This window comes from Microcoleus sp. LAD1_D5, assembly GCF_036702115.1.
GTDB lineage: Bacteria > Cyanobacteriota > Cyanobacteriia > Cyanobacteriales > Microcoleaceae > Microcoleus.
Map to the genome: position 1 here is coordinate 115,344 of NZ_JAUBSA010000007.1, position 46,944 is coordinate 162,287.

The 46,944-nt window shown below is 45.1% G+C and carries 39 protein-coding genes and 2 pseudogenes (1 of these 41 cut by a window edge); 23 read left to right on the forward strand and 18 right to left on the reverse strand.

Going from position 1 to position 46,944, the window contains the following annotated elements:
- Nucleotides 1-189 carry the beginning of a maltose alpha-D-glucosyltransferase gene (treS, locus tag QUA70_RS05620; RefSeq protein WP_333410335.1) on the reverse strand. It extends 3,192 nt beyond the left edge of the window, so only the first 189 of its 3,381 coding nucleotides appear in the window; the start codon lies at nucleotides 187-189; its stop codon lies beyond the left edge, outside the window.
- A 583-nt stretch (nucleotides 190-772) separates the two neighbouring features.
- Here treS and QUA70_RS05625 point away from each other — a divergent pair.
- The gene (locus QUA70_RS05625) at nucleotides 773-1,003 is read left to right on the forward strand and encodes a photosystem II protein, Psb35-related (RefSeq protein ID WP_333046753.1); all 231 of its coding nucleotides are present in this window, start codon (nucleotides 773-775) and stop codon (nucleotides 1,001-1,003) included.
- A gap of 217 nt (nucleotides 1,004-1,220) precedes the next feature.
- On the opposite strand, the gene QUA70_RS05630 is transcribed toward QUA70_RS05625, so the two are convergent.
- Complete coding sequence (locus tag QUA70_RS05630) at nucleotides 1,221-4,163, reverse strand: AAA family ATPase (RefSeq protein WP_333345397.1); 2,943 nt, start codon at nucleotides 4,161-4,163, stop codon at nucleotides 1,221-1,223.
- A 275-nt stretch (nucleotides 4,164-4,438) separates the two neighbouring features.
- Here QUA70_RS05630 and QUA70_RS05635 point away from each other — a divergent pair, with 275 nt between their 5' ends.
- The 3 genes from QUA70_RS05635 to QUA70_RS05645 all read left to right on the forward strand — a co-directional run bounded on the left by QUA70_RS05635 (nucleotide 4,439) and on the right by QUA70_RS05645 (nucleotide 8,883).
- Entirely contained in the window at nucleotides 4,439-5,854 is a 1,416-nt protein-coding gene (locus tag QUA70_RS05635) for an MBOAT family O-acyltransferase (protein WP_333345396.1), read from the forward strand.
- A gap of 5 nt (nucleotides 5,855-5,859) precedes the next feature.
- Nucleotides 5,860-6,831: a DUF459 domain-containing protein gene (locus QUA70_RS05640; RefSeq protein ID WP_333345394.1), complete on the forward strand. Its 972-nt coding sequence runs from the start codon at nucleotides 5,860-5,862 to the stop codon at nucleotides 6,829-6,831.
- A gap of 276 nt (nucleotides 6,832-7,107) precedes the next feature.
- Nucleotides 7,108-8,883, forward strand: coding sequence for a hypothetical protein (locus QUA70_RS05645; RefSeq protein WP_333345392.1), 1,776 nt, complete (start codon nucleotides 7,108-7,110; stop codon nucleotides 8,881-8,883).
- A gap of 93 nt (nucleotides 8,884-8,976) precedes the next feature.
- On the opposite strand, the gene gloA is transcribed toward QUA70_RS05645, so the two are convergent.
- The 4 genes from gloA to QUA70_RS05665 form a co-directional block, all read right to left on the reverse strand.
- On the reverse strand, nucleotides 8,977-9,405 hold the full coding sequence (gloA, locus tag QUA70_RS05650; protein WP_333345390.1) for a lactoylglutathione lyase: 429 nt from the start codon (nucleotides 9,403-9,405) through the stop codon (nucleotides 8,977-8,979).
- A 75-nt stretch (nucleotides 9,406-9,480) separates the two neighbouring features.
- Nucleotides 9,481-9,717: a hypothetical protein gene (locus QUA70_RS05655; protein ID WP_333325936.1), complete on the reverse strand. Its 237-nt coding sequence runs from the start codon at nucleotides 9,715-9,717 to the stop codon at nucleotides 9,481-9,483.
- A gap of 19 nt (nucleotides 9,718-9,736) precedes the next feature.
- Nucleotides 9,737-11,992: a heavy metal translocating P-type ATPase gene (locus QUA70_RS05660; RefSeq protein ID WP_333345387.1), complete on the reverse strand. Its 2,256-nt coding sequence runs from the start codon at nucleotides 11,990-11,992 to the stop codon at nucleotides 9,737-9,739.
- 36 nt (nucleotides 11,993-12,028) lie between these two features.
- Entirely contained in the window at nucleotides 12,029-12,223 is a 195-nt protein-coding gene (locus QUA70_RS05665) for a heavy-metal-associated domain-containing protein (RefSeq protein ID WP_333345385.1), read from the reverse strand.
- A gap of 322 nt (nucleotides 12,224-12,545) precedes the next feature.
- On the opposite strand from QUA70_RS05665, the gene QUA70_RS05670 reads away from it, so the two are divergent.
- From QUA70_RS05670 to QUA70_RS05685, 4 genes are all read left to right on the forward strand, one after another.
- Nucleotides 12,546-13,265, forward strand: a complete 720-nt coding sequence (locus QUA70_RS05670) for a DUF305 domain-containing protein (RefSeq protein ID WP_333345383.1) — start codon at nucleotides 12,546-12,548, stop codon at nucleotides 13,263-13,265.
- Nucleotides 13,266-13,613: 348 nt separating this feature from the next.
- Nucleotides 13,614-13,811: a hypothetical protein gene (locus tag QUA70_RS05675; protein ID WP_333345381.1), complete on the forward strand. Its 198-nt coding sequence runs from the start codon at nucleotides 13,614-13,616 to the stop codon at nucleotides 13,809-13,811.
- 193 nt (nucleotides 13,812-14,004) lie between these two features.
- Nucleotides 14,005-15,960 (forward strand): efflux RND transporter periplasmic adaptor subunit, encoded by a 1,956-nt coding sequence (locus tag QUA70_RS05680; protein ID WP_333345379.1) that lies wholly within the window; start codon nucleotides 14,005-14,007, stop codon nucleotides 15,958-15,960.
- A 59-nt stretch (nucleotides 15,961-16,019) separates the two neighbouring features.
- Nucleotides 16,020-19,145 (forward strand): efflux RND transporter permease subunit, encoded by a 3,126-nt coding sequence (locus QUA70_RS05685; RefSeq protein ID WP_333345377.1) that lies wholly within the window; start codon nucleotides 16,020-16,022, stop codon nucleotides 19,143-19,145.
- 332 nt (nucleotides 19,146-19,477) lie between these two features.
- On the opposite strand, the gene QUA70_RS05690 is transcribed toward QUA70_RS05685, so the two are convergent.
- A complete protein-coding gene (locus QUA70_RS05690) occupies nucleotides 19,478-19,618 on the reverse strand; it encodes a porin (protein ID WP_333345375.1) in 141 nt (46 codons plus the stop codon).
- A gap of 223 nt (nucleotides 19,619-19,841) precedes the next feature.
- On the opposite strand from QUA70_RS05690, the gene QUA70_RS05695 reads away from it, so the two are divergent.
- Nucleotides 19,842-20,321, forward strand: a complete 480-nt coding sequence (locus QUA70_RS05695) for a hypothetical protein (protein WP_333345373.1) — start codon at nucleotides 19,842-19,844, stop codon at nucleotides 20,319-20,321.
- Between the two features lie 103 nt (nucleotides 20,322-20,424).
- Here the strand turns inward: QUA70_RS05695 and QUA70_RS05700 are convergent, their stop codons facing one another.
- From QUA70_RS05700 to QUA70_RS05710, 3 genes are all read right to left on the reverse strand, one after another.
- Nucleotides 20,425-21,369, reverse strand: a complete 945-nt coding sequence (locus QUA70_RS05700; protein WP_333345371.1) for an FTR1 family protein — start codon at nucleotides 21,367-21,369, stop codon at nucleotides 20,425-20,427.
- A 77-nt stretch (nucleotides 21,370-21,446) separates the two neighbouring features.
- On the reverse strand, nucleotides 21,447-22,475 hold the full coding sequence (locus QUA70_RS05705; RefSeq protein ID WP_333345369.1) for a helix-hairpin-helix domain-containing protein: 1,029 nt from the start codon (nucleotides 22,473-22,475) through the stop codon (nucleotides 21,447-21,449).
- A 157-nt stretch (nucleotides 22,476-22,632) separates the two neighbouring features.
- A complete protein-coding gene (locus tag QUA70_RS05710; protein WP_333345367.1) occupies nucleotides 22,633-23,637 on the reverse strand; it encodes a multicopper oxidase domain-containing protein in 1,005 nt (334 codons plus the stop codon).
- Nucleotides 23,638-23,938: 301 nt separating this feature from the next.
- On the opposite strand from QUA70_RS05710, the gene rppA reads away from it, so the two are divergent.
- The 6 genes from rppA to rpmB all read left to right on the forward strand — a co-directional run bounded on the left by rppA (nucleotide 23,939) and on the right by rpmB (nucleotide 29,260).
- Nucleotides 23,939-24,628, forward strand: coding sequence for a two-component system response regulator RppA (gene rppA, locus QUA70_RS05715; protein ID WP_333345365.1), 690 nt, complete (start codon nucleotides 23,939-23,941; stop codon nucleotides 24,626-24,628).
- 85 nt (nucleotides 24,629-24,713) lie between these two features.
- Nucleotides 24,714-24,944 (forward strand): hypothetical protein, encoded by a 231-nt coding sequence (locus QUA70_RS05720; protein WP_333325977.1) that lies wholly within the window; start codon nucleotides 24,714-24,716, stop codon nucleotides 24,942-24,944.
- A complete protein-coding gene (locus QUA70_RS05725) occupies nucleotides 24,941-25,288 on the forward strand; it encodes a type II toxin-antitoxin system PemK/MazF family toxin (RefSeq protein WP_333345364.1) in 348 nt (115 codons plus the stop codon). Before QUA70_RS05720 ends, QUA70_RS05725 begins: the two co-directional genes overlap by 4 nt.
- Before the next feature lie 20 nt (nucleotides 25,289-25,308).
- Complete coding sequence (gene rppB / locus QUA70_RS05730) at nucleotides 25,309-26,640, forward strand: two-component system sensor histidine kinase RppB (protein ID WP_333325980.1); 1,332 nt, start codon at nucleotides 25,309-25,311, stop codon at nucleotides 26,638-26,640.
- A 246-nt stretch (nucleotides 26,641-26,886) separates the two neighbouring features.
- Nucleotides 26,887-28,875: a molecular chaperone HtpG gene (htpG, locus tag QUA70_RS05735; RefSeq protein WP_333325982.1), complete on the forward strand. Its 1,989-nt coding sequence runs from the start codon at nucleotides 26,887-26,889 to the stop codon at nucleotides 28,873-28,875.
- Nucleotides 28,876-29,023: 148 nt separating this feature from the next.
- On the forward strand, nucleotides 29,024-29,260 hold the full coding sequence (rpmB, locus tag QUA70_RS05740) for a 50S ribosomal protein L28 (protein WP_242724808.1): 237 nt from the start codon (nucleotides 29,024-29,026) through the stop codon (nucleotides 29,258-29,260).
- Nucleotides 29,261-29,338: 78 nt separating this feature from the next.
- Here rpmB and QUA70_RS05745 read toward each other — a convergent pair whose 3' ends face one another.
- The 3 genes and pseudogenes from QUA70_RS05745 to proS all read right to left on the reverse strand — a co-directional run bounded on the left by QUA70_RS05745 (nucleotide 29,339) and on the right by proS (nucleotide 33,915).
- On the reverse strand, nucleotides 29,339-31,405 hold the full coding sequence (locus QUA70_RS05745) for an adenylate/guanylate cyclase domain-containing protein (protein ID WP_333325985.1): 2,067 nt from the start codon (nucleotides 31,403-31,405) through the stop codon (nucleotides 29,339-29,341).
- Between the two features lie 153 nt (nucleotides 31,406-31,558).
- Nucleotides 31,559-31,900 (reverse strand): annotated as a pseudogene (locus QUA70_RS05750) (adenylate/guanylate cyclase domain-containing protein); the annotation flags it as partial.
- Between the two features lie 209 nt (nucleotides 31,901-32,109).
- Nucleotides 32,110-33,915, reverse strand: a complete 1,806-nt coding sequence (gene proS, locus QUA70_RS05755) for a proline--tRNA ligase (RefSeq protein WP_333325987.1) — start codon at nucleotides 33,913-33,915, stop codon at nucleotides 32,110-32,112.
- Nucleotides 33,916-34,000: 85 nt separating this feature from the next.
- On the opposite strand from proS, the gene QUA70_RS05760 reads away from it, so the two are divergent.
- The 4 genes and pseudogenes from QUA70_RS05760 to QUA70_RS05775 all read left to right on the forward strand — a co-directional run bounded on the left by QUA70_RS05760 (nucleotide 34,001) and on the right by QUA70_RS05775 (nucleotide 39,237).
- Nucleotides 34,001-34,306 carry a hypothetical protein gene (locus QUA70_RS05760; RefSeq protein WP_333325989.1) on the forward strand — a complete coding sequence of 102 codons (306 nt, stop codon included), beginning with the start codon at nucleotides 34,001-34,003 and terminating at the stop codon, nucleotides 34,304-34,306.
- Between the two features lie 151 nt (nucleotides 34,307-34,457).
- A complete protein-coding gene (locus tag QUA70_RS05765; RefSeq protein ID WP_333325991.1) occupies nucleotides 34,458-35,390 on the forward strand; it encodes a hypothetical protein in 933 nt (310 codons plus the stop codon).
- A 63-nt stretch (nucleotides 35,391-35,453) separates the two neighbouring features.
- Nucleotides 35,454-35,732: pseudogene (locus tag QUA70_RS05770) on the forward strand (hypothetical protein); the annotation flags it as partial.
- Nucleotides 35,733-36,105: 373 nt separating this feature from the next.
- Complete coding sequence (locus QUA70_RS05775) at nucleotides 36,106-39,237, forward strand: MFS transporter (RefSeq protein WP_333345363.1); 3,132 nt, start codon at nucleotides 36,106-36,108, stop codon at nucleotides 39,235-39,237.
- A gap of 86 nt (nucleotides 39,238-39,323) precedes the next feature.
- Here the strand turns inward: QUA70_RS05775 and QUA70_RS05780 are convergent, their stop codons facing one another.
- Nucleotides 39,324-39,911, reverse strand: coding sequence for a Uma2 family endonuclease (locus QUA70_RS05780; RefSeq protein ID WP_333325995.1), 588 nt, complete (start codon nucleotides 39,909-39,911; stop codon nucleotides 39,324-39,326).
- 288 nt (nucleotides 39,912-40,199) lie between these two features.
- Between QUA70_RS05780 and QUA70_RS05785 the strand changes: the two genes are divergently transcribed.
- On the forward strand, nucleotides 40,200-40,679 hold the full coding sequence (locus tag QUA70_RS05785) for an orange carotenoid protein N-terminal domain-containing protein (protein ID WP_333325997.1): 480 nt from the start codon (nucleotides 40,200-40,202) through the stop codon (nucleotides 40,677-40,679).
- A 224-nt stretch (nucleotides 40,680-40,903) separates the two neighbouring features.
- Here QUA70_RS05785 and QUA70_RS05790 read toward each other — a convergent pair whose 3' ends face one another.
- The 4 genes from QUA70_RS05790 to QUA70_RS05805 form a co-directional block, all read right to left on the reverse strand.
- Nucleotides 40,904-41,578, reverse strand: a complete 675-nt coding sequence (locus tag QUA70_RS05790) for an acetoacetate decarboxylase family protein (protein WP_333325999.1) — start codon at nucleotides 41,576-41,578, stop codon at nucleotides 40,904-40,906.
- Nucleotides 41,579-41,748: 170 nt separating this feature from the next.
- A complete protein-coding gene (locus QUA70_RS05795) occupies nucleotides 41,749-43,230 on the reverse strand; it encodes an S-layer homology domain-containing protein (RefSeq protein WP_333345361.1) in 1,482 nt (493 codons plus the stop codon).
- Nucleotides 43,231-43,396: 166 nt separating this feature from the next.
- Complete coding sequence (locus tag QUA70_RS05800) at nucleotides 43,397-44,383, reverse strand: DUF6263 family protein (RefSeq protein ID WP_333345359.1); 987 nt, start codon at nucleotides 44,381-44,383, stop codon at nucleotides 43,397-43,399.
- Nucleotides 44,384-44,387: 4 nt separating this feature from the next.
- Complete coding sequence (locus tag QUA70_RS05805; RefSeq protein WP_333326005.1) at nucleotides 44,388-45,077, reverse strand: polysaccharide deacetylase family protein; 690 nt, start codon at nucleotides 45,075-45,077, stop codon at nucleotides 44,388-44,390.
- A gap of 79 nt (nucleotides 45,078-45,156) precedes the next feature.
- Between QUA70_RS05805 and QUA70_RS05810 the strand changes: the two genes are divergently transcribed.
- The 3 genes from QUA70_RS05810 (at nucleotide 45,157) to QUA70_RS05820 (ending at nucleotide 46,755) form a co-directional block, all read left to right on the forward strand.
- Nucleotides 45,157-45,450, forward strand: coding sequence for a DUF433 domain-containing protein (locus QUA70_RS05810; RefSeq protein WP_333239823.1), 294 nt, complete (start codon nucleotides 45,157-45,159; stop codon nucleotides 45,448-45,450).
- Nucleotides 45,447-45,818, forward strand: a complete 372-nt coding sequence (locus QUA70_RS05815; RefSeq protein WP_333326008.1) for a DUF5615 family PIN-like protein — start codon at nucleotides 45,447-45,449, stop codon at nucleotides 45,816-45,818. The genes QUA70_RS05810 and QUA70_RS05815 overlap by 4 nt, the downstream gene beginning before the upstream one ends.
- A gap of 175 nt (nucleotides 45,819-45,993) precedes the next feature.
- The gene (locus tag QUA70_RS05820; RefSeq protein WP_333326010.1) at nucleotides 45,994-46,755 is read left to right on the forward strand and encodes a ChaB family protein; all 762 of its coding nucleotides are present in this window, start codon (nucleotides 45,994-45,996) and stop codon (nucleotides 46,753-46,755) included.
- Nucleotides 46,756-46,944: the final 189 nt, after the last annotated feature.

The window sequence follows — 46,944 nt, forward strand, 5'->3', positions numbered from 1 at the left end:
CGAGGGAAAAAATGGCAGTACCCAAATTGCTGTTACTCCCAAGTTTTGCAGGTAATCCAGTTTTTCAGTCAGTCCTCTAAAGTCGCCGATGCCGTCTGCATTGCTGTCGGCAAAAGCCCGAACAGGTACTTCGTAAATAATCGCGTCTTTGAACCATAAGGGGTCGTCATTTAACATTGAGTTTGGCATGATTTGTAGCGATGATTGGTAATTGGTAATTTGTACTTAAAATTTGGTGATTGGGATTTGTTAGTTCAAATCCAAACTGATAAATCATAACTTATAATTTGGCCGCGATGCTCATGCCAGTGGCAGACTTTTAATCGTAATTTATTCACGCAAAACTTATAATTTCTTAACTATAAAATTTCAACAATCTGTTTTGCTATTTCGGATACAGTTTACAATCCGGGTACTGTGCTAGCTACCGATGCGCGGTAGTGCCCACCCGAAAGACCGGTGCACACCCTACCAAGGCGTGTCAACTTAAGCCTGAAACCCCTCTGTATCTCTCGCTGGTAGCCCAGTCTAGAGCTCCCTAAATCCCCCTTGATAAGGGGAGTAGGGGTTGACTTTGAGAACACTCTTGTCCCCCTTATTAAGGGGGGATCGAGTCCTTGTTGACACTAAGCGCACCCTACAGACTCAGGATTAGGTGCGGTATTTACTACCTGCCGGACGGTTGCCACGACATTACAGTACCTTGACGTTGATTACTAATTTTCGTTACATTAGTTTACATAAAGCAACAAAAGTTAAGGAAAAAGCAAATATGGCTATTGTAATCGCTCTTTTAATCGTCGGTTGGGTCGCAGCCTCAGTAATTGGCACTCAAGCATATTTCCTCGGAGAACAGTCAAAGCCAATCCACGAGCGGAATTGGAACGATGAATCTTTTGAAAAATTGGCTGTAGCAATCACAGCAACAGAGATGGATTACAGCGTTCGCGTTCCCGCCTACAGCATGGATGCTTACGGCAGCCGCACCATCTCGAATTCTTGATATCAAGTAACAGGTTTCACCATTTTCAATAACAGGCAGGATGCCTGTTCCTAATTTTCAATAACAGGCAGGATGTCGGTTCCACAAGAGAATTGATGGTTTGTGGAACAGGCATCTTGCCTGTTGCTAATTTTCAATAACAGGCATCTTGCCTATTCCACAAGAAAATTGATTGTTAGTGGAACAGGCATCTTGCCTGTTCCTAGCGGTTCGGTAACTACAAACTGTTACCTGTCAGCGCTGGGCGAGAATCTTTTTTGCGAAATTGCAAAGTGTTATTTTCGCAGTCGATCGCAATTGTATCACCCTCCACAAACGCATTTTCCAGAATCTTGTTTGCCAGCGGGTTTTCCAGCTCCCGCTGGATGGCGCGTTTCAAGGGACGAGCGCCGTAAACCGGGTCGTAACCGACATCTGTGATATGGTTTTTCGCCGCATCCGACAGTTCCAAAGTGATTTTTTGCTCGGCCAACAAACGCTCGATCCGCTTCACTTGAATGCTGACTATTTGCCGCAATTCGATCTTGCTCAAAGTGTGGAACAAAATTATCTCGTCCACCCGATTGAGAAATTCCGGCCTGAAGTGCGATCGCAGCGCTGTCATCACCCGTTTTAACATCTGTTCGTACTCTTGGTCTGTCTCCCGTTCTTGAGTCAATAAATTTTCTTCATTCTCACTCTTGTTTTCCTTCTTGGTTACAGTATCAACATCAACTCGCAGGGCTGACACCTCGACAGTACCGTCGGCAGCAACTTTATAATCTGTCTTTTGACTTGACAAATCTTTCGTTTCCTGCTTCCGACTAGCAGGTTTTTTGGCGGTTTTTTCCTTCTTAGTAAACACGTCTAAAATGTGGTCGCTGCCGATATTGCTAGTCATCACAATTACGGTATTTTTAAAGTCAACCACTCGACCTTGAGAATCGGTAATTCTGCCGTCATCCAACACTTGCAGCAAAATGTTAAATATATCCGGGTGCGCCTTTTCCACTTCGTCAAATAGCACCACCGAATAAGGGCGTCTCCGCACTGCTTCGGAAAGTTGTCCGCCTTCGTCGTAACCGACGTATCCCGGGGGAGCTCCTACTAACCGAGAGACGTTTTGCTTCTCCATGTATTCCGACATATCGATGCGGATAATCGCATCATCGCTATCAAACAAAAACTCCGCCAACGCCCGCGCTAACTCAGTTTTTCCCACGCCTGTCGGGCCCATAAACAAGAAAGAGCCGATCGGTCTTCCGGGGTCTTTCATGCCCGCCCTAGCGCGCCGAATTGCCGCCGCCACGGCTGTTACAGCTTCCTCTTGACCGATGACTTTGTGGTGCAAGTGTTTTTCCAATTGCAACAATTTTTGGCGTTCGGATTCTAACAACCGATTAACCGGAATGCCCGTCCATTTAGCGACAATTTCCGCAATATCGCCCTCAGTAACTTTTTCGCGCAGCAGGGAAGAACCTTGAGCTTGCTGTTTCAAAAGTTCCGCTTCTTTGGCTTCGCGATCGCGCACCGCAGTTTCCAACTTGCCATACTTTAACTGTGCGGCTTTATTCAAATCGTAAGCCCTTTCTGCTTGTTCGATTTGGACTCGCAGTTGGTCTTCTTCTGCTTTCAATTTATTGATTGCATCCAACAACTGCTTTTCGCCCAACCACTGAGAGGACAATTTTTCCTGCTTGACTTTTAAAATGTCAATCTCAGATGTGATGCGTTCGACGCGGAAGCCGAGCCCAGGGGCGAGAGCACCTTTTCCTTCGCCTTCGATCGACAATTTTTCCATTTCCAACTGCATCACCCGCCGGTCGATTCCTTCCAATTCCACAGGTTTAGAGGTAATCTCCATTTTCAAGTGGGCGGCCGCTTCATCTACCAGGTCGATCGCCTTGTCCGGCAAAAAGCGATCGGAAATATAGCGGAAAGACAGAGTTGCAGCAGCTACTAGGGCCGAATCAGTAATTTTTACCCCGTGGTGGCGTTCGTAACGGTCTTTCAATCCGCGCAAAATCGAAACAGTATCTTCTACGCTGGGTTCGCCGACAAATACTTGTTGAAAGCGGCGTTCCAGGGCTGGATCTTTTTCAATATTCTTGCGGAATTCGTCGAGAGTTGTTGCGCCGATGCAGCGCAATTCGCCTCTGGCCAACATTGGTTTTAACAAATTTCCCGCATCCATTCCCGAACCGGAACTGCCACCGCCACCAGTCCCCACAACCGTGTGCAATTCGTCAATAAATAGGACAATTTGCCCGTCGGAATCGATGACTTCCCGCAGAACAGATCGCAATCGTTCTTCAAATTCGCCCCGGAATTTTGCCCCAGCAATTAAACTGCCCATGTCGAGGCTAAATAGCTGGCGATTTTTCAAAGATTCCGGTACGTCACCGTTGACAATTCGTTGGGCTAAACCTTCGGCGATCGCAGTTTTTCCGACTCCGGGATCGCCAATTAACACCGGATTGTTTTTTTGACGACGGGAAAGAACTTGTACCACGCGGCGGATTTCCTCGTCGCGGCCGATTACTGGGTCGAGTTTGCCGGCTTTGGCGGCTTCTGTCAAATCGCGGCCGTACTTGCTGAGGGCGTCGGAGTTAGCTTCGCCATCTTGATCTTGGGCTTTAGCGTTGCTGCGGCTGCCTTTCCCGGTTTCGGAATTTTTTTCTTGGGCTTTAGTAGTGGCGCGGACAGATTTGATGGCTTCTTCGAGTTTTGGTCGATCGAGTGTACCGGCTGGGGGTTTGCGATCGTAACCGGGGCGACCCGGCGGGCCGTCGCCTTTTGTCAGCAACCTGCGGCCGACTCGTTCGTCTTCTACTAAGCCAATTAATAAATGTTCAACGGCGATAAAATTATCTTGCCAAGTCGCCCTGGTGGCCTCGGCAACATCTAACATCACTTCTAAGCCGCGACCGAGGTATAGTTGGTCAGCGTTGGCAACTCTGGGCTGTCGTTTGGCAAAAGCATCTAACTGCTGCGCCAAGCGGGGGGCATCGACTCCAGCTTTGCTGAGAATGCTGTTGGCCTGACCTTGCTGTTCGAGAAGGGCGATGGCTAAATGTTCAACCTCTAGCTGCTGATTGGCAAAGCGGCGGGCTACATCCTGGGATTTGACAATGGCTTCCCAGGCTTGATCTGTAAATTTGCTAGGGTCTGTTGGCTGCACGTTGGTTCCTCGCAATCAAGGGGATTCCTGTTGTTATCCGTTAATACATCGTCTCACAACCATCATAATCTTTAAACAGGATTATGAATTTATGAGTGCGGTTAACTAGGGCGGAAGTTGTGACCTAATTGACCTCTTACAAAAGCTTACAGTCCGCAATCCACCCCGAAGTTTGGTGCGGTCAGACCGACTCTAGCGATATCCTTCGGGATAGGTTCGCTGGCCGTACTTATAAAAATATTGCCAGAAACAAGATTTTTTATCGGCTGAGATTTATGCTATTTCCCACTTACCAATTTTTAGTATTTTTCCTAATTATTTTTAGCCTGATCGTCTCTGTGAAACCCCAAGTCGATTTGTATAAAAGTGTCTTGTTAGTTTCCAGTTTATTATTTTATTCCTTTTGGAGTTTCGACTTTCTCTTGCTCCTCGTTTTCTCTACAGCCTATAACTATATCACTCTCCGGGTTCTCTGCAACAGTAAGTATAAAAAAATTGCTTTAATCTCCGGCTTAGTTTTCAACATTGGCTATCTCGGCATCTTTAAATATTGCAACTTCTTTGTAACTTCCTTATTTGAGGTACTGAACCAGCTACAAATTCCAGCCAACTTTCCAGTGTTGCAAATAATCGCCCCCGTCGGCGTGTCTTTCTACACTTTTAGAATGATTTCTCATTTAATCGACTGCTACCAGCAAAAAATACCCTGTCCAAAATTTATAGACTATGCCGCCTACATTACCTACTTTCCGCAAATTGCCTCCGGGCCAATCTCGCGAGCTCGCGAGTTTTACTGGCAGCTAAATTCACCGGAAAAATACGACTATAAAATTGAAGAAGTTATAGTTTTGATTTTGTCGGGACTGTTTAAAAAATATACTTTAGCGAGTTTTTTGTTTAACTTCACTGACTTGCCATTCAAAGTCCCCCAGCAGTACAGCAGCATCGATTTAATCCTCGCCGCAATTTCCTATTCCTGTTTAATTTACGTAGATTTCAGCGGCTATTCGGATTTAGCCAACGGCATCTCCTGTTTGCTGGGTTTCAAACCCATTGCCAACTTTAATATGCCATACCGATCGCTCAGCTTGCAAGAATTTTGGAAAAGGTGGCACATCAGTCTTTCCGAGTGGCTGAGGGATTACGTTTACTTTCCCTTTGGCGGCAACAAATACGGCAAGTTGAGAAAGTACCTCAATCTATTTTTAACTATGGCGATCGGTGGATTTTGGCACGGTGCAGGTTTAAATTTTATTTTCTGGGGAGCAATTCACGGTTTAGGATTAATTGTCAACCATTTATGTAAAGATATCCCCCAAGCTATCCACTTTAAATTAGACTATGCCTTTCCCCGATTTGCTAAGTTTTGCAGTTGGCTGCTAACATTTACTTTTGTTACTTGTAGCTGGGTATTTTTCGGCACTCCCACTTGGGAAACTGCGGTGAGTTTTTTTGAAGGAATTGTCCATCCTACCGTCGCAACTTTTCAATTTAACTTCTGGCAATTGTATTTAGTAATTGCCGTCATTGGCGCGATCAACTTGTGGGGCGATCGCATCTCCCAACTATTGCAAACCGTATTGTCATTAAAAAACATTTTCTTTCGGGTTGTCTTAGTTTCGCTGCTCGTGTATACTATCTTGATGTTGGGGCCGAGTACCGTTCCGCCTTTTATTTACTTTAATTTTTAAGAAATATGAAAGACCGGGAAATTTTGCTAATTGTTACTTCTGTCATTCTCACTTTAATATTTTCCAACTTATCATTATTTCTAAAAAGCTTTGCTTCAACTCCTTTCGCCAGTCCAGAAATTAAACAAGCCGCGCGCCTGATCGAAATAGACGGTTTCCGAAAATCCGAACAAGATTTTTGGAGCCAAATTAAAGATATTAACTTCGATAGCCTCCCCAAAGAACCCGAACTTCCTCCAGTCAAAACCGAAACAAAAGCGGCAGTTGAACCCCCAAAGCCTGCTAATGCTAAAAAACCAACACCAGCTAAACCCAAACTGACCAGACCTTATCGCAAATTTTTATTTATTGGAGATTCCGTAATGTTCGACTTAGGAATTCAACTCCAGTACACTCTTAAAAAAAAATACAATATCGCCGATACGAAAATTGACTACAAGGTCTCGACCGGACTAAATCGAATAGATTATTATGACTGGTATGCCAGAACTCGCCAAATAATTAATAATTACCAGCCGGATGTAGTGATAGTTTTGTTCGGAGCAAATGACCGTCAAAATATTATTGATTCTCAAGGAAAAGGCCGGGTTGTTATGACCAAAGAATGGCAAAAAGCTTATCAAGAAAGAGTTGACAGATATGCCAAGTTACTGGATTCGTCATCCGTGAGAAAAGTGTATTGGGTCGGTCAATCCATACCTAATAAATCTTTGTATCTCAAAGCTTTTCCCATCATGAACGATATTTATAAAAATGCCAGCAAATCTTCATCCAAAATTGAATTTATTTCTACTTGGGAGACTTTTGGACAAGCCGGAAAATTTGTTCCTGTAGTTGCCAATAAATCGGGTAAGCGAGGCTATGTAAAAAATAATGACGGCTTGCACTTTACCTCCCACGGCGCTCAAATTATCAGCGACTTAATCGTTGACCAAATGGTCAGGGACAAAATCTTAAAACTTCCGACAAAGAAATGACTATAATAGGTTTTGTTTCCTGACCCAACCTAAAATTGTGACATTTGATCGATTAGTGCAAAATTATATATTGAGTGCGGGATGCACATTAGCATTGCTAAACCAGGTTTATCAGAAAAATCTAGGCTTTAGTTATGAGAAATTTACTCGTGAAACCGGGTTTATAACTCCCTATGCCTCCCGGACTAATATTGACAAAAAGCAGCAGTAAATGTAATGCTGAATTCAGCATCAAACAACGCCGTCCATATCTAGTAATTGTCCTGGCGACAAATTATGACGAGCAATATGTGGAAACTCGATCGCCCTAACATCCCTGAGTCAATGGGGTGCAGCGGCATAGCGCTAGTCTTCACTCTCACTAAATATACTCAACCTTGGCAAAGAATAAACCTAATTGAAAAAATCCTGCAACAGTGCGGGATCGATCCTTTTGCTGAAGTTGTGGGCGTACCGAAAAGCGGAATATTTAGAGAAAATATACCGGAATCCGTCAGAAAACCCCATCCGAATTTACTGTTTCGGGCTTTGGCAATTCAGGCATTGGGGAAGGTGCGAGAGGGAGTGATATCAAGTGAGAGAGCGGCTCGATCAAGTGATTTTAGCAAAAATCTGCTGGCGGCGTTAGAACAGGAAGCGCGAGGGGGATCGACTCCTTTAATTCGGTGGTCTGCGGCTGTTAGTATTAAGTCAATTTGGTTGGATGAAGCAGGACAACGACAAGGCAAGGAAGGTGCTGTCAATGTCACAATCAATGCAGGGGAAATTGAGCGGCGGGTTGTAAAAGAGCAAATTAAAGAGTTAACAAGCAACCAATTTGCTTTGGACGACAGCAGCAGAAATGACAGCAGTAAGGAATATGAGAATTGTCTCGATTTTTGGGTGTACGGGCCGCGCTGGCTGCTGCCGAGGCTGTCAATGGATTGCGAAGAATATCTGTTTTGGATCGATCGAGTATTTGCTGCGATCGCATTTACGGGCCCGTACAAATTGAATGCTGAAAACGATGCAGCGGTGACAAACTTTTTGGAATTTGCGGAAAATAATTTTAATGACTGGGAATTCTCCAAAATACTTGCCAAAATTTTTGAGTTCCTGCACCACCCGGAAGCAAAAGTCAAAAATCTAGTTCCAATTATTTTAGCACCGTACAAAGACAAGCTGGAGCGAAAATCGGCGCAGATTCTGACAGCGCTCGTATATAAATTTAATGTAAAATATCAGCCCTTAGAATCCCTGACTCTTCCCGAAATCGAGGAGTACAAAGCGTCACTGTATTTCGGTAAAATGGAAATTGACGACTTGTATGGTGAGGCTTTGGCGCTGTGCGGCGATCGGGATGTCGAACTCGCAAGTTTATTGTCAGCTAAACAAAGGGAATCCCAAAATACTCTAGAGGAGCATATCAACAATCTCAGCAAGTTAGTTAAGTCAATCATAAATTGCCAGAGCTTGTTAGATGCTAATAGGGAACTTTTGTATTTGACTGTAGATCGGCTGGAAAAATGGGATTACACTCTAGACAATAAACTGGCGACGCACCGCAAACAAATCCAAAACCTGAGCTTAGATAAAAGTACATCCGAGCAGTGCATAAACCTCGACAATGAACTCAATTATATCAGAGATGGTTTGCAGTATACTTTGTATGAAATCACCTCAAATATTAACACCCAAATTAGAGAGTTAGAACTTTCTGGGTCCAAAAATAGCAAGACTGCAACAGATATGTTTAAGTGGACGTGGCTATTATTCCGGGCCGGGTTTTCAGTAGGGCTGTTTTTGTATTTATCCGATTTAGTGATTAACTGGATATTCGCGGTCAGCTACACAAGGGAATTTCTAGTTTATTGGACTATTTTATTTAGTGTGATAGTAGTATTTTTGTTAGTATTAGCTGTATTTTTTTCGGGTATCGCGGCTTTAGACCAGCGCCGAGAATCTAAATTAATTCCTAAATTTGATAGTTTAAGCCAAATAGGCAGCAGTTTTTCTATTTTGTGGCAAAAAATTTATTTGCAGCAGTTTGTACCGTCGGTGCGATCGAATTAAAAGTTTCAGTTGACACTTGACACTTGACAGTTGTCAAAAGGAAAACGGAAGAGGGAAGATAATTTTTCCTTCCCCTTCCCCCTCTTAAGAAAGTTAGGATGCGGTTGTTGCTGCTACTTTCTGACTGCTGCTAGCTTGATTTTCCAGTTGAATTAATTCAACTTTATATCCATCTGGGTCTTGCACAAAAGCGATGACTGTTGAACCGTGCTTCATCGGGCCGGGTTCCCGAATAACTTTACCGCTGCGGGCTTTAATTTCTTCGCAAGTACCATAAATGTCGTCAACGCCGATCGCAATATGACCGTAAGCATCCCCTAAATTGTACTGTTCGACGCCCCAGTTGTATGTTAATTCCAAAACTGTAGTGTCTGATTCGTCGCCGTAGCCAACAAAAGCCAGAGTAAATTTACCGTCTGGATACTCTTTTTGCCGCAGTAATTTCATGCCCAGAACCTCGGTGTAAAATTTGAGGGATTCTTCCAGGTTGCCGACTCGGAGCATCGTGTGTAGTAATTGCATTTAGCTCACTCCAAATTTCTTAAGCTTTCATCTATTTTAGCGATATCTTGCTGGAAAAAACCGCGTCGGCACAGTTTACCTGGTGTTAGATTGCTTTTTACTGAACAAAAACCACCACAGTTCTAAACCAATTAATGTCAATCCCCCTGCTGTTACGCCAATTTTTAAACTTAACGGCTGTTCAATGCTGCGGAATTGATTCGTTGAAGTAGAATGCGGGACGGACTGTTCGGAAGCTTGAACTCCCGATGCCATTCCCATCACAAGTCCTAAACTGGCGAGAATTCCAAAAATTTGACGATGGTGTAACATTTTTATAATTCCTCCAAATTTATGCAATAGATTTTGGTTTAAAATTCCGCAAGCGCAAAGCATTAGTAAGTACGGAAACTGAACTAAAAGCCATTGCTCCGCCGGCGATAATTGGATTGAGCAGCCAGCCAAATATGGGGAACAAAATCCCCGCCGCGATCGGTATTCCAGCGATGTTATAAATAAACGCAAAAAACAGATTTTCGCGGATGTTCCGCATTGTGGCGCGGGAAAGTTTAATTGCTGTAACTATGCCTTGCAAATCTCCTGAAATTAAGGTAATGTCGCTGGCTGCGATCGCCACATCAGTACCGGTGCCGATCGCAATTCCCACGTCTGCTAAAGCCAAAGCCGGTGCATCGTTAATCCCGTCTCCCACCATCGCGACAATTTTTCCTCCCCGTTGCAGGGCTTGGATTTGAGCTGCTTTTTGGTCGGGTCTAACTTCGGCAAAAACGCGAGTAATGCCCACGGATTGGGCGATCGACTCCGCAGTCGCGCGATTATCCCCCGTCAGCATCGCCACCTCCAAACCGAGTTTTTGAAGTGCTTTCACCGCCTGCGCTGACGATGGTTTGAGAGCATCCGCAATGCCCAGAATTGCCTCTATTTTGCCTTCTACAGCCATCCAAACAACCGTTTTGCTCGCAGCTTCCAAAGCTCTCCCGCGCAGTTCCAGATATTCAGTATCGCAGCCTAGTTCCTGCATCCACCTCAGCGTTCCCAGGGCGATCGACTTTCCGGCTACAACCCCGCGCACGCCACTCCCGGCGATCGCCTCAAAATCCTTAACATCCGTCAAATTCACCTCTTGAGATTGAGCGTATCTAACAACAGCTTCGCCCAAAGGATGCTCCGAATTTCGCTCTACAGACGCCGCCAATTGCAGCAACTTTAACTCATTGCTATTCTCCGTTCCTTTAATTGTCACAAAATCAGTGACAGTTGGCTTGCCTTCAGTAAGAGTTCCTGTTTTATCTAACACAATAATTTGGATTTTGTGAGCCAATTCTAAACTCTCGGCCCCTTTAATTAAAATTCCGTTTTCTGCACCCTTACCCGTGCCAACCATCACAGCAGTCGGAGTCGCTAAACCCAAAGCGCAGGGACAGGCAATAATCAACACTCCCACCATGGTCACTGTGGCTAGAGTGAAGTTTCCCGTCGCGTTAAACCAGATAATAAAAGTAGCTAAAGCGATGGCAATTACTACAGGGACAAACCAACCAGTCACTTGGTCTGCTAACTTTTGAATCGGTGCTTTTGAACCCTGTGCCTCCTGTACCATCTTGACAATTTGGGCTAAAAATGTATCTTTGCCAACTCTTGTCGCCCGAAACTTGAAGCTGCCAGTTTTGTTAATTGTGGCTCCGATAACTTCGTCGCCAAGCTGCTTTTTGACAGGCAAACTTTCTCCCGTAACCATTGCTTCTTCTACCGTCGAACCACCCTCAATTACCTCTCCGTCTACGGGGATTTGCTCTCCGGGCCGCACCTGCACGATGTCGCCAATTTCCACTTTGGCGATCGGCACTTCCAACTCTTCCCCGTTGCGAATTATCCGAGCAGTTTTTGCTTGCAAACCCATGAGTTTCCGAATTGCCTCCGAAGTTTCTCCCTTCGCCCGATTTTCTAGGGTTTTTCCCAACAAAATTAAGGCAACAACGGTAGCGGCTACTTCGTAGTAAACGCCAGAATTTAAACCTTGGGCTGTGAATAAACCGGGAAAAAATGTCACAAATACAGAATAAAAGTAAGCAGCACTCGTACCCAAAGCAATCAAGGTATCCATTGTCGCCAGTCGCCGTTTTAGGGATTTCCAAGCTCCCACATAAAACGATTTGCCGCACCAGAATTGTACGGGTGATGTCAGGGCTAATTGCAACCAATAATTGTGCAGCCATGCGGGAATAAATGGCAGGTGCAAGCCGGTCATCGCTGGAATAGCGCCCACAACTAGCAGGATGCTGACGATACCTGCCGTCCAGAGTTTCCGCTGCAAGGTTTGAGATTCAGATTTGCGATCGGCTTGTTCGGAATCATCCTCTGTCGCCGCCATTTCTTGAAGTGGCAAAGCTTGGTATCCCGCAGCATCAACAGCCGATTGAATTGTTTCTAAGTTGGTTTGCTTGGAGTCGTATTGGATGGTTGCTTGTTCCATCCCAAAATTGACATGACACTCAATTACGCCGGGAACAGATTGAATTGCTTGTTCGATAGAGGAAGCACAAGAAGCACAACTCATGCCCCGCAATTTAAGTGTGAGATTGTCCATATATGCCCTCATAAATTAGACAATTACCTTCTGTCTTTAAATAGCTGGATAGCCAGCAGATGCGATCGCTTTCCTAACTTCAATTTCCGACTTAGCGGTTTGAATCGTGACCAATTTTGTCTTGAGATCCGCCTCAACGGTAGAGGCTGAGTCAATGGCTTGGACTGCTTTTGTGATTGTAGTCGCACAAGCAGAACAAGCCATCTTAGGAACTTTTAGCTGTAAAGTCATAATTTGAACCTCAGCAGAAATTACTCTGCTCAATCAATGAATTAACTCCATGGTAAAGTCTCCAGTAGGCTGGAGAGTCAAGGGAAATTGCAAAATAAATCAGGAATTAGGAAAAAAGTGGTTTGACAGGCTACCCATAAAGGTAAGGCGCACACTGTGTACCCTACATAATTAGATTCAAGTGAGTTTTGTAAATCTTAACTTTGAGTGCGATCGACGGCACAGCAATAATTCTTTACAAGTTAGCAGCAAAAATTTCATCCTAATTTCATTTATATGTGAAAAGCTGAAGATAAATGGCCGTTTTAAGGATATAAGCTCTATGAAACCAATTTCATTGAAAACAGGCTTTGCAGCGCTGATGTTGACCGCCACAGCCGCTGTAACCAGCGGAGTGCTTGCAGCTTGTTCAAAAAGCCCTTCCAGCGAAACTCCAGCCCCAAATGTTACGGCTGCAACCCAAGCAAACAACAAGCAAGACGTGGCACAAGGTGGCGGCATGGGTGGCATGAATCATGGCATGAATCACGATATGTCAATGGATTTAGGCCCTGCTGATGCCGACTACGATTTGCGATTTATTGATGGCATGACAGTACACCATCAAGGCGCTGTAAAAATGGCTCAAGATGTGCTTAAACAATCCAAACGCCCGGAAATGAAAAAACTTGCCACTGATATAATTGCTGCTCAAAACCGCGAAATAAATCAAATGAAAGAGTGGCGAAAAACTTGGTATCCCAAAGCCAGCAGTACGCCGATGGCTTATCACGCTCCCATGGGTCACATGATGGCAATGACTCCCGAACAAATGCAAAGCATGATGATGAGTATGGATTTAGGTGCTGCTGACGATCAATTTGACTTGCGATTTATCAATGCGATGATTCCTCACCACGAGGGAGCTTTAGTGATGGCTGAAGATGCTTTGAAGAAGTCAAAACGCCCGGAAATGAAAAAATTGTCTCAAGAAATTCTGACTTCGCAAAAGCAAGAAATTGAGCAAATGAAACAGTGGCGGCAAGCTTGGTATAAACAGTAAGTTAGCTACCCTAAACAAAAGGTGAAACAATTCCAGAAAATGAGTGATATTAATCACATTAGCTCAAGAGATCCGAAAATACTGGCTTCACCAAAGCAAGAAATTGAGCAAATGAAAAAGTGCCTACAACCTTGGTAGACAAAGTAATATAGCTCGACTGTGGCTGTCAGCATTTGTCTGACTCCACCTCAGTTTCCTTAGATGACCTAAACATAATGTAGACCATTGAGCCGCCCTACGTCTAAAGTAGTAGAAAATTACGTAAGAATACTGTATACAATTGCTCCGCCCTACCTCAAAAGTAGTAGATAAGTCAGCAAAAAGCTATATAGATAGAGAGGGTAGTTTATGATATTGAATAGCTTGGAATTAAACACCACTTATAAATCAAATGCAGCCGTAGATGAGCTAGTGAGCGCATTGACAAAAGAAATTGAAGCGCAAGAAGAGATAAAAAAAACGGAAAAAAATCTACAGCACAATCGCTTGTCATTAGGCACAACTTATATTGGTATTTTAGAAGCCGGTGGGTATCTGGGCTGCTGATGCCAAATTTCATCCTAATTTCATTTGACCGTGAAATACTAGGTTGAGTAGAGCATTTCTAGCTCTCGGTCATTGCTTAGCGGTCGCTTCTTGGAAAATGCTAATAAGTAACTTTACTTAATGGGTATCACTTACTTACCTTGGCAAAATAGCAACTGCTAAACCTGTGGCACTCAACCTGATTTCAAGGACAATGCCAACGATGATATTCCACAAGTATGCTCAATGTCCGGCAATTATTAGCAGCTTTTCAGGAACTTTGTTCAGCCTAATTTTGCTAAGTTCTCCGGCTGTCGTTTTGGCACACGCGGGACACGGAGATGAATTTCACCAAAGCGGCGAAACAACTCAAACTCCTGCTGCTATTTCTGTCGATGCCGAAACAGCCAAACGATTAGGAATTAAAGTCTCCCCTGCCGCCCGCCAGCGACTAGATATCGGCATCAAAACCACAGGACAAATTGAAACTTTGCCCAACCAAAAAGTAGAAGTGACGGCTCCTGTTGCTGGCAAAGTAGTAGAGTTGTTGGTTAAGCCTGGGGACAAAGTATCAAAAGGTCAACCCGTTGCGGTTTTATCGAGTTCAGAATTAGGACAGTTGCGGGTTGAATCTCTCTCGAAACGTGCCGAAGCTGAGGCAGATTTGCAGCAAGCGGAAGGCGATCTAAAACTAGCACGAGAAAATTACGATCGCCAAAGTCAAATATCCGCAGCAGAAATCGCCCAAGCCCAAACCCAGTTGACAGCGGTAACTAAGCAGTACCAGCAAGAACAAGAATTAGTCAACAAGCGTTCAGTTGTGCAAGCCGCTAAAGAAAACTATCAGCGTCAAGTTGAAATAGCGGAAGCCGAAATAGCGCGGGCAGAAACTGAACTGACAGTGGCTAAAGAACAGTTCGATCGCGACAAAGAATTAGTGGCATCTGGGGCGATCGCGCGGCGCACAATGCTGGAATCGCAAGCCCACTTCGCCGAAGCTAAAGCCACTGTTGCTAAGGCAAAAAGCCGTCCTGAAGTTATCAAAGCCCAAACCGAAATTAAACAAGCCGAAGTAGACCTGCCGATGCGGGAATTGCGGGAATCTCAAGGCAGAGTAGCAGAAGCAAAAGCTCAACTTACCAGAGATCAGAGTCGCCGGGAAGTCCTAGAAGCCGAGAACCAACTCAAACGCGGAAAAACTGCAGTCGAAGTCGCTCAGTCGCGCATTCGCTTGGCTGACGCAGCCTATCAAGCGCGGCTGCAACAATTAGGAACTGTTGCCAACGATCGAGGACTCGTTACCGTAGTTGCTCCGATTTCGGGGACGGTAGCCGATCGCGAAATCACCCCAGGCGAGTCAGTAAACGCTGAAAAACCGTTGATGAGTCTCTTAAATGACAGCCGCGTTTTTGCCACAGCCAACATTTACGAAAAAGACCTGAATAAAGTAAAAAAGGGTCAGGAAGTCAGGGTAAAAGTCGCTAATTTACCCGATCGCACTTTCAATGGAAAAATCGCCTTAATTGGGTCATCCGTGGAAGGAGAAACGCGGGTTGTGCTGGTAAAAGCAGAACTAGATAATATTAACGGCGAATTAAAACCTGGACTGTTTGCTGAGTTGGAGATTTTAACCGACAAAACTGCAACAAATATTTTAGTAATTCCGAGTGCGGCGGTAGTGGATGTTAGCGGTAAAAAAACCGTTTACGTCCAAAATGGCAATGCTTATCAACCTGTTGAAATTGAACTCGGTCAAACTGCCGGAGATTTAGTTGAAGTGAAGAGGGGTTTATTCGAGGGAGATTTGATAGTAACGCAGCGAGCACCTCAACTCTACGCACAATCTTTGCGGGGCGGCAGCAAGCCCTCAAAAGACGAGGAAAACAAAAAGGCAACTCCAAAGCTAACAGAGGTTAATTTTAATAATTTACCCGTGTCTTTATGGTGGGCGGGAATAGGGGGAGGAGTTGCGATCGCATCACTGACTTTCACAGCCGGCGTGTTGTGGGGAAAGCGGCGCAAATTGCCAGCAATAGCAGCGGATTCTGGAAACAATGCCGGAAACAATAGTTTTTCCGCCTCTACATCGGCGTTGGACAATGAACTGCTGTTACACAATGACAACCATCACCTTAAAACTCAAGAGGCAGAAGTCAAGAGTTTGAAGTAACAATTTGGACTTTTTTTGAACTAATTACTAATTACTAATTACCAATTACCAATTACTAAATGTTCAGCACTATTCTGAGATGGGTAATTAACCGCCGCTGGCTAGTCGTTATCGCCACAATTATTGTTAGTCTGTGGACATTTTCTATCATCCCCCAAATGTCGCTTGATGTCTTCCCTCCTTTTGCACCCCCGCAAGTCGAAATTCAAACCGAAGCACCGGGTCTCGCACCGGAAGAAATCGAGTCTTTAGTAACACTGCCAATTGAAAGTGCAATTAATGGAACTCCTGGGGTGACAGCAGTGCGATCGTCTTCCGCTGTGGGCCTTTCTGCGGTTAAGGTAATCTTTGATTGGGGAACTGAAATTTATCAAGCGCGCCAGTTGATAACAGAACGGTTGCAGCAAGCGCAAAGCAAACTCCCGGCTGGGGTAGAAACACCGCAAATTTCTCCCACAACTTCTCCTGTGGGCACTGTTATTACCTATGCTTTTACATCGGAAACTACTCCTTTGATGGAATTGCGCCGTCTGGTTGATTGGCAAGTTACAAATCGGCTTTTGGCAGTGACTGGGGTTGCTCAAGTGGTGGCTTACGGCGGCGAAGAAAAGCAGTATCAAATATTAGTAGAACCTGCTAAGTTGAAAGCTTTTAATGTGTCGTTGCAGCAAGTGGCTGAAGCGGCGGCGGCTGCGAATGTTAACGCGCCAGGGGGGTATTTAATTACGCCGGATCGAGAAACTTTAATCCGAGGGGTGGGGCGGATTGAGTCTCTGGAAGATTTGCAGCAATCGGCGATCGACTCTCGCCACGGAACACCCGTCAGAATTGGTGATGTGGCTGATGTCAAGATTGGTGCTGCAATCAAGCGGGGCGATGGCAGTTTTAACGGCAAAAAAGCTGTGATTGTGATGGTAAACAGACAGCCCGTTGCTGATACTCCGACGGTAACTAAAGCGGTTGAGGCAGCAATGGCTGAGGTGCAGCAAGCTCTGCCAAAAGATATTAAAGTTACTGTGACTTTTCGACAGGAAGAATATATTAATTCCTCGGTGGAGAATGTGCGATCGGCTTTAGTTGAAGGCAGTATTATCGTCACCCTTATTCTCATCCCGTTTTTGATGAATTGGCGCACTCTGGCGGTTGTTTTGCTAGATTTCTTTCTGACTTGGCTGTTGGCGCTGCTGGCGATGTATTGGCTGGGGCTGGGGCTGAATACGATGACTTTGGGGGGTTTGTCCGTGGCGATCGGCACTGCGATCGACGATGCGATCGTTTATGCCGAAAATACCTACCGCAACTTGAGAGAAAATACGTCTTCTCTTCATCCTCGCCCGGTGATGGATGTGATTTTTGATGGCAGTCAGGAGGTGCGCGATTCGTTAATTGGAGCGACTGTTATTGGCATTGTTGTGTTTTCGCCAATTTTTACTTTGCCCGGTGTAGAAGGTCGAATTTTTACGCCGATGGGGATTACTTATCTGGTAGTTGTTGTGATTTCGAGTCTAGAATCTCTGTTAATATCTCCGGCCCTTTGCGCTATTTTGTTGCCTACCAAACGCATGAGTTCACAAGAACCTTGGCTGCCGAGATTTTGCAAGAAACTCTATCATTTTTTTATACAATTGTCAATGCGATATTCGGGAATTATTTTAGCTTTAGCTGCTGCTAGCATGGTGGCTGCATTAATTATTTTGCCTTCCTTTGGACGGGTGTTTTTGCCGGAGTTTCAGGAGCAAACTTTGGTGAATACTATTATGCTTTATCCGGGGGTGTCTTTGGAGACAACAGATAGCGCAGCTTTTGCTATTGAAGATGCACTTAAGAATGATACCAGGTTTGAATACGTGCAAGTGCGATCGGGCCGAGCTCCGGGAGATGCTGATGCTGCGGGAGTCAATTTAGCTCACATTGATATCGGTTTGAGCGAGGCAGGGCTGAAAAACAGGCCGCAAACTTTGGAGTCGCTGCGGCAGGAATTTGCTAAATTGCCGGGAGTTGCACCAAATATCGGCGGTTTTATTTCTCACCGGATGGATGAGGTTTTATCTGGTGTCAGGAGTCAGATTGCTGTCAAAATCTTTGGCCCGGATTTGGATCAACTTCGCAGCATCGGTGCCCAAGTTGAAGAGCAAATGAAAACAGTTGAAGGCATTGTGGATTTGCAACTCGAACCGCAGGTGCCAGTGCCACAAATTCAAATTAAGTTTAACCGTCAAGCTGCGGGTAGATACGGTTTGAAAATCGGAGAGCTTTCTGAAATAATTGAGACAGCTTTAAACGGCAAAGTTGTTTCTCAAGTTTTGGAGGTGCAGCAAACTTTTGATTTAGTTGTGTGGTTGCAGCCTGAAGCCAGAAACAACCTAGAAACTATTCAGAATTTGCTGGTTGATACTCCCAGCGGCAACAAAATTCCCCTCGCCCAAGTTGCGAGTGTCAAATACGGTACGGGGCCCAATACGATTAACCGTGAGAATGTTTCTCGCTTGATTGTGGCGGCGGCTAATGCTAAAGGTAGGGATTTGCGATCGGTTGTGAATGAAATTCAAGCTAAAGTTAAACGAGAGGTGGAGTTACCTTTTGGCTATTTTATCCAGTACGGCGGTCAATTTGAAGCGGAACAAAGAGCTTCGCAAAATATTATGATATTTAGTGCGATCGCCTTTTTGGTAATTACAGTATTGATGTACTTGTCCGTCAAGTCTATCGCTTCAACTGCTATGATTATGATTAATTTGCCGATCGGATTAGTAGGAGGAGTAATTGCGGTAGCTTTGACGGGCGGCATCATCTCTGTAGCTTCCCTGGTTGGCTTTGTCACATTATTCGGCGTTGCCACCCGCAACGGCTTGCTTTTAGTAGACAACTACAACTCTAAGTTTGCCGAAGGACTGCCTTTTAAGGAAGCAATTATTAAAGGTTCGATGGAACGGCTCAACGCCATCTTGATGACCGCTTTAACTTCAGCTTTGGGTTTAGCACCTTTAGTATTTGTAGGCGGGGCGGGCAAGGAAATTTTGCAACCGCTGTCAGTAGTAGTTTTAGGAGGGTTATTTACTTCGACAGCACTAACTCTGTTAGTTTTGCCAGCTTTGTATGCTCAATTTGGGCATTTTTTACGACCTCAACCACCTCAGCCAGTTATTGAAGACGGGAAGGTAGTTAAAGCTGAAATAGCGAACTGATAAATTTTACTGAACTCCCTTAATCAAACTGCAAAGTGGCTCGCTATCGGGATTGTCGGAAGCTCGATTTGTCCAAAGTTTTTTATAAGCTTCCAACTCAGCTTGGAACGCACTCATGCGCTGAATTTCCTCATATCGGTAGCCAGTTTCACTTTTTTGTGGTGGCTATAGTAACCCGATTTTTCAAGATTAAATATTTTCTATTGTTAACATTTGTAGTGGAGAAAAAAGCAGCAGTAACTCAAAACAGAGTTACTGCTGTCGGATATTCTCTTGCTTCTCCCCTGCGAAAAATCCCTGATAGAATCTACACACATCGGGGGAAATAAGGATTATTTATCGCAATTAGCTGGCGGACAGTCAGGAGTATTGCAGGGGCCTGCGGCAAAGACAACAGCGGCTGTACCTGCTGTCAGGAGAACGGCCGTCAAAGCTGCGAGAGTGAATCGTTTAGTCTGAGTTGCTTTAATCATTAATTTTTACCTGGGAATTTAGGATGAAATTTTTTTTTGGGAAACTATAAATAGCATAAACTTTCAAGCGCTATAGAGTCAAGGGCGGAAACATTAAGATTTATAAAAATATTTAATTTTCGAGGTCGCAAGCCGAATACTTGTATGAAAGTGTGAAGACTTCATCCGAGTTTCATTTCTGGGTGTCATACTTTTCAATCATTGTACGCAAGGACTCAAACAAATGAAATCGCTCCAATCAAATTTAATTATTTTAGGCAGTGTCGGATTGCTGTTTTTGGGAGCTTGCAGTAACGACGACCAAGCAAGCGATACAAATAGCAGTCCAGCCTCCTCTCCTGTCGCCTCTCAACCTGCATCTTCGGCTCCCGCCACTGCTCCTGCAACAGCAACTCAAGGGGGGCAAGTTGTAAAGTCTGGAGCTTACTATTTAGAGTTTGTACCTGAAAAAGAAGCTACCGGAACTCATTTAGATGTTTTTTTGCAAAAAGGGGAGAAAAAGGAACCAGTTCCTAATGCTAAAGTGACGGCTCAAGTGCAGTTAACGAATGGAAAGCAGCAAACTCTAGCTCTCAAGTATGATGCTGAGGGCAAACATTACGCTGTGGTGTTTCCCGGCAATGAACCCGGTCAGTATCCAGTGAAAGTGACTGCGGATATTAACGGAGAAAAAGTTGACGGTCGTTTTACCTTCAATCAATAGATAGCTGATTTCCTAATGCGCTCTCACTTATGGGCGTATTAGTTATTAGCAACACACAACTCCCTCCTGCATTTCCACTCAAAAGCAGATCGCACTTTATTTACTATTTGGTGGCCTGTGTTTTTTTGAATGGGAAAAACACTCGACCTGCCAAACTTTGAAAGTAAATGCCGCCGATGGTAATTAAAAATCCGAAATAAGCCAGGCCCTGCACTAAATAAAGCTTATCCGTGTATCCAAACAGCGCACTCAACAACAAACCTGGAAACTTTTCTTCGGGAAGCAGTTGCGAGGTATTCCAGACCATCGGCCCGAGAATGCAAGAGTGGATTTTAGTAAATCTTTCGTAATAAAAACACAGGGCTGCTGATTCGCGATTTGTTTGCGATAAAATATTCATCGCGCTGTCAAAAAGTCCCAATGTAGATACCACTAAACCCGCTACAATAAAGAGCAATAAAATGCCCATATATTTGAAAAACAGGCGGATATTAATTTTTATTCCCCATTTGAACAGTAAGACACCAATTCCGGTGGCTAAGAGCATGCCGCCCAAAGCGCCGAGGGCTGGAATAATCCCTTGTTCAAACTTAGCGACGACAAACAAAACGGTTTCAAATCCTTCGCGTAAAACAGCAATCAAAACTAAACTAAATACGCCCCAGCCGGCATGAGAATTTTGGGTTAAGGCAGCACTCACAGCGCCTTCGACTTCGGCTTTCATAAATCGCGCTTGCTTGGTCATCCAAATCAGCATCCAGCTCAGCATTGCGATCGCTAACACCCCAAAGGTTGCCTCTAGCAGCGACTCCATAATCGGCGCAAAAGGCTGATTGGATGTAGATAAAATTTGAATAGTCCAGCCGAACACTATACCTATCAAAGCGCTGGCGATAAGTCCAACCGCAACACCGCCAAAAACCCAAGGATTTAAATAACTTTGACCGGATTTTTTGAGGCAAGCTAGAACGATTCCGACAACTAAGGCGGCTTCTACTCCTTCGCGCAGGGTAATTACAAATGTGGGTAATGCTTCGCTAAAATTCATTTTTTTAGTTTAGGTAATATGTGGAGGTAATTGGTATATTTTTTACCAATTACCGTTGGCGGCTTGAGTTAACTCTTTTAAGATGCGGGTTTGAGAACTTTTTGGCTGTCGCTCTCGATCGCTTTAACGAGCTGGTTGACTTGTTCGGTGGTTTTTACGGGGGCGGGGGGTGCGATCGCAGTTGGCCAATTTGCCTTAAGTTCAGTCATGTTGGCAACAATTGCTTTATCGATTTCCGGGCTGGTTTTAGCCACTTGCTCGGCGATATCTTTGTACAGCATTTCCGCGTACATGACAAAACCCCGCGAATCTTGATATTCAATAATTGCGGAAATTTTGCCGTTAGCAACTGCGGCTCCATATTCGGAGTTAGCTGTATCTAGCAAGCCGTTAATCACTTGCAGCACGAATTTCGGATCTTTTCGCTGGGTTTCGGGAAGGGCGGCAATTGCTCCATCAACTGCTTGCATAGATGTGTCAAATTCTGCATTCACTTGAGCCGGATCTTTTGCACCCGCTTTAACTAAATCCTGCAATTTAATTAAAGTAGTCTTAAATTCGGGAATTTTACGCTCGTTTAGCTGATCTTCCACATCAGCATAAATTTCTTCGACTGGATGCCCGATGTGCGGTTCTGCCTGCTCGGGTTTGCCTTGCTCCAATAGTTCTTGGGCTACGAAAAGATGCCCTTTCATCAAGCCAAGTTTAGTCATGTAGTCTACATCTTTGGGTTCGCCTGTCAGCACCACATTTTCAATAGTTACCAAGTCTTTGATTTGGTCGAATTGGGCTTGAGTAATGACATTTTTTGAAACCAATTCTTCGACTTTTCCGTAAGGGCGGCTGGATTGAATTTTGTTAGAAAGTGCTGGCACTCCTAACTTGGCTTCGAGTTTATCTAACTCTGAAAGAATGGCAGTATTGATGTTGATGCCGCCTTTGCTGCCGTGATTCCCGCTGTGACCGCTTGTGGATGCGGGACTGGCTGTGGCAACGGGTGAGGGTGTGCTGTCGGTGTTGCTGGCTGTGGGGGAAACGCAACCAGCCAGAGCAACGAGGATGGCTGTAGCAGTGACTGTGGGTAATAAGCGAAAGGATGGTAACATGGCAGTTGCTAATTTTTACGTTATGTGCATTTGGACTCACAAGTTATTAAGAATAATTCTCAATTTGCGAGCTATTCATTCTACCTATTTGCGATCGAGCTTGTCAAATAATTTCATACTTTATTTGAATCGGCGCACCCTGGTAGCAGGATTGGGTTTAAGTGATGACTTCAAATACACCCATGCAGCCTGCTTCGGCGATCGCATCTTGATGGGGATGAAACATAAATTTTCCAGCGTAGCCGTAGGTAAATTCTAAGATATGCCGTTCAGCTACTCCCATTGTGATTACATCGGTTCTTTCACTGGGAGTCAAAGTCATTCCCGTGCGATATACGTCAAAAAAGTTGGCGTGCAGGTGAAAAGTCACTGCCGCTTCGTACTCAATCAGGTTGAGAACGTACAGCCGGATTAGCTGATTTCGGTAAATAGAGATCGGGTTGTTCATGTAATAATTGGGCAACCCGTTAAAAGCGTAAAGTTCGTTTTTTTTGTCGTCGTTTACGTCGTATCCTCCCATGATTAAAAGGATTTCATCGGCGGGAGGACGGGGTTTTGGCGGATCGATGATGAACATTCCATAGAGTCCTTTACCTATATGACGAGTTACAGGCTCAATATGGCAGTGATAAAGATGCACTCCGTAGGGATTGGCATCGAATTCATAAATAAATACCGAACCGTGTTTCACTGGTTTAACGCCATCCATTTCGCTGGTATGAACGCCGTGAAAGTGCAGCGAATGAGAATCTCCGGCTTTGTTATAAAAAATGACGCGGATACGATCGCCCTCAGTTGCCCTCAATGTCGGCCCCGGCACGCGATTGTTCACGTTCCAAGTGTTGAAAGTGACGGCGCTATTAAGTTGGACGATCGAAGTATTAGCTTCCAGGCGAAATTCCCGAACCGTGCGCCCGTTTTCGCGCGTCACCGTGCCGTAATCAAAATCCCGCGCAATTTGCATCGGGTTGATATTGCTGACGGTGAGTGCATCTGCGGGGATTGGCGGTATTCTCGCAACTGATGTCGGTTTGCGAGTCAAATGTTGAAGTGCGATCGCGCCGCCCGCTACCCCAGCCCCAGCTATTCCTAGCTGTAGCAGTTGGCGGCGACTCCAGCGCCCAGCCTTTTTAATGGCGGGACGATCGGATAAATCTGTCATACTTATTGAAAAATTTTCTCAAAAATTTACTCGTGGTTGATTATAAGACATTACTAGCTTGTTGTCAATTATTGTCAACAGTCATCTTTTTCTGGGAAGTCAATCGATTTTAGATTTTAGATTTTAGATGTATTCCCGTCAGTCAGCCTGCGCGTTGGAATGAATCCGGGGGCTTGCGATCCAATTAGTTTCGCTCATAAAATTTCATGCTGATTTCATCTCAGTATGTGAGGTTAGATGTTGGGGTAGATGCTGCCGATGGCTAACAATGTATAAGGATTTACCGCTATAAATTAGAGTTATGAGAGTTTTGCTAGTTGAAGATGAACCCGATTTAGGGAAAGCGATCGAGCGAACCTTAAAGCAGGAAAAATATATAGTTGATTGGGCTTTGGATGGCAATGAAGCTTGGGAATATTTAGACAGTTACTGGATGCAATATAACCTGGCTATTTTTGACTGGTTGCTACCAGGATTGTCAGGATTGGAACTGCTGCGGAGATTGCGTGCTAAAAATAGCGCCCTGCCCGTCTTAATGCTAACAGCCAAAGATCGAATGGAAGATAAAGTTGCGGGACTAGATGCCGGGGCTGACGATTATTTAGTTAAACCGTTTGGGATGGCAGAACTGTTAGCAAGATTGCGGGCTTTGCAGAGGCGCTCCCCCCAAATTCAACCGCAACAGCTACAGGTAGGCAATCTAATTTTGGACTGCGGAAATCGAACTGTGTGCCATCTCGCTCGAAGTGGCAACAACCAGATGATTTCTCTAACAAACAAAGAGTTTCAACTGCTAGAATACTTTATGAAACATCCCAACCAAATTATCACCACTGACCAAATTCGGAATCAGCTATGGGAGGCGAGTGCAGATACCTTTAGCAATGTGGTAGCAGCTCAAGTGCGCTTGCTGAGGCGCAAACTTGAGTCGGTTGGCGGCACGAATTTAATTGAAACTGTTCACGGCGTCGGATACCGCATGAGAAATTAAAGCTGTAGGGGCAACGCCGGGCGGATTATATCTCGTTCCAGTATCTGACTATAATATAGAAAACTCGATCGTAAAAATGACTGCTATGAAAGATTTAATCCAACAAGAGTTAGAAAAGCTCGATCAAGAACAACTCAAACAAGTATTTGAATTTATTACCTTCCTAAAATTCCGTGCCCGATTAGCTACTATCCCAGCAATCGATGAAACTAACTTAGCTGCACTCTACGGCGAATTTGCCGAAGAAGACCGACAACTTGCGGAACTCGGAATAAGCGAATATGCAGAACTCCTAAAACATGAGGATTTGGCATGACAGTCAGACGAGGTGAAATCTGGATTGCAGCCCTCGATCCTACACAAGGTTCCGAACAGGCAGGTGTACGTCCCATAATTATTTTCCCGAACGATACTATTGCGAGATACACGACTACTGTTATCAGTATTCCTCTAACAACTAATCTGCGCCGTGCTTCTCTCCCTTCATGTGTTTTCATTCCCAGCGGTGAGGGAAGATTGACTCAATATTCCGTTGCATTGTGCCATCAAATGCGAGTTCTGGATAAAACACGCTTGCGAAATAAAATTGGTGAAGTTAATCCAGAACTATTGGTACAATTAGAAAATAATGTATTATTTACCTTGGGATATTTACCTTAAAAAAGAGCGATCGACTCAATGTGAATCAAAATAAACTATTTAATCGAACTCGCTGGCAATTAGCCATTTCCTATGCAGCAGTAATGGGTTTGATTTTAAGCTTGTTGGGATTTGGCGTCTATAAGGCGATCGCCCACGCTCACTGGGTAGCCATAGACCGGGAATTAGAATCGGTAGCCGGGACGCTGCACGACAGCCTAGAACTCAAATTGCAGCAGCCCGGACGCTTGGAGCCAATAGTAAACGAACTTTTGCCCAACCTCCGCCTAATGGGAGTTAAAGGCATTAAAGAACAGTTACCAAGCCGCCATATTTTAAGCGCTATCAACCAAGGCTATTACTATATTCGTTTATTTGATTATTCGGGGCAATTAATTGCTACGGCTGGCGCTTACCCAGAAGAATTACCAGCCGAATTTAACTCCCAATACTGGCAAACACTAACTGACACCAAAGGCAATGTTTATCACCAAATTTCTGTAGCGCTCCACACCCAAACACAGCAAGATTGGGGATATTTTCAAGTGGGGCGGAGCCTGCAAGACTTCAATGATTATCTCAGTACAGTGAAATGGGTTTTGAAATTAGGATTGCCTACAGCATTGATTTTGATAGGCTTTGCTAGTTGGTTGTTGGCAGGATTGGCAATGAAACCGATTTATTCTTCCTACCGACAAATCCAACAGTTTACAGCCGATGCAGCCCACGAATTGCGGACGCCTTTAGCGGCTTCGCAGGCGACAGTAGAATCAGCGCTGTTGACGCCTCAATGGGATGAAAAAGAGGCGCGGGAAATTTTGCGGACGATCGATCGCCAAAACCGACGATTAACTCAGTTAGTTGCTGATTTGCTGCTGCTGGCTCGCATGGATAATCAAGCGATACGCGATCGCGCTCAATTGTGTTGTTTGAATGACCTTGTTAGCGATTTAGTCGAGGAATTGGCAGCTTTGGCGATCGCTTCTAAGGTAGCGTTAACATCCGAAGTGCGAGTGCAGCAGCAATTAAATGTTGTCGGCAATTCCGACCAACTTTATCGCTTAGTTGCTAATTTAATTGTTAATGCCATTCAGTACACTCCGGCGGGCGGGAAAGTAACAGTTATTTTAGATTGCAGCCACCAAGAGGCGATCGTTCAGGTTCAAGATACGGGTATTGGGATGGCGGCGGCAGATTTAGCGCGAATATTCGATCGATTTTACCGAGTCAACAGCGATCGATCGCGCCATACCGGCGGTTCGGGACTGGGATTGGCGATCGCCCAAACCATCGCCCGGGCACACCGCGGCAGCCTCAGCGCCCGCAGCGAATTGGGTTCCGGCAGCACCTTTCTCCTGCGGCTGCCTTTGTGAGTTACTATGTGAGGGAAACCGAATCGTCTTTTTAGGGTAATCCCTTTTGCAGAAGATAGCGCGATCGCCGAAAATCATTAAATAGTCAGTAGTCAGTTGACAGTTGACAGTTGACTCCGAAAGCAGTTGTTATTTGTTACTTGTTGTTTGTTATTTGTTGGACATAGCAACTAATGACTAATGACTAATAACTACTGACTAATGACTAATGACTGCTGACTCCTAAAAATTACCTAGAGAAAAGCTATGACAGTTTTAGAACAGGGAACAATCTCAATCCATACCGAAAATATTTTCCCGATTATCAAGAAGTCGCTATACACCGACCACGAAGTCTTCTTGCGGGAACTAATTTCTAACGCCGTCGATGCCATTGCCAAACTCAAAATGGTTTCCCGTTCCGGCGAATACAGCGGCGACATGGGCGAACCGCAAATCAACATAGCGATCGACAAAGAAAACAAAACACTCTCAATTACCGACAACGGCATCGGCATGACCGCCGACGAAGTAAAAAAATACATCAATCAAGTCGCTTTCTCCAGCGCTGAAGAATTTATTCAAAAATACCAAGGCAGCGGCGACGACGCAATTATCGGTCACTTCGGTCTCGGTTTCTACTCTTCTTTCATGGTCGCTCAGAAAGTAGATATAGACACCCTTTCTTACCAAGAAGGCGCGCAAGCAGTACACTGGCATTGTGACGGTTCTCCCGCCTTTGAACTATCAGAATCCACCCGCACAGAACGCGGCACTACTATTACTCTTACTCTCCAAGATGAAGAACAAGAATATGTAGAACCCAGTCGCATTAAGCAGTTAATCAAAACTTACTGCGATTTCATGCCCGTTCCCATCAAATTTGAGGGAGAGGAACTCAACAAGCACAAAGCAATTTGGCGGGAATCAGCCAGCAATTTGCAAAAAGAAGATTACTTGGAACTCTACCGCTACCTTTACCCGTTCCAAGACGAGCCGCTGTTGTGGGTACACCTGAATACAGATTATCCTTTCATTGTCAACGGCATTCTTTTCTTTCCCAAACTGCGGCCGGATGTCGATGTTACCCAAGGCAATATTAAGCTATTCTGCAACCAGGTTTTTGTCAGCGACCACTGCGAAGAAATTATCCCGAAATTCTTGATGCCGCTGCGGGGAGTTATTGACAGTACCGACATTCCCCTGAACGTTTCTCGCAGTTCTTTGCAAAGCAATCGTACTGTGCGGAGAATCGCTGATTATATTGCGAAAAAAGTAGGCGATCGCCTGAAAGAACTCTACCGCGACGACCGTGACGAATACATCCGCTGCTGGCAAGATATCGGCACTTTTGTCAAGTTTGGAACTCTCAACGATGACAAGTTCAAAAAGCAAGTCGAAGATATCTTAATCTACCGCAGCACCTACGAACCAACAGCCGAGAAGCCAGAAACTGTAACGCCCGAAGTTCAGGTGCAAACAGAGGAAGGAGATTTGTGGCAAGATGTCACTCCGAAGTCGGAAAATTCTAGTTCCACGCAGCCTTACACGACTCTAAAAGAGTATTTGGAACGCAATCAAAAACGCCACGAAAATCGCGTGTTTTATTGTACGGAACCTGCGTCTCAAGCAACTTACGTTGCTATGCACAAAAGCCAAGGTTTAGAAGTGCTGTTTATGGATTCTTTCATCGACACGCACTTTATCAGCTTCTTGGAAAGAGAATACTCAGATGTCAAATTCTCGCGGGTTGATTCCGACATCGACGAAACGCTAATTGACAAAGAGAAAGAAGCGGAAATTGTCGATCCGGCGACGAATAAAACTCGCAGCGAACAAGTTAAAGAAATGTTCCAAAAAGCTCTTAATAAGCCAAAAGTGAACATCCGCACTGAAGCTTTGAAGTCTGACTCTGCGGAGGGGACGCCACCTGCGATCGTACTTTTGCCAGAAGCTTTGCGCCGGATGCGCGACATGACGGCGCTTTTGCAGCAGCAAGCCGCCGAATTCCCCGAAGAACACGTTTTGCTGGTGAATACGTCTCACCCGCTGATTCAAAATCTGGCGAGTTTGAGTCAGGGTGCGATTATTCAAGGCGGCGGGGAGTCTCCGTCAAGTCAGTTGGCGAGTATGATTTGTCACCACGTTTACGACTTGGCTTTGATGGCCCAGAAGGGTTTCGATGCTGAAGGGATGAAGGATTTTGTCGAGCGATCGAATCAAGTCTTGACAAAGTTGACTGAACGTGCTATGTAATTAACCCCCCCCAACCCCCCCTTGCTAAGGGGGGAGCAAGAGTTTATTTCTATTGGTAAAGGGATAAGTCAAGCCTTCTTCCTTCTTCCTTCTTCCTTCGGGTATAATGAAATGCTGCACGCAAAAAAACGGTAATCTGGAGGGCAATATGTCACGGAAATGTCAGCTAACGGGGAAGAAGGCCAATAACGGTTTTGCGGTTTCTCACTCGCACCACCGCACTCACAAGTTGCAAGAGGCAAATTTGCAGTGGAAGCGGGTTTGGTGGCCGCAGGAGAAGCGCTGGGTAAAATTGCACCTTTCTACAAAGGCAATTAAAACCTTGGAACACAAGGGTTTGGAAATAATGGCGAAGGAAGCTGGAATTAATCTGTACAAGCTTTAAAAAACTTGGCTAAATTAAAATGAGGGCGATCGCACATTTGACAGTGCGATCGCCCTTACTTTTAGAGAAAAACCTTTACTAGAACAATTTTCGGCATTCCAGTAAATAAGTAGTCATCAGGCCTTTGCCTTTAACTTCGATCGCGCCGCGGTTTTCAAAGAAATACTTTTCTCGCAATTCCTGATAAGTTGTTTCTGTTACCTGGATACTCCCTGGCTTACCGTGAGATTCCATGCGGGAAGCGGTGTTAACGGTGTCTCCCCACAAATCGTAAATAAATTTTTTAATCCCAATGACTCCGGCAACAACCGGGCCAGTGTTGATGCCGATTCTGATGCTGAAATCTTGATTGTGGATATTGCTGAAGTCAGTAATTGCCTGCTGCATATCGAGGGCCATTTCTGCGATCGCTTCGGCGTGATCCGGGCGAGGAATGGGCAGCCCCCCAACTACCATGTAAGCGTCGCCAATCGTCTTAATTTTTTCCAAACCGTGCCTTTCGGCTAGGTTGTCAAATGTCGAAAAAATGTCATTCAGAAAGGCTACTAATTGCGTTGGAGAAACTCGCGAGCTCAATTGAGTAAAGCCTACTATGTCCGCAAACAAGACAGTAACGTCAGCAAAAGTATCTGCGATCGTACTGTCTCCTCGCTTCAACCGATTTGCTATTTCTTCAGGCAAAATATTCAACAACAAGCGTTCTGATTGTTCCTGTTGAATTTGCAGGGCATTTAAAGTATTATTCAGAGCATGAGTTCGTTCTTCCACTCTAAATTCTAACTCTTCATTCAGCTTGTAAAGTGCCATTTCAGCCCGCCTGCGGTCTGTGATATCCGTACCTATTGCCAGCATTCCCACGAAGTTTCCTGCTGCGTCAAACAGCGGTTTATTTGCCCACGATACCCAAACCCGATCCCCGCTGCGCCGGATACTCTCATTTTCATTTCGCGTGTATTGTTCTGGGTTTTGCAAAATATCTCTCAACTTTGCTGCCAAGTCATTTCCTGCTGTATCTCTCTGGGGAATGATGGTTCCAACTGCGTTTTTGCCAATTATCTCTTTTTCATCGTAACCAAAAAAATTCTGTGCAAATTCGTTAAAAAAAGTAATATTTCCTTCCGTATCTAGTTTTAAAATAATGCTGTTAGCATTCTCGACTAATTCCCGATACTTAATTTCGCTTTGTCGCAGCGAATCCTCTGCTGAGGCGCGTTCGGCTACTGTGGCAGCCAACAGCAGCGATGTAACTACAATTACGCTCATAAAAGCCTGCAAAAATAAGATTGCCTGATGTATATTTTCGCCTTTTGCAATAAAGGGGCCACCTCCCTGAGAACCGCCCCAAATGGCGATACTGGATACAATGAAAGATGCTATAACAGCCCCGCGCTGGCCGAATTGAATGGTTGCCCAAATTACTAAGGGAAATGGCAAGTATTCGAGGGGATAACCGGACAGATTACTTTCACTTTTTGAGTTGTAGACTAGCCAACTGACTGTTACTAACAACAGCAGGCATATTCCGGCACCGAGGCGATTTACAATTGTTGGAGAAGCTGTATTTGGTGAAGGGCGGGGCGCTGGTTTGTGGTTGTATATAATCAACAGCAGGGGCGTGAAAATTAAAACTCCTAATGTATCTCCGAGATACCAATTCCATCGAGTGGGCCAATATTCGCTCCAGTCAATTAAACCAGTTACACAGATGCGTAGCGTGCCGAGAGTGCAGTTGATTTGAGTGGCAACTACAGCACCGCTGAAAACTAAATTGACTACATCTATCAGCCGATTTAGTGACGGGCGAAACTTTAGTTTCTGCAACAAAGTAAATGCACACAAAGCTTGTAAACAAGCACAAAAAGCACTCATTGTTGCACTTATTATGGAAATATTAAGATTAATAGTCTCGTAAAATAATACGCCTAAAGCTATTCCAGGCCACACCTGCCGCCCGAACAATAAAAGTGCAGCTTGTGCAATTCCTGCAGGTGGCCAGACGCACGTACCTAATTTATTTACGCCGGGGATTGAAACTGCTATTTTTGCTCCCAAAGCGTAAGCAAAAGCAATGGCAGCTACTTTGGCTAAGTATTGCCAATTTCTAGATTGAGGAAATCGCCAAAACTGATTTTTGTTGGGGTTCATACTGAGTTTTATATTTTTAACTAACTATAGTAACCGCGACCGAATATTAGCACCTTCTTAATGGCTGAAACATGACTTATTATATTGCTACTTCCTTCTTGCTTCTTCCTTCTTTTTATCCTGAGCGAAGCTGAAGGGCTTTTTTCCTTACTGCTATAACTTGATGCCTGTAAGAAAATAAGTGTTCATCTCGCCTTTGCTTTTAACTTCGAGCGCGCCGGGACTTTCAAATACATACTTATCGTGCAATATATCATAAATTGCAGACGTGACTTGAATGCACCCCGGCAAGCCGTGGGATTCCATGCGGGAAGCGGTGTTAACGGTGTCTCCCCATAAATCGTAAATAAATTTTTTAATACCGATTACTCCGGCGACAACCGGGCCACTGTTGATGCCGAGTCTGATGGTGAAATCTTGATTGTGGGTATTGCTGAAGTCAATAATTGCCTGCTGCATATCGAGCGCCATTTGGGCGATCGCCACTGCATGGAATGGAATAAACTGATTTAGCTTCAGATTTATATCGAGTTTTAAGTTTTAGGGAATTTCACATTTTGTCTTTAAAGTTCACAGCGGAAGGAAGAAGGAAGAGGGAAGAAGAAATAAGGAGGCTAATGTAGGGCGATGCACACCGCACATTACCCTATAAGTAGGGCGCTAATGTAGGGCGATGTACACCGCAGTTTACCAATTAAAAAGCCTTAGTTGAGGGCGGCTTCAATCCACTGTTTTAAAGTAGAATTTACTTCCTCAATGAGAATTTCATGGGATTTGTGAGTGGCTCTTTCCACAACTTCAACTTTGCCTGCTTTCAGCGAACGGCCCGGAACAATGCGATAGGGAATGCCGATTAAATCAGCATCTTTGAATTTGACTCCGGCTCGTTCGTCGCGGTCATCTAGTAGGGTTTCAATCCCAGATTGGTTGAGTTCTGCATAGAGTTTTTCGGCGACTTCTACTTGTTGGGCGTCGGAAATATTCGGGATGCTAATGATGGCGTGATACGGGGCGATCGCTACTGGCCAAATTATCCCGTCTTTGTCGTAGGATTGTTCAACGGCAGATTGAGCTAGCCGCGACACGCCGACGCCGTAGCAGCCCATAACAAAGGGCATTTCTTCACCTTGTTCGCTAGTGTAGGTGGCGCCCATTGCTTGGGAGTATTTGGTTCCCAATTGGAAGATGTGGCCGACTTCGATGCCTCTGGCGCTTTGCAAGGTTTGTTCAGGGTTGTGCACTGCCCGATCGCCCTTTTTGGCTGTTCTGACGCCTACAACCGTTGCTGGTAGCGGAAATTCTTTATCCCAATTAGCCCCGACAACGTGGTATCCTGATTCGTTTGAACCAGTGACAAAGTTGGTCAGATCAACAGCAGTGCGATCGACCAAACGCAAAAACTTAGAGTTTACCTCCTTACTCCCAGCGATATAATCATCAGCAACATCGGGAGCCATATAACCGAGAGGTAAAGATTTAGCAGCCCATTTCCGCTGAGCTTCCACATCAGGAACCGTCAAAAATAAAACAGTTTTAGCTTGATAATTGCCCGCTAACTTCGTCAACTCATTCAGCAACTTTACCTGATTCACATCTTGGTCGCCGCGAATGCTTACCAATACTAAAACAGTCATGCCATTGTCGTAAACAGCTTGGTAAAGCACATTTTTGACAACTTGCGTCGGAGAACATTTCAAAAATTTGCAAAGTTTATCAATTGTTTCAGTTCCCGGCGTTTCCCTCTTTTCAAATGTTGCAAAGGACGATGGTTCCACATCAGCCGGCATCGATACAGCCTTTTCCACATTAGCTGCATACTGACCGTCTTCAGTATAAAGAACTTCATCTTCTCCCGCTTCTGCCAACACCATAAACTCTTGAGAACCCGAACCCCCAATTGCTCCAGAATCAGCATCTACTGCTCGGAATTGCAAGCCCGATCGGCGCAGCATATTGCTATAAGCTTGAGCCATATCTTGATAAGTTTTTTTCAAACTTTCTTCGTTAGTGTGGAAAGAATAGCCATCTTTCATAATGAATTCGCGACCCCGCATTAACCCAAAACGCGGGCGAATTTCATCGCGAAACTTAGTTTGGATTTGATAAAGATGTAAAGGCAATTGCCGATAGGAACGAATCATATCTTTAGCAATTGTAGTAATTACTTCTTCGTGAGTTGGGCCCAGTCCCAATTCTCGCTGCTGCCTGTCTGTCATGGCAAACATAATACCTTCAGCTTGAGTGTAGGTATCCCAGCGGCCGGATTCCCGCCACAAATCGGCCGGTTGCAATTGCGGGAGGAGACATTCTTGAGCGCCGGTAGCGTCCATTTCTTCGCGCACAATTTGAGATACTTTTTTGAGAACTCTCCACATTAAAGGTAGATAAGCGTAAATTCCGCTACCGATGCGCCGGATGTATCCGGCACGGAGTAATAGTTTGTGGCTGGGAATTTCTGCTTCTGCCGGGTCTTCGCGCAGGGTGACAAAAAGCATTTGAGAGAGTCGCATGGCTGATTTCCTTAAAATACCGGATGAGTGTAATTTTAGATCAAGTTCTGATATTATCAGAACTAAGCCCGATTTGATTAAATATATGAATAAAATTTGGCAAAACTATGAAAAAGGTATGGCAGTCTTTGATGATTGTCACTCTCCTACTGTGCAATCTCAGTGGCTTGCCTTAAAAGATGAAATAGGAGAATTTGTTCGAGAACCTAATTTAAGCGAAATTTGGGATATTGTTCATGCTGCTGGTCGATTGCTTTACAAACTAATCGGAATTCCCTTATATTTACTCGCCTATCCTACTGTTCGCAAACACAGTCAACGTTTCGAGGAGTACGGCTGCATTCGCAGCATTCGCAACTGTGAGGGTAAATGCTGTGCCAAAAATTCGTAGCCTAGGCTGTGGCGCACCCGATATCAGGTTTGTTGAATGACGCGCAATTACATTCTAATGACCGGATTCAAAAATAAATGCAACTTTAGGCAAGCGCCCAACCCATATCCAGTAACTAATTTCCAATCTAAAATCTCAAATCTAAAATCGCATGACCAGATTCATCCACGACCAATTTGCTAAACAGTATTTAAAAGAACTATTAACCCCTCTGGGTAATGTAGAAACCAGCCGGGATGTTGCTGGAGAAGTGAGGCAGGTTGACGTTTTATTTGCCCCGAAACCGGAACCGGAAGTCGAAGCAACAGCCCTCGGCATTTTGGGTCAAATCGCAGCAAAACCCGCTGTATTTGAACCCTTCCGCAGCCCAGTCCAAATCGGAGAAATTCGCAGTTGTCTGGGCAAACTCTTCGATATCCACGGCGAATTTGAACGCGCCGCAGTTAGAGAAAATACCCGGATTGCAGAGGCAGACTTGCCCCACCTTTGGATACTGTCGCCGACTGTTTCCGACACGATATTAGCTGGATTTCGAGCGATTCCCGAACCAGAAAATTGGGTAAGTGGAGTTTATTTTATGGGTGCGTCTCTGAAAGCAGCGATTATTGCCATTCACCAACTCCCCCGGACTCCAGAAACGCTGTGGCTGAGAGTTTTGGGCAAGGGAAACGTGCAGAAGCAAGCGGTTGCCGAATTGAGAGAATTACCCTCTGATAATGTGTTTCGGTTGAATGCGCTAGAATTGTTGTACAACTTGCGAACGATATTAGAAGTCCGCCAAGACATAGATCGAGAAGATCGGGAGTTAATTATGGAACTGTCACCCCTCTACTTGCAACGATTGGAAGATGCAACTCAGCGCGGTATCCAGCAAGGTATGCAGCAAGGTATGCAGCGCGCTCAACGCCTGATGGTTGAGAATCTGCTCCAAGTAAAATTTAGTGAGATTGATGAAGAATTAGCCCAAATAATCGAGCCTTTGATTCAACTAGAATCCCTCGATCGCACGCGACTGATTATGCAGCTCGATCGCTCTGAATTACTAGCTCGTTTCGATGCGTCCAAAAACCAACCGGAATCCTAACTCAGCAGCGCGCTCTACGATATGTAGGGGGCGCTAAATATCACTTTACTATTTATTATATATCGAGAAGATCTGGAGTTAATTATGGAACTGTCACCTCTCTACTTGCAACGGCTTGAAGATGCGACTCAGCAAGGTATTCAGCAAGGTATTCAGCAAAGTAAACGCCAGATAGTTGAGAGTATGTTACAAGTGTATTTTGGCGAGATTGATGAAGAATTATCCCAACTAATCGAGCCTTTGATTCAACTAGAACCCATCGAGATCGCGCGAATGATTATGCAGCTCGATCGCCCGGAATTACTAGCTCGTTTTGAGCCTGAAAATCCAACGAAATCCTAACTCAGTAGCGCACTCTACAATATGTAGGGTACACCACCGGGCAGTTTACTACTATTGATAATGGGTGGCGATCGCCCCCTGCCTCCCACTTGCTGCTTTTATGCGAGCTCTGCTGCTACCAGTCGCATATAAACTAATTTCTGACTTTAGACGGATTTATTTTTTATCTTCCACAGCCATAATAAGGAGTAAGGATGAAATCACTAGAAAACTGATTTACTGCTCATCCCAATTTCACTAATAAGGGCTTCCATAAGATAAAGCCTGACGCAAACAAACCATCATCTAAAGCTTACACAATCCCCTAAAAAAAAGTTGGGGATAGTTTTCGCTATGCCGAGTTAGGCAGGCATACAACTTTAGGAGGTAAATTATGTTTGAAAGCGAGTTATTAATGTCGCTGTACAGTCCCAAATTCAATATTGCCCAAATGCCAGTAGAAATAGATGTGCCATTTGACCACCCCGATATCGGAGGGCTGATGTTTTTAAGCCCTCAGTTTTTCGTGGCATTAATCGCCGGAGTCATCATGGCTTTCGGCTTCCAATTCCTGTTAACAAATTTCTCGATCGCCGCCAAAATCTCAAATTGGGACGAGGCTTTACCCGACGACGACGATGATGATGAGTCCGAAAGTTTAGGCAGTAAAGTTCGGAAAATCGAAGGTTTAGTCGGAGGTTGGATTTTAGTCACAGTTAACCTAGCTTTATTTTTGGCTTGTTTTCTGGCCGTCAAACTAACTTCAATTGCCAGCGTAGATGGAGCGGCAATTATTGGTGTGGTTATCTGGGCAGCGTACTTTTTAACCCTTGTATGGCTCGGTTCTAGCGCCGTCGGTTCTATGATCGGTTCCTTGATAAAAACTGCTTTTTCAGGCGTTCAAGGCGTCATGGGTACTGCTGGTGCAGCGATCGGCGGGAAGATGGCTAGCGACCAAATGGTCAATACTGTAGAGGCATCTGTTGCCGCTGTCCGCCGCGAATTGAGTTCGGCGGTAGACCCCGATAGCATTCGCGAAACACTGCAAGATTATGTGGGTGCTTTGCAGTTACCGAAACTAGATGTTAAAGAAATTCGCGGTCAATTTGAAAAGTTGCTGGGCGATGCAGATATCAAATCTCTTGCGGGAAGCGACGTTCTGAAGAATGTTAACCGCCAGACTTTTGTGGATTTAATTAAGAGTCGGACAGACTTTTCTCAAGAGGAAATAACTCAAGTTGCTGACCAACTCGAAGGCGTTTGGAAGCAGACATTCGGCAAGCAGCAAGAGCAGAAAGACCCGAATTTGGAGTTGGTTGATTTTCTCAAGTCTGCAGCTCCCGATTTGCTGAAGTCTGACGAACTCAACGCCAAGCTGTCTCAAATTCTGGAAAGTAGGGAAAACAAATCGGAATCCAGCAGCGGCATGAAGCGAGCGATGCAGTTGGGTGTAGAAGCTCTTATCGGCACTGTTTTGTCGCGGACGGATTTGTCGGATTTGGATGTTGAAAAAATATCGGGTCAGTTGCAGCAACTGACAGCCAAAGGGACGGAACAAGCTAAATCTTTGGCTTCTAAGGTGGGGGACAAAGTGCCTGCGCTGCCTTTCAATACAGGTAAGGCTGATGTGGAAAACTACTTGCTGAATACCCAGCCTTGGCACTTAAATAGAGAGACAATCAAGCAGGAATTTAGGGATGTTATTTATGACCCGGAAGCTTCTCCGGGAGCAGTTTTGCGGCAGTTAGAGCTGTTTAATCCCGATTATTTTGTAGGGGTTCTGGGCCGCCGTGAGGGGTTTGCTCCGGAACAGGCGGCAGAAATTGCCGAACAGCTTGAAGGTGTCCGCCAAGAAGTGTTGGAAATTGTGCAAGCTGCTGCTGGTGATGAACAGTCTCAAGATTTACGCAGCCGGATTGAGAATTATTTGCGATCGACTGGCAAAGATGAGCTGAATCCTGAAGGTATAGAGCGCGATTTCCAAGCGCTTTTGGAAGACCGGGATGCTGGTTTTGAGGCTTTGCGCGATCGCCTCTCGCAGTTTAACCGCGATACTTTGGTGCAGTTGCTCGGTCAGCGGGAGGATTTCAGCCCCGAGGAAGCCGATCAGTTAATAGGCCGACTGGAGAGTTCGCGCGATCGTGTGATTTCTCAAGCTCAAGAATTGCAAGAGCAAGCGAAATCGAAAGCGCAAGAATTGCGGCAAAAAGTAGAAGACTATCTCCGCAATACTAATAAGGAAGAACTCAATCCTGAAGCGATCGAGCGCGAGTTTCAAACGCTTTTAAGCGACCCGGAAGCCGGATTAAAATCGCTGAGAGAACGCTTGTCTCAATTCGACCGCGATACGCTGGTGCAGTTGCTGTCACAGCGCCAAGACCTCAGCGAAGAACAGATCAATCAGGCGATCGACCGGATCGAATCGGTGCGCGACAACATTATCCACGCCCCGCAAATAGTTGCAGATAAAGCTAAGGAGCAGTACGAAGAAGTTACTGCAAAAATAGGCGAGTACCTGCGGAATACTAACCTGGAAGAACTCGATCCAGAAGGCATCAATCGGGATTTGACCAAATTGTTTGAAAATCCGAAAGAGGGTGCTTTGGCACTTCGGGATAGACTTTCTCAGGTCGATCGCGAAACTTTAGTTCAGTTGCTGTCGCAGCGGGAAGATTTGAGCGAAGAACAGATCAATCGGACGATCGATCGCGTGCAAGATTCGATTCGCAGCATCGTGAAATCGCCCCGCCGCTTAGCTTCTCGCGCTCAAAAAACAGTCCGGGATTTCCAAGGAAGTTTGGAAAATTACTTGCGAAATACCGACAAGGAAGCACTCAATCCTGAAGGCATCAAACGCGATTTGCAGTTGCTGTTTAGTGAGCCGGGAGCGGGGATGCAAAGTTTGGGCGATCGCGTGAAGCATTTTGACCGATCGACTCTGGTAGCATTGCTGTCGCAGCGGGAAGACATTTCGGAAGAGGAAGCTAACAGAATTGCCGACCAAATTGAATCTGTCCGCAACCAAATTGTCGAACAAGTTCAAATGGTTCAGGACAAGTTTCAGTCAGCAATGGATGGTATTTTCGGGAAAATTCGGGATTACCTCAATTCGCTCGATCGACCCGAACTCAACTACGAAGGCATCAAGCGGGACTTCCGCAAAGTGTTTGACGACCCGCAGGCCGGATTTGAGGCGATTAAAGAGCGTTTAGGTGAGTTCGATCGCGGTACTTTAGTTGCCCTGCTGAGTTCTCGTTCCGATATTTCCGAGACTGACGCTCACCGAATTGTTGACCAAATGGAAGGAGCCCGGGATAGCGTTTTATTGCGCTCGGAACGCTTACAAACAGAAGCCAAAAAACGCATCAAAGAGCTCAAGAAAAAGACCAAGCAGCAAGCAGAAGATGCGCGCGAAGCGGCCGCAACTGCTGCTTGGTGGCTGTTCGGTACGGCTCTAACTTCTGTGGTTGTTTCTGCTTTGGCTGGAGCAATAGCAGTCGGTGGTATTTCGGGTTTGTTTAGCTAGATTTTCAACGAGTTTGAAATAAAGTTCTCCTGATTCTAGGCTGGCTGTTTGCCAGCCTATTTTCTTTGGAATAATATCAGAGTCCTTCAGGATTCTATAGTTGGCGGAAACCCTCTCGATAAATCGAGCGCCAAGTCGTGAAAATAAGGCAGATTAACAGACTCGTTGGGCAGAAAAATCAGCGTCCTGCGATAACCAAATTGGTCAGGGGCATTCTGATACGGCTCGCTGTAACATTCCAAGCAAGTTTGTGATAAATTAAATATCCAATAGTTAGAGATTCCGGTTTCAGCATAAAGGGGGAGCTTAACCTGTTTGTCGTAAGTCAAAGAAGAATCTGCAATCTCAATCAGCAACAGTATATCCCCTGGACAGGGGTGAGAGGATAGATAGTCGTCAGGGCGATTTTGTACGAGCGAAAAATCAGGTTCAGGTTCGCTGTTTGTCGGTAAAACGATGGGAGATTGACACTGTAAAGTTGCCCGCTCTGCTACTATGGCGCTTAATTCCCGCAATAATCTTCTCAGACAGGTTTCGTGAGCGGTACCTTTAGCTGCCATTTTCACAAGTTCTCCCTGGATTAACTCAACTCGATCGTCCTCACCAAAGAACCCCAGTTCTGTCAGGCGATGATATTCCGCTATGGTGAAGCGTTTTGCAGTTGCGATCGACATAACAGCCACCTAAATACAGGTCTGTTGTGATTATAGGCGATCGTCGATCGGCTCAACAATGCTAATCATGAGTACGGCTAACAACAATTTTGTCAAATTTGCCTCATCCTTTGGTTGCAAATATTCCCTATTTTGGTTAATTTACTCCCCGAAGTTATGTTGGGGATCATATCTGTCTTAAGCAAGATTCTAGCATCACTATTTATTAGGTACTTTAACTTAAGTAACAAACAAAAGTTTTCTCACAAATAAGAAAACTGAGCAATACATATTATTTTGGAGGCTTGAATGACATTTACTACTGCCGGTGCTTACGACCAAGGAAAAGCAGATATTCAGAGCTTGAGTGTAGACGACCAATTAGGTGTACTGTGGTTTATTTACACCGAAATCGGCAAGTCAATAACGCCAGCGGCTCCCGGTGCTTCGGGTTCGGAAATCGCTCAGGGTTTGTTCGAGCAAGTCAAACCGCTGCCCCACGAAGCACAACTACAAGTAATGCGCGACATTGCCTCAAAAGCCAATACAGAAATCAGCCGGATGTACGGCTCGATGAGTCCTGAAACCAAGCTGGCTTTTTGGTATTTTCTAGCAGTAGGAATGGACGAAGGAACTATTATTCCTATGCCTCCCGACTATGAACTTCCCGAAGCAGGAAAAGCTTTATTAGGAAAGGTTCAGGCGATGGACTTTCAGCAGCAAATTGATTTCCTTCGCGGTACAGTTTTAGAAATGGGTGCTGAAGCCGCTCCGGGGGCTGGCATTTAAAAATAAGGCTTACGAAAAAAAACCCGGTTTCTAGGAGAATATTGGGTGCAGCAACGAGGCATCTAAGAAGAAACCGGGTTTTTAGCCGTTTGATGCGTAAGTCCTCAAAAAGATTAGTAAGCAACTCAAACTAATACGCCGCGCCAGAAACCCGGCTTCTTCAAGAATCGGGTTTCTGGCTGTTGTGTTTTTTTAGGTTTACGGCGAAGATCCGCACTTTACAGCTAATAACTGAATTCAACGGCTCTATTTCCCACAACTTCCGGCGCACCGACTGTTAAACGCATATCTTCGCAGGCAACGGTTAGCAAGGGCTGACCTAAGTTTAAACTGGCAAAAGGACTTTCTTCTGCCACTTCTAATTCGCCTTTAATCCAACCGATGCGAGACTCTAATCCTCCTTTAAACAACAGAAAATTGCTGCGGTAAGCGCTGAAAACATTTCCGCTAAAAGGCACGGGTAAGGCTAAAGTTTGCTTACTGTAATTAAGACAGCACAGTTGACGGTTTTCTTGGTGAACTGTGACGCGGTAGCCTAGCGGTGCTGCCTTTACCGAATCGCTGCCTTCCCAACTAAATTGAGCTAATTCTTTAGGAAGTCCCCAAATTTCGCGCCCGCCGGCTACCGAGTTAGGGTTGTCTACGTAAATATGGGAAATCCAAGCGCCCCATTTTCCTGCATAATTGGCGATCGCGCTAACTACAATTAACTCATTGTACTCCATCACCGAACCCAACCCGTAGGAGGATATATAAATGCCCCCTAGGGTTTTTCCTGGCAATAAAGAGACAATTTCTAACTCAGAGGGAACCAAGGGGCGCACTCGTGCCACATCTACCAATTGTAAAGTCTGAACAGCATAACCTTGCAGATTCCAAGGTGCAGGTGGATATACCATTTTCAGTTATTTTAAGCTTGAGCTTTTATACTTATTTTAGCTTAAAGCCTAAAAAACTTGTTTGGGGGCGGGTTTAGTAATATTATTAGTGGGAATTAGATGTTATTCGTAACACCCACCCCTACGATCCGCGTTAATCCGCGTTCATCTGCGGTTAAAAACCTGCAACTCTACTTACTCGCATAACCCGTACTTACCAAAAACTCCCGCAACTTCCCAAAGAATTCAGTGCGATCGCGCCCTAGATAAACTCTCTCCAACAACTGCCAACCTTCCGCCTCCTGGCCCATGACATACTTGTTCGCCATGAAGGCGGCCAAAACCCCTTTCACCTCCACATTGTCACTCAAACGCTTGTTAGATTCGAGCCAAAGCTCAGCAGAATTCGTGTATACTTCCACCGGATACTGTTTGCTAACATCTTGCATTTTACCTTGGCGGTACTGCCAAATTTGCAGCGGAAAGCGAGAATCAGCGTAATTTGTAAAAGCCTCGGAAAATCTGCCGTCCTGGCTCTTAAACTCTGGGATATCATTTTTGCCAAAATCCACTATTTCGTAACTCACATTGCCCCAGAAATGCTTGATGTGACTGTATTTGTTAGCCCCTGAGTCGTAGCGGTAAATAAACGAATAATTGCAGCAGCGGACGCCGCTTTTGATTGACACTAAGTCTGCTAGCACTTCCGGTTCCTTGTCGCCGTCCAAATCACGGATTCGCAGCGATAAAAAACGCCCTTCTGATATTTCTTCGCGAGCTCTTTGATCGGGATTATCTACGAGAGAACGAGTCGAAATCAGCACTGGTTCTTCTAATAAAGTTTTACCGTCGCGGATAATTCTGATGCGGAGATTTTTAGCATTTTCTGCTTCTTTTACGAAAGAAACTTCCGCCCGAACTTTCCCCGCTTCCGAGATTTCTGTTGTTCTCGGCGGGCCGACATTCGCCGGAACTTGGGCGATATATTCGGCAGGAACTAAGGCAGTTTGGCCGGGTTTGGCGATCGCTTGACAGAAAAAAGTTGCTACTTCGGCGCGAGTAGCATTGCGTGTAGGTTCTAGCTGTTTGACGGCGGGATAATTGACAACAAGTTGTTTTTCTGCGGCGGCGGCGATCGCATTTCTTGCCAGTTCGGGAATTTGCGGCGCATCCTCAAAAGTCGCATCCAAAATCTCAGCCGCCGACCCCGTAGGTGTATATTTCAAGCCACTGGTTAAAGCTACCAAAGCCTGCCAGCGGGTAATATTCAAAGTCGGGTTAAAGATACTGCCACTGTATCCAGACATAAAACCCGTCTGATAAGCTTCTCGAATTGCTTTAAAACCCCAGTAATTTGTAGGAATATCTGCAAAGTCGATCGGAGCTCGGACGGTTTTCGCATCTGGAAAAGCCATGCGAACCATCGCCGCAAACTCAGCGCGACTGACTGGGCGATTCGGGCGAAAAGTGCCGTCTTCGTAGTAGCCACTGATGATTTTTTTTTCTGCTAACTCCTCAATGCAAGCTTGCGCCCAATGGTCGTTAACATCCTTAAATTTGGCTTGAGCAAATGCCGGCGCTACATTCAGACCCGGAAACACTAAATTCCCGATGATTATCCCCAGGGCTACCAGTGAAGCGATGACAGCTTGACGTTTGTGCGATCGAACCATATAACAGCCTCCTCTACTTACAAATTGGCGATCGAAACTTTCGGAAACTTTGTTTATATAATATCAGCTATATTAACCAAATTTAATACCATTTATTAAAAATAAACCGACGACCAAGGACACGGCACTGCCGTGTCCCTAATTTTTAGAGTTCCTATAATAAAGCTTACTTCGACTCTAAAGTCATCTCCATCGCCATTTTTGTTTTGATTGTTGATTCTTGAGAACTGCCAGCATTTTTAGCACTCATTTCGCTATTTGAACTAATAGATACAGTAGAGCGAAAAGGAATTAATCTATCCAAGCGCATTGTGGCTGCTCCCCGACCCTGAGAAGCAAAAGATTTTAGGGTTAAGGTAGCTCCCGGAGGCAGTTGGGGAGAGGTAATATTTTGGGGGTTTGCTTGCTGCTCTATACTTACATTCAGAGACGCAACTCCATCTTGCCAGCTAGCCAATTCATACGTAGCAATGTCATTCACATTAATGCCACTGAAATTAGAGGAAGAAGAAACGCGCCATTTGGCTCCTTTTCCGACGGCTTCGGCAGGCAGAGGCGAGGCAAGTTGCTCTAGAGATTTAGACATTTGTCGAACCATTTGTTTGACGTTGTTGTCAGATCCTTCGGGCAAAATAATGTCACCTCCTTTATGAAAACCGCGATTGTCCATGATGAAAGAGCCTTTCACTCCCACCATGTTTTTGAGTGCAGAACGCATGGCATTTAGGGCGGCGGGCTGGGTATTTCCAGTATCACCGACGATATCTGCATTAGTGTAAGCAAACTCGTAGTAAATATCGCCATTGGGATCGATTTTAGTGACTTTGGTCTCGAAAGTCATCACCGATACTGGAATTTTAGCTGCAGCCGAAGACCGACCAGATGCGGATATGTCCATATCCATTTTTATGGTCATCACAGTTGTTTGTTTGACATTAATAGCTGGTTTCAAACGCAGTTGCTGTCGGGGTTCCACTCCCGGATTTAGCAGTTCCACTTGCGGGGTTTTGGAGTTGCGGACAGGCGCGGATACGCCAGGGGCTGGCTGCTGAACTACAAGTGGAGTTTCAGCACTGAGGGAAGCAGGAGAAAGCTCGATCGCCCATCCGGCACTTACCAAACAAAGAGATGCAATAAACTGTCTTTTGTTCATTAACTTAATTTCCTGTTATTTGAATGTTTGCCTGTTCCCACAGTCGATCGACTGTCACAAATTTGTAACCTTTATACAAAAGCAGTGGAATTATTTTATCCGCAGAAGCTGCAACATCTTCACCGCCGCAATAGCCGTCGTGCAGTACAATAATTGATCCGTTTTCTGTTTGCTGCACGATGCGACTAATAACTTTCCTCACCCCCGGTCGCACCCAATCTTCTGGGACGACACTCCACATTACAGGGCGATATTCCCACTGTTGCAATAACTCTAATGTTCGCGGCGTAAAAATGCCGTTGGGTGGCCGCACGTCTAGGATTAATTGTGGGTCTAAATCGCAAGCTTTGGCAATTGCTTTCTGCGTGTCTTCTAAACTTTGTTTAAGTTCGTGGGTTTTTAGTTTGGGAAACGATATATGCTGATAGCCGTGGAGACCGATCCAGTGTCCGCGATCGTACACTTCTTTAGCCGTTTCTGGATGCCTGTCCACGCAAAAACCTAGCCAGAAAAAACTAGCTTTGATGTCGTATTTATCTAAGATTTTTAACAGTTGAGGTGTGTGCTGACGGTGCGGCCCGTCGTCAAATGTGAGGGCAATTTCTCGGCTGTTGATATCTCCCGTCCACAGACATCCGGGAAAAGCCGATTTGAGAATGGGATGAACGACAGGAAACAGGGGTGCTAATGGCATTGATTAACCTTGATAAATGCGATCGGGTAGAAATGAAGCTGCGTTACAATAGAATAAAGTTAACTCAATCGAGGTAAATATGACAACTGCCGTTGATATAGGAACGCTAATTGTCCGCACGCCCGGAACTTGCGGCGGCCGCCCACGAATTGCAGGAACTAGAATTACGGTAGAGAACATTGCTATTGATTTTAATGCGGGATGGACTCCTGAAGTAATTGTTCAAAAGAGAACGCACTTGAATTTAGCACAGGTTTATGCAGCCTTAGCTTACTATTATGCGAACAAAAAGCAAATTGACGCGGAAATAGCAGCAGAAAATGCTGAGTGGGAGCGCTTGGAAGCAGACTCTATGGCAGGTAAGCTATCGTGAGTAAGATTCGTTTATATCTTGATGAGGATATTCAGGAACAAGCTCTAATCTTAGCTCTGCGAAATTCGGGTGTAGATGTGATAACAACCTCGGAGGCTAACAGGCTGAGTTTTTCCGATGAAGAACAGCTCATTTGGGCAACCCAGCAAGGGCGAGTCGTTTACAGTTTTAATAGGAGAGATTTCAGCCGTTTACACAATATCTGTATTGCCGAAGAGAGAAGTCATACTGGAATCATTCTTGCACAACAGCAGCGGTACTCGGTGGGCGCACAGTTGCGGGCACTTTTGAATTTGATTGCTGCTAAGTCAGCAGAGGAAATGATCGACCAACTGGAGTATCTTGGAACTTATATAAGAGATGAATAAAAATATGAAATAAACTTGAGTGAGTGCCGAATACTTAATGGTTTAACTCCTTTGATATAGACTAAATCTAGCCACAGTCGATAGAGCTCTATCTCGCGGTCGATGCGATCGCCCTACAGTGTCTTCCTATACTGAAAACCAGCATAACTAATCGACAAACCATCAAGGAGGAACAATGACCGAGGAATATTTAGCCGAACGAACAGTTTCAGCCGTATTTAAGGAAGAAGAACAATTAGACGGCGTAATTCGGCGGTTGCTCGATCGCGGAGTTTCCCGTGACCACATCTCAGTGATGGGAAAAAACTTTCAATCTAAAACTAAAATTGCCGGCTTTATTACTAAAAAAGATGTGATATTAGGCGGTCTGCGAAGCGGGGCGATTTTTGGTTCCTTATTCGGTTCTTTTTTGGCTTTGCTAACAGGTGTCGGCCTGCTGGTTATTCCCTTTGTCGGTACAGTAGTCTCGGCGGGCCCGCTGGGTGCTGCACTGTTGGGTGCAGCTAGCGGCGCGATCGCAGGTTCGGCCGGTGCGGGTCTAGTTTCCGCTTTAGTCACTTTGGGAATGCCGGAAGACAAAGCAACTATCTATCAAACCCGCGTTGAAGCAGGCGAATTTCTCGTGATGGCAGAAGTCGCCGCCGACCGTTCGGGCGAATTTCAACTCTTGCTAGAAAGTGCAGGTGGCCAAGAAGTTTCAGTTAGCGAAATGACGCTGCCGCGCGCCGTCAAAGGTCGCTGCAATAGTCCGGCAGACTTGTCTCCAGAAGCGCGATCGCACCTATCGGAAGCTGCTCAAAAAACCTTTATGGAATCCTACAACGCCACATTTGATGAAAGCAACGACTCGATACAAGCGGAACACACCGCTTGGGACGCCATTCACCAGCAATACGAAGAAGATGAAAACGGCGTTTGGGGTAAGCCTTTAGCCTAAGTCTAGTCTTCCAATCGCAGTAAACTAATAAAAAATAAAATCCCGCCTCTCGAACTGCGGTTCTGGAGGCTTTGACGATTTTTGATTTGAGATTTGTGCAAGACTTAATTAACTGGAGTTTAGACTAAAAAACGATCGCACCTAAAAGTAGCTGCCTCTCAACCGCAGGCAAGTTATTGCTCAAAAACT

Excerpts from the sequence above, each read along its gene's own strand:
- QUA70_RS05720 (WP_333325977.1), top strand. The coding sequence starts at position 24,714 with ATGAAAGATTTAATCCAACAAGAGTTAGAAAAGCTCGATCAAGAACAA.
- rppA (WP_333345365.1), top strand. The coding sequence starts at position 23,939 with ATGAGAGTTTTGCTAGTTGAAGATGAACCCGATTTAGGGAAAGCGATC.
- QUA70_RS05820 (WP_333326010.1), top strand. The coding sequence starts at position 45,994 with ATGACCGAGGAATATTTAGCCGAACGAACAGTTTCAGCCGTATTTAAG.
- QUA70_RS05695 (WP_333345373.1), top strand. The coding sequence starts at position 19,842 with ATGAAATCGCTCCAATCAAATTTAATTATTTTAGGCAGTGTCGGATTG.
- QUA70_RS05675 (WP_333345381.1), top strand. The coding sequence starts at position 13,614 with ATGATATTGAATAGCTTGGAATTAAACACCACTTATAAATCAAATGCA.
- QUA70_RS05745 (WP_333325985.1), bottom strand. The coding sequence starts at position 31,405 with ATGAACCCCAACAAAAATCAGTTTTGGCGATTTCCTCAATCTAGAAAT.
- QUA70_RS05780 (WP_333325995.1), bottom strand. The coding sequence starts at position 39,911 with ATGTCGATCGCAACTGCAAAACGCTTCACCATAGCGGAATATCATCGC.
- QUA70_RS05800 (WP_333345359.1), bottom strand. The coding sequence starts at position 44,383 with ATGAACAAAAGACAGTTTATTGCATCTCTTTGTTTGGTAAGTGCCGGA.
- QUA70_RS05680 (WP_333345379.1), top strand. The coding sequence starts at position 14,005 with ATGCCAACGATGATATTCCACAAGTATGCTCAATGTCCGGCAATTATT.
- QUA70_RS05670 (WP_333345383.1), top strand. The coding sequence starts at position 12,546 with ATGAAACCAATTTCATTGAAAACAGGCTTTGCAGCGCTGATGTTGACC.
- QUA70_RS05805 (WP_333326005.1), bottom strand. The coding sequence starts at position 45,077 with ATGCCATTAGCACCCCTGTTTCCTGTCGTTCATCCCATTCTCAAATCG.
- QUA70_RS05785 (WP_333325997.1), top strand. The coding sequence starts at position 40,200 with ATGACATTTACTACTGCCGGTGCTTACGACCAAGGAAAAGCAGATATT.
- QUA70_RS05685 (WP_333345377.1), top strand. The coding sequence starts at position 16,020 with ATGTTCAGCACTATTCTGAGATGGGTAATTAACCGCCGCTGGCTAGTC.
- QUA70_RS05625 (WP_333046753.1), top strand. The coding sequence starts at position 773 with ATGGCTATTGTAATCGCTCTTTTAATCGTCGGTTGGGTCGCAGCCTCA.
- QUA70_RS05655 (WP_333325936.1), bottom strand. The coding sequence starts at position 9,717 with ATGTTACACCATCGTCAAATTTTTGGAATTCTCGCCAGTTTAGGACTT.
- proS (WP_333325987.1), bottom strand. The coding sequence starts at position 33,915 with ATGCGACTCTCTCAAATGCTTTTTGTCACCCTGCGCGAAGACCCGGCA.
- QUA70_RS05760 (WP_333325989.1), top strand. The coding sequence starts at position 34,001 with ATGAATAAAATTTGGCAAAACTATGAAAAAGGTATGGCAGTCTTTGAT.
- QUA70_RS05725 (WP_333345364.1), top strand. The coding sequence starts at position 24,941 with ATGACAGTCAGACGAGGTGAAATCTGGATTGCAGCCCTCGATCCTACA.
- QUA70_RS05795 (WP_333345361.1), bottom strand. The coding sequence starts at position 43,230 with ATGGTTCGATCGCACAAACGTCAAGCTGTCATCGCTTCACTGGTAGCC.
- QUA70_RS05705 (WP_333345369.1), bottom strand. The coding sequence starts at position 22,475 with ATGTTACCATCCTTTCGCTTATTACCCACAGTCACTGCTACAGCCATC.
- QUA70_RS05660 (WP_333345387.1), bottom strand. The coding sequence starts at position 11,992 with ATGGACAATCTCACACTTAAATTGCGGGGCATGAGTTGTGCTTCTTGT.
- rpmB (WP_242724808.1), top strand. The coding sequence starts at position 29,024 with ATGTCACGGAAATGTCAGCTAACGGGGAAGAAGGCCAATAACGGTTTT.
- QUA70_RS05645 (WP_333345392.1), top strand. The coding sequence starts at position 7,108 with ATGACGAGCAATATGTGGAAACTCGATCGCCCTAACATCCCTGAGTCA.
- htpG (WP_333325982.1), top strand. The coding sequence starts at position 26,887 with ATGACAGTTTTAGAACAGGGAACAATCTCAATCCATACCGAAAATATT.
- QUA70_RS05790 (WP_333325999.1), bottom strand. The coding sequence starts at position 41,578 with ATGGTATATCCACCTGCACCTTGGAATCTGCAAGGTTATGCTGTTCAG.
- QUA70_RS05700 (WP_333345371.1), bottom strand. The coding sequence starts at position 21,369 with ATGAATTTTAGCGAAGCATTACCCACATTTGTAATTACCCTGCGCGAA.
- QUA70_RS05690 (WP_333345375.1), bottom strand. The coding sequence starts at position 19,618 with ATGATTAAAGCAACTCAGACTAAACGATTCACTCTCGCAGCTTTGACG.
- QUA70_RS05765 (WP_333325991.1), top strand. The coding sequence starts at position 34,458 with ATGACCAGATTCATCCACGACCAATTTGCTAAACAGTATTTAAAAGAA.
- QUA70_RS05640 (WP_333345394.1), top strand. The coding sequence starts at position 5,860 with ATGAAAGACCGGGAAATTTTGCTAATTGTTACTTCTGTCATTCTCACT.
- QUA70_RS05635 (WP_333345396.1), top strand. The coding sequence starts at position 4,439 with ATGCTATTTCCCACTTACCAATTTTTAGTATTTTTCCTAATTATTTTT.
- QUA70_RS05810 (WP_333239823.1), top strand. The coding sequence starts at position 45,157 with ATGACAACTGCCGTTGATATAGGAACGCTAATTGTCCGCACGCCCGGA.
- QUA70_RS05775 (WP_333345363.1), top strand. The coding sequence starts at position 36,106 with ATGTTTGAAAGCGAGTTATTAATGTCGCTGTACAGTCCCAAATTCAAT.
- gloA (WP_333345390.1), bottom strand. The coding sequence starts at position 9,405 with ATGCAATTACTACACACGATGCTCCGAGTCGGCAACCTGGAAGAATCC.
- QUA70_RS05710 (WP_333345367.1), bottom strand. The coding sequence starts at position 23,637 with ATGACAGATTTATCCGATCGTCCCGCCATTAAAAAGGCTGGGCGCTGG.
- QUA70_RS05665 (WP_333345385.1), bottom strand. The coding sequence starts at position 12,223 with ATGACTTTACAGCTAAAAGTTCCTAAGATGGCTTGTTCTGCTTGTGCG.